This is a genomic window from Amedibacillus dolichus DSM 3991 (assembly GCF_000154285.1).
Lineage (GTDB): Bacteria > Bacillota_I > Bacilli_A > Erysipelotrichales > Erysipelotrichaceae > Amedibacillus > Amedibacillus dolichus.
This window is the reverse complement of record NZ_DS483474.1, coordinates 173,015-230,685: the sequence shown is the minus strand read 5'-3', so window position 1 is coordinate 230,685 and position 57,671 is coordinate 173,015. Positions and strand designations below refer to the sequence as shown.

Here is a 57,671-nt window from a genome sequence, read left to right as displayed (position 1 = left end):
AGTAGCTAAGATAACGCCAAATGGATTATTACTTCCTAATATACCTTCAATCCATGTTTTAGGTATCCAGTTATGAATAATTGCCCCGATACCTACTCCAAGCAAAATATATGGAAATACTTTTTTGAATGTTCCTGTAGTTTGTTCTTTTGCATATTGTATTCTTTCCTTTTTAGTTAAAGATGAATAATAAATATCTACACTGCTCGCGTGTTTAACAAAGTCCTCCACATAGCTTTCCATATGTAATTTTTCAATTAAATCACCGCCAATTACAGCAATTAGCAAACCTACAATTACATAAGCAATAGCTACTTTAACTCCAAAAATGCTCATTAACAACACAAGACTTCCTAAATCAACCATAGGAGAAGAAATCAAAAAGGAAAAAGTTACGCCTAATGGTAAGCCTGCACTTGTAAATCCGATAAATAGCGGAATTGATGAACAGGAACAAAAGGGTGTAACCGTTCCTAATAAGGCAGATATTATATTGGCTTTTATACCATGAAATTTCTCTAAAATTTTCTTACTTCTCTCCGGTGGAAAATAGCTTTGAATATATGAAATAGTAAAAATCAGTAAACATAATAAGATTATGATTTTGATTACATCATATAGGAAGAATTGAATACTTCCACCTAGTCGATTGTCTATATCTAATCCTAGCAATGATAGTCCATTGCCAATTAATCTATTCAACCATTTCATACCTAATATCTGATCTTGGAAAAATAACCATACTGAATTTAATAGCTTCAAAAAAAACCTTCTTTATATCAAATATTTTTGATGTGATGTTGTTATATAAAAGCCATCTTTCGATGACCTTTATCTGCAACGATTGGATTGATTTTCAACACTTGGTGTTGTTAATTCCAATAATCGTTTTGACGCATACTCACTTCCACTTTTACTTAGGCTATAATGTATCCATTTACCATCTTGTCTTGTGGTAACAATACCTGAATCACAAAGTATTTTCATGTGATAAGATAAAGCAGATTGACCTATTTTCATGTTTTCAATCAAAACACACGCACATTTTTCTCCACTCTTTAAGTAATCTAAAATAGTAAGTCGTTTCGTATCACAAAGAGCCTTAAAGATTTTGGTATCTTTTGTAAAATCATTCATATCACCACTCCTCACATCAAATTATTTTGATGTGTATATCATAGAGAGAATACGTAATTTTGTCAATACATCATATTGAATTATTTTGATATATTATAAAATGAAAAGAGATTATCGCTTGATTGCCTGTAAGGCTACACAGCCTGGTCCGCCCTGTGTAATAAACACCGGACTTAACTCTAGTATTTCTACCTCACATTGTAATTCTTTCTCGACTATACTTTTTACATATTCAGCACGCTCTAAATTATCAGCATGGGCAACAGATATATAATAATCTTGGTTAATACCTCGCTCTTTAAAGCATTTTAACATTTCTTCCATTGCGCCCTTCCATGTGCGTTTTACTGCATATTTTTCAAGTCGGCTGCCATCGCTTGTTTGTGTCATAATTGCCACTAGCTTTAACAAGCCTCCTAAAGCCGCAGCTGCAGGAGTCAATCGACCACCGCGCTTTAAAAAGGAATAATCCTGTGGAATTAAAAACGAGATATTGTCATTGATGCTTTCCTGCAAAGCCGCTAATATTTCTTCACAGCCTATACCCTGCTCCACCAATTTGATTGCTTTCTGCACAAGATAGCGATGTGGTCCGCAAAGTGTAGTAGTGTTCACAACATGGATATGCTTTGCATGTGGCTGTTCACTTCTTGCCATACAAGCACTTTGATATGTACCGGATAAACCATCAGCAATCGTTAAATCAATGATTTCATCATTCTCATAGCTGGCATAAATATCCATTTTATCCCCGATTGATGGCTGAGAGGAAACCGGCATACTTCCGTTTTTTAACATTTCTAAAAACTGTTTGCTACTGATTTCATCAAATTCACGATACGTTTGATTATCTAAGCTTACACTTAAAGGGGTAATGATAATATTTTTCTCTTTACCCTCTGCGGTTGAATATAAGGTTGAAGTATCTGCAAGTATTCGTATCATAGTTAATCTCCTTTAGGCTTTATGTAACTGTCCATAGATTACCATTATAGTTTTAAAAAGTCAATAATATAGTTATTAAAACTAGATAAAATAATTTACATTACCTTATATCTTGTCTATTTCGATAAAAACAAGTATAATATGGTACAGAGGTGAGGATATGTGCCATACTGAAGAAAATACAAAACCAGAGCTTGAACAGATTGCTGCTTTGCAAAGCTTTCATTTACCACGTTGGGAGGAGCTGCCCGACTTTGATCTTTATATGGATCAGTTGATTACCTTAATCAAAAATTACTTACACCCACTTTGCTTAGATGAAAGCAATCTAATTACATCGTCTATGGTTAATAATTATGTAAAGCTTAATATCATACCGAAACCGACAAAAAAACGCTATCAACGCATTCATTTGGCTTATTTGATTGCAATTACACTTTTAAAGCAAGTTTTAACAATCTCCGAAATTCGTGATGGAATTGATTTACAAGCCAATATTTGCGGTTTAAAAGAGGCATATAATATGTTTTGTGAGGAGCAGGAGAATGCTATTCATAAAACAGCTCAAATTCTTATCGGTGATAGCAATGCGGTGCTTGAAATTCAAAACTTTCAAAGTAATAATGCGGCAATGAAGCTTAGCACCTTATCTTTAGCCACCAATTTTATCACCCGTATCTTATTGATGTATAAAAAGAAGGAATTAGAATAAAGGACCGTATGTATAGATTATTTCTATACGTTACAGTCCTTTTCTTTATAAATGCATAAGCGATTGCCTATTTACTTTATTTTTCAATCAATTAGAAAGTCAAACGCATTTGGTGCCATTGTTCTACACCACCATGCTTAGAGTTTGATTTTCCTTCATCTTTAAAGCCAAGCTTTTCATAATATGCAACTAATTCTTCCTTACAAGTCAATACAACACCTTTGCGATGTTCCTGTTTAGCAGCTTCAATCATACTGTTGAATAATCTTTTAGAATATCCGTTTCCACGATAGCCCGGTAAAATACTTAATCCGAAAATCATCTGCCACTCTCCTTTTTCATCGTGCATGGCAGCATTGGTATACATACCATCCATTAAATCCTTCATATTCGTAACCATACCGTTAATGAAGCCTACAATTCCGCCTTGGCTGTTTTCCATTACAAAGAAGTGATTTGGATAATAATTCAAACGGCATTTCATAGTATCTAGCTTAGCAGCTTCGATTGCCGGAAAGTTAATGCTTTCTACTCTTGTTAATTCTACTGCATCTTCTAATGTTGCATTTCTGATTTTCATTTCCATAAGTTTTTCCTCCTAATATAGATTTTTTAATCTTTTTAAATAACTATACTCACGATATCTTGCAAAGTGTACCTCCAAATCGGACATTTCACAAATAATCGTGTTCATACCATCTAAACGATAATGCAAATGGTCATAGCATAACAAAGCGTCGGAAAATTCTCCTTCCATTCGGATACTTCGAGTATCCATCATCACGTAGGGATTGTTTAAGGAGCGATGCTTTGAATGCTGAATGGGTGTTATTTCCGCCAGCTGCAACAGCGATAAGCCACTGTCAATGACAGCTCCTCTTAAACTGCGGTTATAAGCCGTCGAGCCTGCCTGTGTCGATAGACAAATGCCTGTTCCATTGCAGGTTTCAAAAAATTCATCATCAATATAAATATCAACACGCTGTGATTTGATAACATTTTCAACACGCATTTCATTTAGTGCATAAAAACTTTTGTTTTCCTTTGTTAAGTGTACCTTTAATAGCTTTGAGGCAAAAACCGTAGGCTCTTTATGCAGTAGATCATATATACATTCCTCTAGTTCCTCTGCCGTATAATCTGTGAAGAAGCCTAATGTTCCGGTATGAATACCTAAGAAACGTATTTCATTGATCTTATTAAGATAACGATGGACCGCATATAATAAAGTACCATCTCCACCGACACAAATAACAAGGCTTGGGTGTTCCTTATCATAGTTCCACCCTGCTTCATCTAATGTTTTTTTTAAGACAGCTTCCACCTGATAGGAATATGGATCCTTTTTTGCGACAATGGCATAGTTCATGGCTTCACTTCCTTTAAATCAATATTATTTTATCATAAATATATATAGAACACTATGATATTCCTATACAAATAATGGTAATTTTCGTTATAATTAGATAGGACTTAAATAAAGAGAGATGATGATATGAAAACAAATATTGAAAAAGAGTATAAGCTTTTGGTTACAAAGGAACAATTTGAACAGCTTGTTTCTTTATATGAACCTATTTTCTTTCATAAGCAGGTTAATACGTATTATGATACGACAGATCATCGTATTGCGGATTTGCATGGAGCTATGCGTATTCGTGAAATTGACGGACATTTCATATTTACCTTAAAGCTATGGAAAAAGCAGCAGCTTTATGAATATGAATGTGAGGTAAAAAATAATTCCATAGAAGCTTTACAAAATGAACAAATAGTTATGCTATTAAAGGAGCATGGTATTTATGGTGAAATGACTGTACTTACCTCTTTAACTACCTATCGTGGAGAGGTCATAAGCAATGATGCAATCCTTTGCTTCGATCACAGCCTATACAATGGCATCGAGGATTTTGAAATCGAATACGAATATCGACGTGAGCATGATGGCAGACGTGCTTTTCAAACAATCTTAGCACCACTTCATATTCAATATGAAAAAAACTGTATTTCTAAAATACAAAGAGCTTTACAATCACTTTCTCAATGAATTACCACTTATATGGATATTTATAAAATAGGAAGTCATCATCGTACTTCCTATTTTATTTGGCTATTCAAGCGGTGTTGAAATGACTTGATAGTTTATTTGTAAGTTATGCAGATGCCTTTTTAATTCTTCATCGATCTCTTTATCAAATATGATAAATGGCTGAATTTCCTTTTCGTATCCGCTATTTTTAATATAACTGCTATATAACATATAATGACCAATGATATATTGCAGCTTTTTTTGTATTTCCGATGTATTTATTAAGCATGGTAAGCATATCCATAGCCTATCCTCTCGTATTTCTATAAATTCGGTTTTCGAATTGCGAATTGCTTGTGTATTTGTATGATGCTTTTGATAGTCTTGTATAAAGTGAGCTAGTCTTGCTTCTTCATAGGTACTGTAATAATTGGATTTTATTACTTCATAAATATTATGAATGATTTGTATTTGCGCATCTTTTTTAAAATTATGCGTATGTTCTTGTTCAAAAACCTTTGACCATACATCGACACCGAATTGATTGGCAATTTTTAAGATCTTATCGGTATTATATAAATCCTCCTTATCAATATACAGATAACTTTCCAGTTTATTGGATACCTGCATACCGATTTCACTTAAATAGATAGGATATTGGAAAAATACGACCTCTTCTAGCTGTAAACAATTCAACATGTTCGGTAATCGATGATTTTTGGTAACCTTGCAAATAGCTTCCTCTAATCCATCACGTGTGGCATATCCATTTTGAATTTCATATTTTGACCACATTGCTTGAAAGCTCATGGTATAGCTTTTTTGAAATTTACCATACCCCATCAATCCTTTTTCTTTTTGTTTACCACGTTCTGTTCCTTTTGCTAGAAAAAACAGTAAATCACCTTGTTTTAGATTGCTTATTTTTTTTGATGTGCTTGGCTTCCAAAAGTTAATGGTATGATTTCCGTTCAAACGATGAAAATCAATCATATTTTTATCCGTAATATATGCAATAGCTGCCATAGCCACACCTTCTTTCTTACTATTATTGTATCATGTAAGGTTAGAAAAAAAGATGTAAATTTACATCTTTTTTCGATTTTCAATAGCTTTTATCAAAGTTAATTCATCAGCGTAGTCAAGATGTCCCCCCATTGGAAGTCCATGTGCAATTCTTGTTACCTTGATATCATAAGGCTCTAAGAGTTTTGATAGATACATTGCAGTAGTTTCCCCTTCTACGGTAGGATTGGTTGCTAAAATAATCTCTTTTACATGATCGTCAATACGTTCCAATAAGCTATCAATATTGATATCCTCGGGAAGTATTCCCTTTGATGTGGATATGACACCGTTTAATACATGATATACACCATGATATTCCTTTGTCTTTTCCATTGCGATAACGTCCTTTGCACTTTGCACAACACAAATCATTTCATGATTACGGCTAGTGTCCTTACAAATGTCGCATGTATTATCTTCTGATAAATTTCCGCATACACTGCATTTTTTAATACCATCGCGTACCTCTACTAAGGCAGTGATAATTTCATCAATCGTTTCTAAATCCCATTCGATTGTTTCAAAGGCATAGCGCTCCGCCGTTTTCAGTCCAACACCCGGAAGATGACGATAAGCCTCTACCAACTGTTCAAACCGTTTTGGATACATTAAAAGCCTCCCGGCATCTTAATGCCGCCGGTAATTTGATTCATTGTACTTTCTTTATCTGCATTTACTTCTTTCAATACTTCATTCAAGCCGGCAATTAGCATATCCTGCAAATCCTCTTTATTTTCTTTATCTAGCAGTTCCTTGGCGATTTCAATACTTTCGATTGTCATATCTCCCTTCATAACTACCTTAATAACTCCACCACCCATGGATTTTTCATATAGCTTGGATTTTAATTCCTTATCCTTTTCAGCTAAATCCTTTTGCATCTTTTGTGCTTGTTTTAATAATGCTTGCATATTCATAGTTTATTCCTCCATTACAATATTTTCTTCACCAAATAAATTGAGTATGATTTCTTCTTGAGTAGGTTCTTTATCCTTGGTTGTATCAATCACAACATCTTCTACCATGATGGGATCAGGTAATGTCCCCTGAATCATACGTTCCTTAAATTCTTGAATAACCTGTTGTTGTTGTTGCTTAGAAACGGCAAAAAGCTTTTTATTTTTGCCAAGCAATTCTACAATGAGATCATAATATTCATTTTCTCTATCGGCTTCATTGATAGCATTGGCTTCCGCAACATTTTCTACTGCCACAACAATATAGTTTTTTCCACTGGCAATGATAGTAGCATAGCGAAGCGTACTGGCATAACGAGCATATTTCAAATCTGTTAAATAAAGCGTAAGTTTTTCAAATTGCTTTATATCAACGGCTTTTTCCGGTTTATTCGCTCCTGCTAGTAAACCTAATACATATTCATTATCCAATGGTTTAATCGGTGCTTGTCCTTTTTTATCTTCATTCACTGTTATTTCTTCACTGGCTTGTTCAAAGATTTCCTCTGCGGTATCACATTCAAATTCGGTTTCGATAGTATCTCTCTCATCATTTATTGTTTCATTTTGATTACTTAATGTTTCACGTGAAACATTCTTTTTAGCATCTACCGCCTTTGGTTCTGTTTTTTCTATTTGTAATTCACTGATACCATTACAATTTATCATTTCTAACAAACAAACCTCAAAATAAGAACCAACATTTGAAGCAAAACGATATTTCTCATAGGTATCCATTAACAAATGTATCATTTCAAACCTAGCCTTTAAAGATTTGCTAGTGATAAATTCGACTGCTTGCTCATTCGACAAGCTATGAAGTAACGAACTATCCTTAGTATATTCAAATATAATAGATTCCTTTAAAAGCTCAATCAAATCAACCGTAAGCCTTGGAATATCAAGTCCCTTTTCAAGCATTCCATCAAGCATATCCATCAAATCGACCGGTTCATTGTTGAATATATGATGAAATAGCTTCATCTTCTCTTGCACAGTCGTAATACCATAAATCTCATTGATATGCTGCAATTCAATATGATTTGTGGCATAGGCAATACATTGATCCAAAATAGATAAGGCATCACGCAAACCACCATCAGCTAATTGTGCAATCAATTCTATTACGTCATCATCACATTCGATATGTTCCTTTTCTAAAATAGTATGTATGCGTGAAACGATTTCATTCTTTGGTACTTTTGTAAAATCAAAACGCTGACATCTTGAAATAATGGTCGGAAGCACTTTATGTGGTTCTGTTGTCGCAAGAATAAAAATAACGTGTTCCGGTGGTTCTTCTATCGTTTTCAATAAAGCATTAAATGCACCGGCAGACATCATGTGAACCTCATCAATGATATAAACCTTATATTTTCCCTTTAAGGGTGCATACTTTACCTTTTCAATTAGATTTCTGACTTCCTCAACACCATTGTTGCTGGCAGCATCAATCTCAATAATATCTGGGTGTGAACCGTTTTGCACAGCCAAACAATTATCACATTGCAAACATGGCTTATGCTCCTTGCTTTCACAGTTAATCACCTTAGCAAATATCTTAGCAATCGAAGTTTTTCCCGTTCCTCTTGGACCGCAAAACAAATACGCATGTGCTATTTTGTTTTGTTCGACTGCATTTTGCAAGGTTTTCACAATATGCTTTTGTCCCGCAACCTCATCAAAGCTGTTTGGACGATAGGTACGATAAAGAGCTTTATATCCCATATTACACCCTCTTTCCATTCATAATTATACCATGTTTGCTTATAAAAATGACAAATACTTTCAATCTTAAAAGTATTTGTCATTTACTTTTTTCTTCTCTTTTTCGTTTAAAAAAGGTTTTTAGTAAAGAACCACATTCGTCCTCTAAAACACCACCGATAACATCGGGATAATGGTTAAAACCTTTAACCTCATACATATTCATACAGCTTTCCATGCAGCCTCCCTTTGGATCTTTCGCTCCATAAACTACATGTTCAATCCGACTTTGTAAAATAGCACCACTGCACATAGGACAAGGCTCTAAGGTAACATACAAACTGCACCCTTCCAAACGCCATGATTTTAACTTCCTGCACGCTTTCTCGATTGCTATGATCTCCGCATGTGCTGTTGAACGCTGTTTACTTTCACGCAGATTATGTCCTCTTGCAATGATTTTATCATCTTTTACAATAACACAGCCAATCGGTACTTCATCTATCAACTCTGCTTTTTTTGCTTCCTTGATAGCTTCCACCATAAATTTTTCATTCATGCAGCACACCGCCTTTATCATAAAATAAAAACTACCACACATGATAGCGCCCCCTTAAGGCTGCTTCGTTCCCGACCTGACCTAATTCAGAAGATACCATTGTGGTAGCTTTTATATTATACCACAGATTTCACTGATTACAACTAGATTTTATATTTTTCAAGTTTTTGATGATTTCAAATAAAATCAGTATTTTCTTATGTTTCACGTGAAACATAGCACTCAAAAATCGTGCTGTGAAATACATCAACAAGCATAAATACCAACAACAATAGTTTTCATCGCAAATGACAGAAGCAATTTTACCGATATTTATAAAAGAAAAGCCTTTAAATAAAGGCTTTTTAACACTTCATAGGCAATCGAAAATATTGGTTTAAGATAACGTATTTCACAAAAATGAGCTGTATTTTTAGTTTTTAGGAACTAAAACTGTCTTTCCTCCCATATATGGCTGCAATGCCTTTGGAATATTTACACTGCCGTCCTCGTTCAGATTATTTTCTAAAAATGCAATCAACATTCTTGGAGGTGCTACTACGGTATTGTTTAAAGTATGAGCAAAATACTTACCGTTTTCCCCTTTAACACGAATGCCTAAACGACGAGCCTGTGCATCGGTCAAGTTAGAACAACTACCTACTTCAAAATATTTCTTTTGTCTTGGACTCCAAGCCTCTACATCAACAGATTTACATTTCAAATCCGCCAAATCTCCGGAACAGCATTCTAAAGCACGAACCGGAATATCTAAGCTTCTAAACAACTCCACAGTATTCATATATAGTTTTGTAAACCATTCCATGCTTTCCTCCGGTTTACAAACAACGATCATTTCCTGCTTTTCAAATTGGTGAATACGATATACACCACGTTCCTCAATACCATGAGCGCCCTTTTCCTTACGGAAGCATGGTGAATAACTTGTATATGTATATGGAAGCTTTTTCTCATCTAGGATCGTATCAATGAATTTACCAATCATAGAGTGTTCACTTGTACCAATCAAATACAAGTCCTCACCTTCGATTTTATACATCATACCTTCCATTTCCGCAAAGCTCATAACCCCCGTTACAACATCGCTGCGAATCATAAACGGCGGTACAACATAGGTAAATCCTTTATCAATCATGAAATCACGAGCATAAGAAATAACCGCAGAATGTAAACGAGCAATATCACCCATTAAATAATAAAATCCATTTCCTGCAACTTTTCTTGCACTATCTAAATCAATACCATCAAATCGTTCCATTATATCCGTATGATATGGAACTTCAAAAGCAGGAACAACCGGCTCTCCATACTTTTTCAATTCTACATTTTCACTATCATCTTTTCCTAATGGTACAGAAGGATCAATAATATTTGGAATCTGCATCATGATATTCTTTATTTTTGCACTCAGCTCTTCCTCCTGTTTTTCAGTTTCCTTCATTTCATCAGCCATTGCCTGAACCTGTGCCTTGATAGCATTTGCTTCTTCCTTTTCACCCTTTGCCATCAATCCGCCAATCTGCTTGCTTAAGCTATTTCGCTGTGCACGTAAATCATCACCCTTTTGTTTTAAGGCGCGGTTTTGCTTATCCAATTCAATAACCTCATCTACCATCAGTAATTTATGATCCTGAAATTTCTTTTTGATATTTTCTTTTACAATCTCCGGATTTTCTCTCAAAAACTTCATATCTAACATATAGCTTCCTCCTAACAATAAAAAAGAGGTATCGTAAAGGGACGATACCTCGCGTTGCCACCCTTTTTTATTAACAGCAAAGCTTCCTGCTGAAAATAATCTCTAGGTTATAACGTAACCAACGAAACAGACTACTAATTTCACCCGTTCACTCCAAGGTTGATTTCATATAGCTTTCTTGACAGTTTCCACCAACCACTGCCTCTCTATAAAGAAATACTATATTACTTATCCTTATCAACGTTTTGTTTATTTTATATCATTCTTAATTTGACTTGTCAATTACAAATTAAACAGTCCTGTTATTTAAGATTTATGCTTCCTTATCCGAAGCTTCTTCACTTGCAGTATCCTTTGCTTCTTCTGCCTGCTTTTCAACGATTGCAACCTTTGCGACAACCTCATGCTCTGCGACATTGATCAATTTCACACCTTGCGTATTACGACTGTAAATACCGATTTTATCAACCTCGATACGAATAATAATACCACTATTGGTTACAATCATAGCATCTTCATCGCCATTAACCGCACGAACCGATACCAAATCCCCGGTTTTCGGTGTGATATTGATTGTTTTAACACCCTTGGCACCACGTGTCGTCATACGATATTCATCAATCGCCGTACGCTTTCCATAGCCATTTTCACTTACTGCCAATAAATGCGTTCCATCTCTTGAAGTAGCCATACCGACAACCACAGCACCATCGACATTAAAGCCCTTCACTCCACTGGCACTGCGTCCCATCGGACGAACACCATCTTCGTGGAAGCGAACCGCCTTACCATTAGATCCGGCAATAATAATTTCGTCATCACCGGTTGTTTCCTTCACACCAACCAGCTCATCGCCCTCACGTAAGGTAATTGCAATTTTTCCGTTTTGTCGAATGGAAGCAAATTCAGCGCTAGGAACACGCTTCACAAGCCCATTCTTTGTAACAAACATCAAATATTCCGCTTCATGATCCACCTTCATCGGAACCAGTGCTTTGACCTTTTCATCTTTATCCAAATTCAATAAATTGACAACCGGTAAGCCCTTGGCAGTTCTTGACGCATTCGGTACCTTATAGCCCTTAATACGATAAACCTTACCGATATTGGTAAATAACAATAAGAAATCATGTGTAGACATCGGTACAAGCATTTCAACAATATCATCTTCATTGACTGCCATTCCCTTGATACCACGACCACCACGATTTTGTGTATGATACGTATCGGTTGGCATACGCTTGATATAGCCATTCGTTGTCATCGTAATTACGATATCTTCCACCGGAATCAAATCCTCGTCCTGCATATCGTAGTCGGCATCGCTGATTTCCGTACGACGTTCATCACCATATTTATTTTTAACTTCCGTTAATTCATCACGAATGATCTGCAAGACACGATCATGATTAGCAAGAATATCCTTTAAATCAATAATCAATGCTAACAGCTCTTGATATTCATTTTCGATTTTATCTCTTTCCAAACCGGTCAAACGACGCAAACGCATTTCCAAAATAGCATTGGCTTGAATTTCAGAAAGCTCAAAGTTCTCCATCAAGCGAGAGCGTGCTTCGCTGTCATTTTTACTTGAACGAATAATATGAATAATTTCATCAATATGATCCAAAGCAATACGCAAACCTTCTAAAATATGCGCGCGATCCTCCGCTTTCTTTAAATCATACTTGGTACGACGTACCGTAACATCAATCTGATGGTCAATATAATGTCCCAATAGCTCTTTAATGCCCATTTGCTTAGGAGATCGATCATGTAAGGCAAGCATATTGACACCAAAGCTTGTTTGCAAAGATGTCATTCTGAATAATTGATTTAACACAACATCAACTTGAACATCTTTACGTAGCTCGATTACGATACGGATTCCCTCACGATTGGATTCATCATTCAAATATGTAATCCCATCAATTTGCTTTTCACGCACCAAATCCGCAATCTTTGTAATCAAATTAGCCTTATTTACCTGATATGGAACCTCAGTAACAACAATTCGTGTCTTACCGTTATCCATTTCTTCAAGATGATGCTTACAACGAATCATAATAGAGCCACGTCCGGTTTCATAAGCCTGACGAATACCGGCTCTTCCTAAGATCATACCACCGGTTGGAAAATCCGGTCCAAAGATATAATTATCCATCAATTCCAATACCGTAATATCCGGATTGTCCATGATTGCAAATATCGCATCAATCGTTTCTCCTAGATTATGCGGTGGGATATTGGTTGCCATACCAACCGCAATTCCAACTGAACCATTTACCAACAGGTTCGGAAAGCGAGCTGGCATAACAGAAGGCTCTTTTTCTTCTCCATCATAGTTCGGTACGAAATCGACCGTATTTTTGTTAATATCCTTCAGCATCTCCATTGCAATCTTACTCATACGGGCTTCGGTATAACGCATTGCCGCAGCGCCATCACCGTCCATAGAACCAAAGTTTCCATGTCCCTGCACAAGCATATAACGATAGCTGAAATCCTGTGCCATACGAACCATTGCATCATAAACAGCAGTATCGCCATGTGGGTGATACTTACCGATAACTTCACCGACAATACGTGCCGACTTTTTAAATGGCTTGCTGGCAACAATACCCAATTCATTCATCGCATGTAAAATACGACGATGAACCGGCTTTAATCCATCACGAACGTCCGGCAATGCACGTTCAACAATAACCGACATCGAATAATCAAGGAATGATGTTTTCATTTCCTTTGCAATATCGACCTGTAACAATTTATCCTTATTGATATCCATGAAAACACCTCCTTTTAAATATCAAGTGTTGCATATTTTGCATTTTCTTGTATAAATTCACGTCTAGGTTCAACCTCTTCTCCCATCAGCATTTCAAAGATAGCATCGGCTTCTACCGCATCTTCGATATTAACCTGCTTCAAGGTTCTAAAAGCCGGATCCATCGTAGTTTCCCATAGCTGTTCCGGATTCATCTCACCCAAACCTTTGTAACGCTGAACATTCACATTTTCACCCATTTCAGCACGTACACGTTCCATTTCTTCTTCCTTGTAAACGTACTCTACACGATTGCCCTTTGCAACCTTAAACAGTGGCGGCATTGCGATATAAACATAACCGCCTTCAATAACCGGTCGCAAGAAACGATAAAAGAAGGTAAGCATCAAGGTACAAATATGGGCACCGTCGACATCGGCATCGGTCATAATAACAATTTTATGATAACGCAACTTTGAAATATCTATTTCATCACCGATACCACACCCAAAGGCAGTAACCATGGAACGAATTTCGTTATTCTCAAAAATACGATGCAAGCGTGCTTTTTCGACATTCAAAATCTTTCCTCGTAAAGGCAGAATTGCCTGAAATTTTGAATTACGTCCCTGCTTTGCACTACCACCGGCAGAATCACCCTCGACGATATAAATTTCACATTCGCTGGCATCTTTGCTGGAACAATCCGCCAATTTTCCCGGTAAAGAGGTAATTTCCAAAGCACTCTTACGGCGTGTCAATTCACGAGCTTTCTTAGCCGCCATACGTGCTTTACTAGCCAATACGCCCTTTTCAACGATAATTTTCGCCGTTGTCGGATTTTCAATCAAGAAACGCTCCAGCTGATCTCCTAAAATACCGGATACAATCTTACGTACCTCCGAATTTCCCAGCTTTGTTTTGGTTTGTCCTTCATATTGTGGATCGGGGTGCTTTACCGAAATAATAGCCGTCAAACCTTCACGCACATCATCACCGGCAAGCGTTTCATCTTTTTTGATTAAATTGTTCTCTCTGGCATACGCATTGATAACACGCGTCAATGCCAAACGGAAGCCGTCCTCATGCGTACCACCTTCCATGGTATTGATATTGTTACAGAAGGAATAGATATTTGGCATATAGCCATCATTATACTGTAACGCAACCTCCGCTAAAATTCCTTCTTCCAAACCTTCAACATAAATCACATCTTCATGAAGTACATTTTTATTTTTATTCAAATATTCTACATACTGACGAATCCCGCCATCATATTTATATTCAATACGTTTTGCTTCTTCCTCACGCTCATCGATAATCACCAAACGGATTCCCTTATTCAAAAAAGCCAGCTGACGAATACGGGTATTCAAGGTATCAAAACTATATACCTGTGTTTCCGTAAAAATAGAAGCATCAGCCTTAAAGCGAACCACAGAGCCATGCTTATCGGTATCTCCGATAACCTTTAAAGCACCGCTGGGCTTTCCACCGTTTTCAAAGCGCAGGAAATGCTTTTTACCGTTCTGATGAACCGTAACCTCCAACCATTCCGATAACGCATTAACTACACTGGCACCGACACCATGCAGACCGCCGGAAACCTTATACGCTCCACCACCGAATTTACCACCGGCATGAAGTACGGTAAAAATGGTTTCTACACCGGAAATACCGGTTTTTTCAACGATACCAACCGGCATACCACGACCGTTATCCTCAACACGAATCACATTGTCCTTTTCGATTGCAATTTCAATATCCGTCGCAAATCCTGCCAATGCTTCATCAATAGAGTTGTCTACGATTTCCCAAACCAAGTGATGCAGTCCTCGCTCACTAGTAGAACCAATATACATACCCGGTCTTTTACGAACCGCCTCTAAGCCCTCCAAGACCTGAATATCATCTGCTGTATAAGAATGATCTACTTTACCATTTTCCATTTCTTCAATTTCCTTCATTTGCTTTTCGTCCATGGGAAACCTCCTTATCCTTGCTTCATCACACCGCTTGCTATGCTCCAAATAGTGATCGGTTGATGAATGTCCAAATGTTTAAATTCTTCTATATCCGTTGTCGATATGAAAATCTGTACCTCATTCGGTAAGCTATGCAACAGCTCTTTTCTTCGATCCATATCAAGCTCCGAAAATACATCATCTAATAAAAGCACCGGATAATCGTGTATGATATCCTCGATCATATAAATCATTCCGACCTTAAGTGCTAATAAAATACTTCTTTTCTGTCCTTGAGAGGCATAGGTTGCGACCTCCCTGCCATTGATTTGAAAGATAAAATCCTCTTTATGAATACCCACAGAGGTTACCCTCATGGCTAGATCACGTTCTCTGCTTTTCTCATATTTTTCCGTTAATCTATCACGCAGCAGCTGTTCATCTTCCGTATAAGGCACACAGCTTTCATAAATAACTTCGATCTGTGTACCATCATTGGATAATCGCTTATAAAATTGTGCACATTTCGTTAATAGCTGCTTTAAGAAGTGATGACGCTGCTTCATAACGACCATGGTTGCCTCAATAAGCTGCATCGTTACTACATCAAGGTATTCCTTGTTCACATGCTCCTGCTTCAAATACCGATTGCGCTCTTTTAACAGCTTCTGTGCGACAAATAAGGTATTTACATAGGTTTTACTCAGCTTGCTTAATTCCATATCCACAAAGCGCCTTCTGACCCTAGGAGAAGCATTAAACAGCATCATATCATCAGGACAAAACATTACCGCATTAAATTCACCGATAAAATCACTGACTTTACTTACCGGGTTTTTATACATAAATAAATTTTTGCCACGCTCATTCACGCTGATTTGCAATTCTTCTTTTCGATTGGTCTTTTCAATTTCCGCCTTGATAAAAAAAGCCTCTTTTCCCTCTTTTATCAGATCCTCATCACACGCCGTTCGATGAGAACGTGTCGTTGAAAGATAAAGAATAGCCTCTAAAACATTCGTTTTTCCCTGTGCGTTTTTACCGGATAAAATATGAATGCCGTTTTTCAGCGTAATCTGCAAATCCTCATAATTGCGATAATCATGAAGGCGCAGCTTGGTTAACCTCATGAAATAATAACTTCTACCCCATCAATTACCAAACGATCACCCGCATAAAGCTTTCTGCCACGACGATCCTCTTGTTCACCGTTTACTGTAATATCCATTTCTTTCACAGCGAATTTCGCTTCGCCTCCGCTTTGGATAAAATCGGCTTTTTTCAATAATTGACCGAGTGTAATATATTCACTATTTATCTTGATATTCATGCCAAAAACCCTTTCTCATATACCTATATATTATAGCATATTTAACACTGTTTTGTTAGCTTTTTTATATCTTCTTCCTATTGGAATATCGCAAAAAAAGCCCCGTTTTTCAACCGGACTTTTGATGAGTTGGACGATATGAGGCTTACGCGTAGGTACGTACCGGAAGCACTAACTGTAAAATCTTATCATCTTCTAAAGATGTAATTACAAAAGGTTTCATTTCACCACATAAGCTGAATTTGACAAGACTTCCGCCTAACGCACGAATCGCCTCAAAAACATAACGACCGTTACAGCTGATTTCTAGTGGCTGACCTTCAAAGCTGGCACTGCTTAATACTTCGGTGGAAGATCCGACCTCAATAGATTTACTGGAAAGCACACACTCAGCTTCACTCAAAGAGAACTTAATAACGGAAACACCGTCATTTTTAATAAAACTTGCACGATCAATAGCATTCAACAGATCCTTGGTATCAATCGTCAATTCATAATCAAACTGCAAAGGAATCAAACGATTGGTTTCCGGATATGCTCCATCAATCAAACGTGTCTGAACGATGGTATCCCCAATGATAAATTGAGCTTTTTTATCATTTACTGCGATTTCTACCTCATTTTCACCCTCCAATGTTTTTAATACTTCCTGTAAGGATTTTGAAGGAATCGTAACATTGAAATTCAATTCTTCTTCCAATTCAACGGTTTTTCTCGCAAGACGATAAGAATCGGTAGCTACACAGTGTAATTCATTGCCTTCACAATGAAAATTTACTCCCATTAACACCGGTCTTGTTTCTTTATCACTTGTCGCAAAGCTTGTTTGGGTAATGATTTTCTTTAAAACATCTTCCGCTAATTGAAAGGACTCCTTAGGTTTAGAAAAATCAATTGCCGGATATTCTATTGCTTTCATACCGTTGATACGAAATTCTGCGGAATTACCGGAAATCTTGGTTAAAGAACCATCAATCATTTCAAATTCAATAATATCGGCATCGGTTTTACGGACAATTTCTAAGATATATTTAGCTTCAATAACGATTGATCCCATTTCCTTGATTTCCAAAACACAATCTTCACCATGCTTAAGAGTTGTTTGAATAGATACATCGGAATCACTACCGGTTAAAATAATGCGATCCTCTTTGGCATCGATCTTAATACCGGAAAAAGCCGGTAGCGGTGAAAAATTGGAAATTGCTCGTGAAGCTGTGGACAAAGCATTATAGAAGTTTCTTTTGGATATTTTAAAATACATGCGAATGCTCCTCTCTTTTATGTATTTATAATAAATAATAACAATAAGGGTGTGGAAAACTGTGGAAAAGTATCAAAACACCTTTATTTATACTGATATTTTAACAATTTTCATTGTGAATTAAAAGTGGAAAGCGGTGGATAATTTTATTGAATTCCCAACTGCTTCTCAATTTGTTGTAAGGCCTGTTGAAATTGTTCCTTATCTTTCAGCAGCTTTACCATCTTCTCATAAGAGGACATAATGGTAGAATGATCGCGATTTCCGAATTCTAAGCCGATTTTCGCAAATGGCATATCCAAATGCTTACGACATAAATATACAGCAATGTGTCTTGCATTGGCAATGTTTTTGGTTCTGGACTTGGATTCAATCTGTGTTTTGGTAAGTCCATAGAAATCACAAACAGCTTTTTTAATCTTATTGACAGATAATTCGTCATTTGTTACGGTCATTGGATTTTCCTTAAAGATTTCTTTGGCAAACTTTAAATCAATCGTATCGGGATTGTATAGAATTGATTTAAAGAACAGCTCATTCAAAGCTCCTTCCAACTTACGAACATCAGATGCAAAGCGTGTTGCCAAATAATCAAGCACCTCATCTTCAATAAGAATTTCCTCGTTTCTGCCCTCGATCTTTTTTTGAAGGATTGCCTTAGCGGTTTCAAATTCCGGTGATCCGACAGAAACAGAAAGTCCGCTGCTAAAGCGTGAAATCAAACGATTTTCGATACCCTTTAATTCCGTTGGGTGAATATCACTGGTAATTACGATCTGCTTATTATCACGAATAAGCTTGTTATACATATTGAAGAACAGCTCCTGTGAGGTACTTTGCTTCAAGCGCTGAATATCATCAATCAACAAATAGTCGGCAGAGCAAATTTTTTCCTTTACTTCTTCAACATTTTTATTTTTCATTGCTTCAATTAACAGTGTTACGAAATCCTCACTGTAAATATATAATACTTTGTCCTCCGGACGATTTTCCTTAATATAATTGCCAATGGCATGAAGCAGGTGGGTTTTTCCTAAACCGGAATTACCGAAAATGAACAATGGATTGTTAAATTTGCCGGGATAATAGCAAGCAGACAGTGATGCTGCATGTGCCTCGCGGTTGTTTTTACCTACGACAAAGCTATCGAAGGTATATTCCGGATTGATTTTATCTTCAAATAAGATATTGCTGCGTCGTAAGGCATCTTTATTGATATACTCACTATCAACCTCTTTTTTCAATAGGATTTGACATTCTACCTCATGCTCCAATACGATGGAAAGCTTCTCCTTGATCAGATCCTTATAAAGATCGCTGATAATTTGTTTATTGACTTTATAAGGAACTGTAATAATAGCGAGATCATCACGAATGTCAAACAACTGAGAGCCATCAAACCAAACACTGAAATTGGCAGTATCTACTTTGGAGTTCTCTTTGATTAGATCCAAGGTTTTATCCCATATCTGTTGTAGCTGCATTGTAATAAAACTTGACATATAAATCTCCTTTAACGTAACCATTTTACTATACTTTGTGGATAATTTCTATGTGAAAAATAAGACAGATAAAGTTTTCCACTAAATTACAGTAGAAACACCCTTTATTTAAAGGATATTTGAAGTTTTCCACATCTTTACACATGGAAAACTCTTGTTTTTTCCATAGTGGATAATCTTACTATGTGGAAAAGTGGAAAAAATGGTATATGCTTCTATAATATCCACATGATAGAAATTGAAAAACATCTGATAAATAAAGGATTAATCATACTTTTCTACACTTTCCACATACGGTGGAAAACCTCTTTTTTTCAGTGTGCAAAAAATGTTGAAAAGAGGTGGAAAAGCAAAAAATAGCTGAAAATCCACCGGTTTCTTAAAAAAAATACTAAATTTACATTAGTTTTCCACCATTATGATAGTGGAATGTTGAAAACTATCTCTATATAATATAAAGATAAAGAAAAATCGTGTAAGAAGAGCAGCATTCGAAAAAATTTTATTGACTTTCAAATGTATTTTTTATATAATTTACGAGCAATGCTCAATTTGTATAAAAGATAAAGAAGTGGAGGTGGCTCTTGTGAAAAGAACATATCAACCGAGCAAAAGAAAACACCAAAAAACTCACGGATTCAGAGCCCGTATGGCTACTGTTGGAGGACGTCGCGTATTAGCACGTCGTCGTAGTAAAGGTAGAAAAGTGTTATCAGCTTAAAAAGTCGCCTTCGGGCGATTTTTTTTCAATGAAGGAAAACGAGGTGAGCGTATGAAAAAAGAATATCGCATCAAAAGTACAAGAGAATTTTCTAGTATTATGAACTATAAAAAATTTTATGCGTGTCCTTCTTTTACCATTTACGTAAAGCCCAGACAGCAAGAGCATGCGCGTGTTGGAATATCGGCAGGCAAAAAGCTTGGAAATGCGGTTATGCGTAATAAAATAAAGCGTCAGGTACGTGAAATGGTGCATGATATTTATACATTTGAGGAGAAATTCGATACGATTATTCTGGTTCGAGTGAAATATCATGAAGAAAGTTATATAAACAATAAAAAACACTTGGAAAGATTAGTTAAACACGTTAAAATATAATGGTAAGCAAAATTAGCGAGGAGAAATATAAATGAAAAGATTTTTAAAAAGTAAAAAGAAATTCCTTGCAGTAATTATGGTTATGGTATTTGTTTTAACAGGTTGTAGTAACCCACGCGGTGAATCTGGAAAAACATACGTAAATTCAATTATTGCATCTGAGGACGTAGAAGTAAAACGCAGTCAGGTAGATTTGCCGGACGACAAAGAAATTCAAAAGAAGTACAAGGATATGAAGCCGGAGGATATCATTCAAATTAAGAAAACGACCTTCGGTGATGCAATGAGCGAGGGTTGGTTTAACGGTTTGATTGTTTGGCCGATTGCACAGCTGATTAACATTACATCTAGCTTTACCGATGCCGGTGTAGGTATCATTATTACAACTCTGCTTATTCAGTTCATTATCTTCCTGTTCTCTATTAAATCACAGGTCGCAACACAAAAAATGCAGAGCATTCAGCCGGAATTAAATAAGATTCAGGCAAAATATGCTGGACGAAATGATGATCGTTCTAAAATGCTGCAGGCGCAGGAAATGCAGGCATTGTATAAGAAAAATCAGATCAATCCGTTTGGTACGATTTTGGTTACCTTTATTCAGTTCCCGGTAATCTTCGGTATGTATTATGCAACGATGCGTGCTTATGCAGTAGTCAGCGGTTCTTTCTATGGTATAGATTTAACTGTTACACCACTTGAAGGATTTACTTCACAAAGCTGGTGGCATGTGGTTATCTTCCTATTGATGATCGTATTCCAGTTGGTATCCTTCAAGATGCCTCAATGGCTACAAGAATATCGCAAAAAGAAAAATCACGTTAAAGAAAAGAAATATGCACAGCCAAAGCAAAGCGGTATGGCAGGATCTATGAACATGATGATGTATATGAGTACAGGTATGATTGCTATATTCGCTATTAACTGGCCTTTGGCAATGTCATTCTATTGGTTAGTAGGTTCTGTAGTACGTGTATTACAAAATATTCTTGTTCACAAATTCTTTATTAAAGACTAGGAGGCGTAGGCATGAAGACTTATACAGGCAAAAATCTTGATGATGCCTTGAAGGCCGCTGCTCTTGATAAAGGAGTAGAAACAGATCAATTAACTTATACGGTTATCGAAGAAACATCAGGCTTTTTAGGTCTTGGAAGTAAGACAACCATCAGTGCTTATTGTGATTTGGATATTATTGATTTCATGAAATCTTATTTAGATAGCTATTTTCAAAATATTGCAATGGAAGCAAATGTTGAGGTAAGTGAAGAAAATGGTTTCTTCCATGTCAATATTGATGCTGATAATAATGCAATTCTGATCGGTAAAAACGGACAGACCCTACAAGCCATCAATACGGTGTTAAAATCAGCCGCATCAAGTGAATTTAAGCGCAGAATTGGTGTGTTAATTGATATTAACGGATATAAAGAGGAAAAATATCAAAAGGTTTGTTCTCTGGCACGGCGTGTCGCAAAAACCGTTCAGCGCACAAAAACTGATGCAGTATTAGATCCGATGCCTGCTGATGAAAGAAAGGCAGTGCATAACTACCTATCTACGATGAAGTATGTACGAACGGTAAGTGAAGGGGAAGGCAATCAGCGTCGTTTGAAAATTTGTTACGCACCGGAAAAGGAATAGTATAGAGAGTAAGAATCATTTACGGTTCTTACTTTTTTTATGTTTTTTCACTGCTTTTTCTTTTTTCCTTCGTATGAGATATATGTAGGTATATTTCAGCGAAAGGAGAGGATCGATATGCTTACCAATACAACATGCAGTAATGAAGTGAATTACTGCAATGACTTTTTCTTTAAATATGCTCTTGGAAGTGAAGATGAGGATTCCACATATATCCGTAACACCATCATTGAACGTGTTACCGGTATTCATCCAAAAGAAAGCATCGTTTTGAATCCCAATCTTGATCCAACACTGCTTGCGCAAAAGCAAAGCATCTTGGATATTCATGTCAAGGACGAGCAAGGTCATGAATATGACTTTGAAATGCAGACTACCTTCTTACAGGCATCGGAATGGAAACGATTTGAATACTATGGGGCAAACATGCTTAGCAAGCAACTCGTAGAGGGAGAGAACTATCGTCAGCTTCAATCGATTTATCAAATCATCTTTGTAAATGCATGTCCGCAAAATGAGAAACGATTGATCAATCGCTATATTATGCGAGATCCATATGGAGAGGCAGAAAGCAAAGAGCCACTGTTACACAGAATCTATATTCAACTGCCGATGATTGATGAAATAGCGAAAGAAAAGGGAATGGAAGCAATGAATGATTTTGAACAGGTGTGCTACTTGTTTAAAAACAATGCGAATCATGCTATACTAAAGACAAAGGAAAGGTTGGTGAGGAAGCTAATGGAAAAGCATGAGAAATTCAAAGATGATGAAGGGCTGTGGTCGCTGGCAATGTCGAGACAGATGGCAGAGTGGAGAGAGAAGAACAATCTGTTGGATAGCTATGATGAAGGAAAACAGAAAGGCTTAGAGGAAGGCAATCGATTTGGCACTTTGAATTTATTAACCTTGCAAATTAAACAGAAATTCGCTGTTGATGCTAAAGAATGGCTATCCACCTTAAGCCTATCTCAGCTATATGAGCTTTCCAATCAGCTTTTTACCTGCAATACTTGGGAAGAACTTAAGCAAGCTATGAAGTAATAGGTATAAAAATGTTTTTTACAAAATAAGAAAGTATAAGAAAAGGGACTATAACAGTTGAATAGCACCAAAATGGCTCTAAAAAGTCTTACGTCTTTTTAGAGCCGAGTAGCTTATTATATAAGTAAACTGAAAATCATCAGCTACTTTATATATTCTTTATTTATTCCTTATTTAATTCTTGTTTTATTAACGAATACACATTCACTGCATTCATTGTTCCGTAATCACGAATATCAATTGTAATAACAGGAACATTTGTTTTCGTTTTTACTTCTTTTAATAAGAAACGAATTTGTGGTCCTAATAACACAACGTCTGCTCCTTCTATATAATCATCAATTTCGGAAACAGGAACTGCAATTACATAAGGTTCTAAATTATCTTTTTTCATTTCTTCTTCTAATTTCATTTTTAGGATACTTGTTGACATACCCGCATTGCATGCTAATACAATTTTCATATTATTTTCCCTCTTCTGCAATTTTTTCTTTTTCAAACGCTTTAAAAAATGGTAAGTAGATTAGAATATCTACAACAATTAAGAATATAATTAATAAAACAGCTTTGAAATCCATTGTATCGATTAAAGCCGCAATTGGTGAAAACATATTCCAGCTTGCATAAGCAAATGTACGAGCAACCAAACCGCTACTCATTGCTAAATATGTAATCAAACCATTTAATGGCATAACAATAATAAAAGGAATCATCATAATTGGGTTATACATTAATGGTAAACCAAAAATTAATGGTTCATTAATATTAAACAAAGATGGAATAAATGATAATTTTCCAATTGTACGTAATTGTTTTGATTTACTAGTCAATGCTAAAAATGCAAGTCCTAAGGTTGCACCGCTTCCACCAATTGCCATAAAGTTCCACCAGAATGGAGCAGTTACAACATGAGGTAAAGCCACAGCTGCTGTACCTGCTGCAAAAGCTGCAGCGTTAGCGCCTAAATTACTGTAGAAGAATGGATCTAAAGCACTTGTGATTACAGAATCATGAATACCAAACCACCAGAATACCATAACAATTAAAGCTAGGATAATTATACCCCATACATTATCCACTGCACTTACAAGTGGAGTCATAAGCATTGTGATAACTTGTGGTAAATTAATATGTGCAAATGATAATAATAAGTTATTCAAAAAAGCTGTTAATATGACAACAATTGCAACAGGAACTAAGTTTCCAATGGAATCCGCGAGAGCTGGAGGAACACCTGAACCTTCTAAATTAATACGACCAATTTTTTTCTCAACTAGAACCCGATATAATTCAAAAGAAGTAATACCAACAAAAATCGCTGTAAATAAACCTGTTGCATCAAAGGCAGCGAATGATAATGTTCGATCCACATTCATACTTGCCGAAATAACAAATGTTGACATAGTAACTAAAATTGGCATCATCGTATTCATTTTATATTCTTTACATAAATTATATGAAATTCCTACTGCTACATACAATGACATTAAAGGCATAGTAACATTAAATACATACTCTAAAACAGGACCTGTGTAATCAGCAAAGGCTTGCCACCCTCTCATAAATGAGCACAAGAAACCTGGATCCATGGTAGTATAATCCATTGGTGGTGAAATCAAAACCAATGCAAAACTACCAATTGTAAAAAATGGAATTAAAAACAAGAATGTGCTTTGTAAGGCTTTTAAATATTTCTGACTTGATAATCTTGTTGCCACTGGGGCAACCTTTTCTTCAATAAATTGACTAATCTTATGCATATTAAAATCTTTCCTCTTTTATTTTCTTTTTATACCAATAATAACTTTCTTTTGGAATACGTTTATTATTATCTTCATAATCGATATATACTAAACCGTATCGCTTTTTATATCCATTAATCCAACTATATAAGTCCATCGTAGACCATACAAAATATCCACGAACATCACAACCATCTTCCATTGCTTTTTTAATCCAATAAATAAATCCATTTAAGAATTCAATTCGATATTGATCATTAACTTTACCATCAATACATTCATCATAATATCCCAAGCCATTTTCCGTAATGATAATTGGTATTTTTGGATATTTATCTTTTAAATCTAACAACAAGTTATAAACAGATTTAGGATATAATTCACAACCCCAAGCATTTTTTATAGTATTAGGGTCTTCATCTAATTCAAACCAACCTTTAATAATTGTTGAGTTTTTAGTAACACCATCTCCTGTGTTATTTGCTATCATACAGGTTTCTCCAGTTGTATATGGCTTAACTAAAGTTCGGTCGTATGCATTAATTCCTAAATAATCAACAATCCCTTCTTTAAAGATTACTTTATCTTCTGGAAGCATATATGATAAATCATACTCCTTTGATAATTTATCAATGAAATCTTGCGGATACTCTCCAAGGACAGAGACATCATTTACACAGCGGTTATAAAATAAATCTGCATTGTAAATTGCTTCGCGATACTCTTCGTTATCTACTAAAGACTCTATTGAATAGCTATCACTGACAATACCAATCATTCCTTTAAGATTCATTTTTTTATATTCATGAATACAGCCGGCACTTCCTAATAACAAATGATACATAGCTTTCCAACGTCTAGAAAGATTTTGCACATTTGGTGGATAATTACCACGACCATAGCAGCAATAAGTTTCATAATTCGGTTCATTTACTGTTGCCCAGTATTTCACCCGATGACCGAAATATTTAAAACATATCTTTGCATATTCAATAAAGGCGAAAGCAGTTTCTCGATTTTCCCACCCACCGGATTTAAATAGAGAGATAGGAATATCATAGTGATATAAAGTTACGAATGGTTCAACACCGTACTTTTCACAAGTATCTAAAACGCGATTATAGAAATCAATTCCTGCTTGGCTTACTTCACCTGTTCCATTTGGAAGAATACGTGTCCAACACAGGGAAAAACGATAGGCATTTTGATTTCCTTTTGCTAACATTCGAATATCTTCTTCGTATCGATGGTAAACATCTGAAGCTACATCTCCAGTTACAGGATTTACCGAATTCTCATCACTATGACAAAAAATATCCCAATTGGTTAATCCTTTTCCACCTTCTCGCCAACCACCTTCACATTGATAAGCGCTAGTCGCACTTCCCCATAAAAATTTGCTCATAGTCTTGCCTCTTTGTCTAAAATACGAATCATTTGTCTTGCAATACGTTCATACATAATCGTTGTCATTAAATGATCCTGCGCATGAATTAAAATTACATTTATATTTACCTTTTCTCCATTTGCCTCAGAAATTAATAAATCTGTTTGTACTTTATGAGCTTGTGTTAATTCTTTCTTACCTAAGTTATAAAGCTCTTTTGCTCTTTCCTTATTTTCCTCCATCATTTCTTCAACTGCTTCATAGAAATAAGAAAAAGCATTTCCTGCGTATCCGATAATCTCAAAAGACATCTCTTGAATTGTTTCTTCTGTCATATATTCACCCTTTCTTAAAAACTAACCGTGCACGTTAATTTACTTTTATATTTTAAAAAAAACAGTTTTTTAGTTCAAACCTGTTTTTGTGACATGCCCCACAATTCATTTTGCGAGGTATTACGAAAAAACATATTTTACAATTTTTAATTTTTTTCTTATGATAAAGATTAATAAATATGAATATTTGGAAAGGATATGTAATATGCGAAAATTAACCACCAGACAGTCTAAAATCGTACAAGAAATCAATACGCATCAATCCTTAACAGGAAAAGAATTATCCATTCTATTGAATTGCTCCGTACGAACAATTCAAAACGAAATTATGGCAATCAATAGGAGCCATAAAATTATTGAATCCTCTAATAAAGGATATACGCTAAATACATCAGCCTATGAAGCAATTTATCAATCCTCGAAATATCCACAAAAAGATAATGAAGCTTTAAAAATCTTACTATTTTCCAATAGTTCAATTCATATCTATGACTTAGCCGATCAATTATATGTAAGTATTACAACACTCGAAAAACATTTAAAGACATATCAAGATATATTAAAAGAATATTCATTATCTATTATTCGAAATAAAGGATATCTGCATATTGAAGGAAATGAAATTTACAAAAGACAACTAATTAAAAATCTTATTATCAATGAAACTCAAGGATCTTTTATCAACATTGAATCTTTCAGTCCTTATTTTGATAATATCGAGCTTTCAAAAACAAAATCATTTTTAGAAAAAATAATTCATGATCATGATTATTCTATAGACCGCGTATATGCCAATACATTAACTGTATCTCTATCAGTAGCTTTATACCGTATGCAAACACATCATTACATAGATTCCGAAATTATCTATCAATGTACGAAAGATTCCATTGAATATAAAATCGCTACAAAAATATTGGAGTACTATAAGGAAAAATACCAATTAACACCAACCAAAAATGATATTCAATATATATCTAGTTTAATTATTGGTCAAATAAAACCAAACGACACGGTTACAAATCCAATTGATTCACTACTAGATACCGATTTTATACAAAATATTCATAATATATTAAAAAGTGCCTTTAGACATTATATGTTAGATATTGATTTTTCAGACAATATTTATAGTTTTTCAATGCATGTCGATGGATTAATTAAAAGATCAAAGGCAATGCAGCCTGCATATAATTATGCTGTTCGAAGTTTAAAATCCGATCATCCGTTTATTTATGAAGTGGCGGTTTATATTGCTAACAATATCAAGAAAGCGTATAATATTCAAATTAATGATTCTGAAATTGGATTTATCTGTATTTATATCGGATCCCTAGTAGAAAATGCAATTTATCGCACACAAATCTATTGTTTCTTCTTATGTGAAAATTATCATCAAGTCAAACAATATTTATATAATAAACTTCGAAAAATATTACCGGATACGATTCAATTAATTCAAGGAACCTTTGAAAACCTACAAAATCAGTCCGTTGACTTAGTTATCACCACAGATAATATTGTTCATCTTCCGATACCTGTCATTGAAGTATCTCCTTTTTTGACATTAGCCGATATCGACAAGATTAATAAAGTAATTTCAAATCTTACAGGTTTATACACTTCTATGAAGGCTAGTACTCTATTTTTTGAATTTTTTCAATCTGATTTATTTTATATTTGCGATGATTTTCAAGATAAGTATGAAATATTAGATTTTTTAGCTAAAGAAATGGTTCATCATAAAATCGCAGATACTAATTTTCCAGATTCGGTAAAAAACAGAGAACAGCTATCCTCGACTTGCTTCAGTGGAAAATATGCAATTCCTCACGCGATTGAATTAAATGCTAATAAAACTATGGTTTCTGTTCTTATTTCACACAAAGGAATTCATTGGGATCAAGAAAATATAGTGAATATTGTTTTAATGATTTCCGTAAGGCGGGAAGATCGAAAACGATTTATTGAGCTTTATGAAAGTATGATTCAAATATTAGAAAACCCGTATAAATTATCAAGACTTACAAATGTAAATTCTTTTGATGAATTTAAAACAATTCTCCTTCAACAAATATAAAAAAAACAAATAAATAATTGTTTTGTCTTTTTATGCATGTTAAAATAAAGACAGATTTATAAATTTGTTTTTATTTTGATAGGGAGTGATAAAATGCCAAAGATGGCTTATTCAGAGGAAGAGCGAGAACGAATACGAATACAGTTGATTACTGTTGGTTTGGATTTGATGGCAAAACAAGGTATTCAGCATACAACAGTTGAACAGATTTACAAAAGTGTTGGTATATCACGTACATTCTTTTATAGTTTTTTTCCGACCAAGGAAGATTTAATTGTTGAAACACTCTATTTTCAACAGCCGAAAATCATTCATTATGTGCATGAACTGATGGGCGATCCTTCTTTAAATTGGAGAAGTACCGTAAAGAAGTTCCTTTTTTCCTGTTGCTATGGGGAAAGAAACGGTATTGCTATACTTACAATTGAGGAACAGCAGCTTTTGTTTAAACGTTTGTCATCGGAAAGCTATGATATCTTTCGTAAAAAGCAACAATTGTTGTTTAAATCAATTTTAGAGGGCTTTGGAATCCAAGCGGAAAAAACTAACATTAATTTATTTATTAATTTAAGCTTAGCTTTAATGGTTGTTCGCAAAGCGATTCCTAACCAGCTTCCGCTATTCGTTCCCGAAGCAGCTGATGAAACAGTAGCTTTTCAAATTGATGTGCTTGTTAATGCTTTGGAAAAGCTAAAAGCGAAATATCCACTTGCTAAAGATAAAAACAAATAAGACTATTCTCATAGGAGTATTCGAAAGAAGCGAAGGAGGAAAAGATATGGGAATTTTTGGAAAATTATTTAAAGGACCTGAGGTTGATATGGAAAAAAGCAATGCCAATGCTAAAAAAATGCGAGTATTGTTTAATCAGGTAGTAGAAGATGGTGATAATTATCAACTAATATTTGGCTATACGGAAGATGTAGGACGTTTTAATTATGGCTTTGTCCATGGCAGTAAAACAAAAATCGGAAATTTAATAGTCGGTTGGAATGCCGATACACAAACAATCGTTGTTGTTCCAACTGTGCCAAATTTATCCGGCTGTGGTGATCCGACATATTATCGCCGTAGTGAGATACACAAGGCTTATCGCAATAAATATCCTACCGATGCCTTCATTATTTATCCGGATAAAAAAGGATATATCGGGATCAATGCATACGATTGGCTTGAAGATGAATCACTTTATGTATATGTATCTCAAGAAAGTGAATTAGCTGCATTTACCGAGTTCTTTATGAAACAATTCGCAACGAAATAAGAGCTATGCCATTAAAAGAAATTCTAGCTTTTCTGTTCCTCTTGGTAGTAGTATTTCTATTTGCTAATTTATGGTTTCATTTTGTTGAAGCAATCATAAGTCGAATAAAGAAAGTATTGACTATACACAAGGAACCACCTACGTGGCATTCTTATCCATGTGAAGAGGAAGAAGTAAAGCCTGATAACAATAAGAAAGGATAACATAAGGTTGTAATGACTTTATGTTATTTTCATTTCATAAGGAGTACAAAAATATTACAGCTATGAAAAGCTGATTCTTTTGATTTTACCAAGGCATATGGGGTATAATGTATAAGCTTTGAGGTGATATAAATGAAGTTAATCGTTGGATTGGGAAACCCCGGAAAAGAATATGAAAATACCAGACATAATTCCGGCTTTTGTGTCATGGACGCAATCGCAAAGGAATGCAATGTAGAAATCAATCAAAAGAAATTTAAGGCACTTGTTGCCCAAACCCGTATTGGTAAGGAAAGCGTATTGCTGATGAAGCCGCAAACCTATATGAATTTATCAGGTGAGGCACTTATTCAAGCAGTCAATTTTTATCATATAGACATTAAAGATATTTTGGTTATTTATGATGATCTTGACTTGCCGGTTGGAAAAATTCGTTTACGTGAAAAAGGAAGTGCCGGTGGACAAAACGGTATGAAAAATATTATTCAGCATTTACATACCCAGGAATTTAACCGCATTCGTGTAGGAATCGGAAAAGATGCACGTGTACCGGTCATTGATTGGGTGCTAGGTAAGATTCGTAAGGAAGAACAAGAGGCGTATGAGCAGGCAATCAAGCAAGCATGCGATGCTGCTATTTATAGCTGTTCACATTCTTTTATTGACACGATGAGTGCTTATAATAAGAAATAGGAGATACTATGGATATTTTATTAAAAGAACTCTACAACAATGTCGCTGTAAAGAGTATTTTAAAAAAAGAAAGTAAGCTTGGCAATCTTTCCTTAAGTGAAGAAGCACTCATTGTTGCAAGTGCATTTCAAAAACAACCACAGACAATGCTCATTGTAAAAAATAATACTTATACAGCACAAAGGCTTTATGAACGCTTGTATAGCCTTCTAGGTGAAAAGGTGCTGTTTTTTGGCGTGGAGGAATCCTTGCGAGTAGAGGCAATTGCCGCATCACCGGAAACGAAAGCTAATCAAATGGAAGTATTATCAAAGCTGTTTGATAATAAACCATATATCGTCGTTATGAATGCCGCTGCTAGCATTCATTATCTACCTGCACCGGAAGTATTCCAACAGCATTGCATCTCCATAAAAACCAATGAAGAAACCAATTATGAGCAATTAAAAACACTGCTGTTTGAGGCAGGCTATACACATGTAAGTCGTGTCGATCAACCGTTATGCTATGCCGCAAGAGGTGGAATCATTGATGTTTATTCTATGAATTATGAATATCCGCTGCGTATTGAATTTTTTGATAATGAAATCGACAGCATTCGTTTTTTCGATATATCAACACAGCGAACGATTGAAGTAATCCAAGAAGCCAGTATCATACCGGCAAGCGATATTTTATTTACCAATGAAGAAATTCAAACCATTACACAGCTTGCTTTGGCAGAACTTGCAAATGTAAAAGGATTTACCAATGCTTCTAAGGAGCATTTAGAAGCAATTGTAAACGAGGATTTAGATGCTATTGCTAATCATAGTCCGGAAGCAAGATTATATAAATATCGTGCCTTTTTAAATCAACAGGCCACGATCATGGACTATGTAAAAAATGCTTGTGTAATTGTATCCAGTGAAGAAGAAGTAAAGGATTCTATTAAGCATGCAGCAGAAGAAAATATAGCCTATATTCAAGAAATGTATCAGGAAGCAAACGGCTTATTGAAGTTTTCCATGTTTGCGGATTTTTCAAAAGCTATACAGGCACATGATGTAATTTACGTTAAAATGTTTGTAGATTATAAACAGCCGCTTTCTTCTCAAATCATGACGATGGCACAGGGAGATATCAACTTAGAAAGAACCATGGATCAGCTTATTACACAATCCCATAGTGATAAGGTCTTGTTATGTCTTGATGAAAGTGAAATCAAACGTGTAAGAGAGTTATTAGATGAAAAAAATGTAAGCTATCAACGAGTAGAGGAAACAGATACCTTAAAAAATGGAATTTCTATACTTCATCATCGCCTAATAGAAGGCTTTACATGCATTAGTGAACAGATCCATGTGTATACCGGTAAGGAATTATTCCAAAGCAAGCACAGCATTTCCCGCTATTCTAATAAATTTAAAGAAGCTGAGGTACTGCATGATTATCAGGAATTGAATGTTGGGGATTATGTAGTTCATCATCAGCATGGAATTGGAAAATATTTAGGAATCGTCAATAAAGAAATTGATGGTATCCATAAAGATTTTTTGCATATTGCCTATAAGGGAGATGATGTCTTATTAGTACCCTTGGAGCAATTTCAGCTTATCCGTAAGTTTGTTTCAAAGGAAGGAGCAGTTCCTAAGCTGAATAAGCTAGGTAGTGGAGAATGGGAAAAAACAAAGCGTAAGGTAAGTGAAAAGATTGCACAGTTAGCACAGCGCTTGGTGCATTTGTATGCTTCACGTGAAGAACATATCGGCTTTGCTTTTTCGAAGGACAGTGAGCTGCAAAAGCAGTTTGAACAGGATTTTGATTATGAATTAACGCATGATCAAGCACGTGCCGTAAAAGAAATCAAGCAGGATATGGAAAGCAGTAAGCCTATGGATCGCTTGTTGTGTGGTGATGTCGGATTCGGTAAAACCGAGGTTGCAGCTCGTGCTGCCTTTAAAGCGGTCGTGGATAATAAACAGGTTGCTTTCTTATGTCCGACAACGATTTTATCTCTTCAACACTATAAAACCTTTACCCGTCGTTTTGAAAATTATCCGGTACGTATCGAAGTCATCAATCGCTTTATTCCAATGGCAAAGCAAAAACAAATTATGGAGGACATAAAGGCAGGAAGCATTGATATTTTGATTGGTACACATCGCTTGCTTTCCAAAGATATTCAATTTCAAGATTTAGGCTTGTTGGTGATTGATGAGGAACAACGCTTTGGAGTTGAGCATAAGGAAAAAATCAAGGAATTTAAAAATACGGTAGATGTTCTTTCTCTAAGTGCAACGCCAATACCAAGAACATTACAAATGTCGTTGATTGGGATTCGTTCCTTATCGCAGCTGAATACACCTCCACAAAATCGTATGCCAGTGCAAACCTATGTGATTGAAAAGAATTTTGCAATGATTAAGGAAATCATACAACGTGAGCTTGCACGTAACGGACAGGTTTTCTATTTATATAACAATGTCAAGGAAATTTATAATGTCGCAAGAAAGTTAAGGGAAGCTTTACCAGACGTTGAAATCGGTGTTGCCCATGGACAAATGAGTCGTGAGGATATTGAAGATGTCATGCTGCAATTTACCGAGAACCACTATCAAGTGCTTGTATGTACGACCATTATCGAAACGGGAATTGATATTCCCAATGCCAATACGATCTTGATTGATGAGGCGGATCATTTCGGACTAGCACAGTTATATCAAATCAAAGGACGAGTGGGAAGAAGCGATCGTTTGGCATACGCTTATTTGATGTATTCTCCGCAGCGTCAATTATCGGAAATCGCAATGAAGCGTTTAAAATCCATCAAAGAATTTACACAGCTTGGAAGTGGCTATAAAATTGCCATGCGCGATTTAACGATCCGTGGAGCCGGAGATATGCTAGGTCCTCAACAAGCCGGCTTTATTGATACGGTTGGGATTGATATGTATATTGAGATGCTGAATGATGCTATTATGGAAGAAAAGGGCATTAAAAAAGAAGTAAAGAAGGAGCTGGCAAAAGCAAATGTAAAGGTCGATGCTTATATACCTAGTCGTTTTGCAAATGAGGATTATGAGAAAATCACCTTGTATCAGCGTATGGACGCGATAACGACCAAAAAAGAGCTGTTAGCTATGATGGACGAAATCAAGGATAATTATGGTCGCCTTCCCAAAGCAGTGCAGCTTTTATTTGAAAAGAAACGCTTGGATATATGTATCAATGAACCACATGTAGAGACCTTTAAGGAAATGCCACGTGAGGTGGAAATCGTCTTTACTCCGCAGTGGTCAAATGGTATTGATGGTGTGAAACTATTTGAAATGATGACAACGATTTCAAAGGATATTGTTATTCGCTATAAGGATCAGAAAATTTATATGCGTATGCCAAAAATTAAGGATTGGTTGTATGTTGTAATTGAGATTCTTGAGCGAAGCGAACAAATGTAGTATAACAAAGCTTATATGAAAATTGACATGGCAAATGCTGTGTCTTTTTTATTGATAAAAGAGGGTATGATTGCAGTATCATTGACCATAGCCTAATGATATTGAGGTCATACCCTTTGGAAATTTAATCGTTTTTTACTATTCCGACGAATTTAAACTCTGTTTTTGTATTTTTGATATTCTTTCAGAAAGTATTTTTTCATAATTAGAACCATATATATTTTTATAATTTTTTATTAACTCCTCCTTTCTTTTGGTAAATAAAGCATATATTCTTTTAAAAGAATGGCTTTTTACATATATTGTTTTTTTAGTTGGAAGAAATGAAATAAGTATTGGCTGAATTTGATTTTTTACCCATATTTTAATTAATAACTTTTTACAAAACGTATAGTTACTTTTTATTTTTTCATCATCAAGATGTTCACTAATAGGAATAGCAGGAGCAAAAATATAGCTATATATCATTTTTAATATATTATAATTTCGTTTTATATCATACTCTTCGATTATTTGAAAACAGTAAATATCTTGATAATTACCACTATAATTGTTTTTAATCATAATAAAATGTTCATTATTATATACTTATATTGTACTTTCCCATGGTTATCACATCTCCCTTTATATATAAATTATAAATCATAAAATATGCTTATAACAGTCTTATATCTTCCTACATATTATAGTATACTGATAAAGTAAGCACTTAATCTGTATTTATATATGATTTGTATTGCTTATATAAGACTATTTTTAGCAGAATTAAAAAGTGGTGCTATTTCAATGTAGCATCTTTTATATTAAAATACTCGATTCATATATTAAGTATTTGTTAGGAGAAAATTAATACCATCTACATCATGTCAACATCAACAGGATATTGAGGGAATTATTTTGTTGGTTACATTGCTAGGAGGTATTTTAGAAGCATGATATAATCGAAACAGAAAAGAAAGGATAGGACTGCTATATGAAAGATAAACAAATTCAAGAAGCAATCGAAAAAGAAAGAGAAAGACAACTATATAACATTGAGCTAATTGCATCGGAAAATTATGTATCAAAAGATGTTTTGGAGGCAGCAGGAAGTATTTTAACCAATAAATATGCGGAAGGATATCCCAGTAAGCGTTACTATGGAGGCTGTATTCATGTAGATGAGGTGGAGGAGCTTGCCAGAAAGCGTGCAATGGAGCTATTTCATGCGGAGCATGCAAATGTTCAGCCACATAGTGGATCGCAGGCAAATATGGGAGTTTATATGGCTGTTTTAGAACCGGGAGATACGGTTTTAGGAATGAATTTAACCGCCGGAGGACATTTAACGCATGGACACCCGTTAAATTTTAGTGGCAGCTTGTATAACTTTGTTGATTATGGAGTAGATAAGCATACAGAGTATATTGACTATGAAGATGTTAGAAGAGTAGCCTTGGAAACCAAGCCAAAGCTGATCGTGGCCGGAGCTAGTGCATATCCACGTGTTATTGATTTTAAGAAATTTCGTGAAATTGCTGATGAGGTTGGCGCATATTTCATGGTCGATATGGCACATATTGCCGGCTTGGTAGCTGCGGGATTACACCCAAGTCCTGTTCCTTATGCAGATTTCGTAACATCGACAACGCATAAAACCTTGCGCGGACCACGTGGTGGTATTATCTTATGTAAAAAGGAACATGCTGCTTTATTGGATAAGAAGGTTTTCCCGGGTATGCAGGGAGGACCGTTGATGCATATTATTGCGGCTAAGGCTGTTTGTTTCTATGAGGCTATGCAGCCGGAGTTTAAAAGCTATGCCAAGCAGGTGATTACCAATACAAAGGTGTTGAGCGATACGTTGAAGGAAGAAGGCTTTCGCATTGTGAGTGATGGAACAGACAATCACTTGTTGTTAGTTGATGTAAAGGCATCGCTTGGTATGAGTGGCAAGAAAGCAGAAGAACTTTTGGATCAAGCAGGTATTACATGTAATAAAAATACGATTCCATTTGATTCTGAAAAGCCATTTGTAACAAGTGGCATTCGTTTGGGAAGTGCGGCAATGACAACACGTGGCTTTAAGGAAAATGAATTCCATCAGGTTGCACTATGGATTTCTCAGGTGCTAAAAAATGGGGATAATGAAAAATTCATTCAACAGATACATAAGGAAGTATGTGCTTTAACAAAGCGATTTCCGTTACCAAATGAAGAATAGATAAAAAAGGTGGCAGTGTTTTCAACTGCCGCCTTTTTTATTCAATCATAATCGTTTTCTTTTCCGGTATTTTTACGGTTTCCTTAGGGAAAGTAACCTTTAATTCCCCATTATCATAACTTGCCTTGATATCTGTTTCATCAAGATTTTCACCGACATAGAAGCTACGTGAGAAGTTGCCACTGTAACGTTCCTGACGAATGATGTTTCCTTTATCGTCCTTTTCTTCCTTGTTTGTGTTATGTGCAGCACTGATATTCAAATATCCGTCATGAAGCTCAATTTGAATATCCTCTTTACGACAACCGGGCAATTCCATATCCAATAAATAATATCCGTCTTTTTCACTGATATCGGTTTTCATTGCCATATCATTGCGGTTTGAGAAGAATGGTGAAGTAAACATGTCATCAAATACATCGTCAAATACATTGCTTGTTCTTGGGAAGAATTTCATATCCATCGCCTCCATTTTGCATCTAGCGGTTGTGATACGTTTCGCAGCCGTTGTTCATGAAATCTTACCATCGGTATCTTCCGATTACACTGTTATTATATACCCAACATTTAGCACTGTCAACACTAGAGTGCTAAAAATATTCATAGCTTTTTTGAGCTTTTATTTTTCAAAATTTTTCCTTTTTTCAAGTGATTTTCGTATTACCTTATGAACCCCAAGCATCGCTTAGGGTTGGAGGTGATATGAACATGCTTGTTATTGTTTTTTTTGCTTGTGTTGATTGCTCTGTATTACAGATATAGAAAGTGGGTGATGAAGCATGATGGAAAATTTGGAAATCGCAGATGCAATTGATAACAATACTACTGATTCTGCTTATGATGAATATTGTAAAAAAGTCTTAAGTAATAAACAGGTGTTAGCTCACATTTTAAAGACATGTGTAAGGGAATATGCCGATGTTCCATTAAAAGAAATTCCTTCTTATATTGAACATGATCCCATGTTGAATGTTTCTATGGAGGATAGTGAAGTAATCAAGGGCAGAAATGTTGAAGATCAATCGGTCTTTGGTGCGGAAATTAGATACGATATCTTATTTGATGCAAAGCTCCCTCATTCTTCAAAAGAAGAAAGGATAGGTTTGTTCATTAATATCGAAGCACAAAATCACAGACAAACGGCCTATCCGCTTATCACAAGGGCTATCTATTATTGCAGTAGACTATTGGCACGTCAAAAGAATCATGAAGGAGGTTTTGGAAAGTCAAATTTTCAACAATTAAAAAAGGTGTATTTGATTTGGATCGTTATGAATGCAACAAAGGAAATGGAAGGTGTGATGAATTTCTACACAATTGAGGAGAAATGCTTAGGTGTTAAGTATCATTTGAAAAAGGAAAGTTACGATAAATTAGAAATTATTATGCTGTATCCAAAGAGCTATTATGAGCTTGAAGATGAACCGCATAGCTTGATGGAAATGCTGTATATTTTATTTAAAGCAAAGCTGACAAGCGAGATTAAGAAATATCAATTGATGAAGAACTATGGTATACTAATGATGAAAGAGGAGGTCGATGTTATGTGTAACCTATCACAAGGGTGGTTCGATGATGGACGTGCAGATGGACGAATCATGGGTATTGCGGAAACAGTTTCAAAGCTAATGAAGATCAATAATATGAAGATTGAAAATGTCATGGATATGTTAGAAATCGCAGAGAATATTCGACCGGCAGTTGTTGAAGCTATTCAAACAACCCAAACCAAAGAAATGAATGTATCATAAAAATTACAAATGAATATGAAAAAAGAGGCTGTAACAAAATGACAAAATTTTTAGGTCATTTTGTTACAGCTTTTTTTGTTCTTTTTATTAAATAATAAAACAGCATAGTTAGTTCGAACCTCTTCCACAACGGCTCCGTCATCATACTCATAAAAGCGTTCATTAATGCCATATTTTGCAATATGAATATTTTGTACAAAAAACAAAAATTTGTTTAAACGTACATTTTCTTCACAGAATGTTATTCCGTTTTTGCTTGTTAATTCTTTGTTGAATAAAGTTTTATCTACATCATTTAATAAAAACCATTTAGCAATATCTAACGCTTTGTATGTCATAGTGTTCATCTTCCTTCAAATGAATTATATTGTAATACGACTTTTTTTTGCATACATGTAAAGGTTAAAATTATTTGATTTCTTAAACAGTTTCCAACCGATACATACCCAAACTGTTTTGATATGACACATAGCCTTTGTCCATAATAAAAAGCGCCATGGTAGGCGCTTGCGTAGTGTATGCTTATCTATTTATCTCCGTAATGAGTTCGACATTGCAAGATTTCAATTTTGTTTTCATTGATACGATATACGATTCTGTGTTTTTCGTCAATGCGTCTGCTCCAATATCCTTTTAGACTTCCGGTAAGGGCTTCGGGTTTGCCTATTCCGTCATATCCGTTTCTATCAATATCTTTAATTAAAAGGTTAATACGGTTTAAGGTTTTTTTATCTTTTGACTGCCAATATAAGTAGTCTTCCCATGCGTAATCGTCCCATACTTTAATCATCAGAAACCTCAATCAGCTCGTGGCTCGTACCTCCTGTACTTTCCATTCTTTCTTTTGCAGTTATCAAACGTGCTTGATTTTCCGCAGAGTAAAAAGGGTCAGCTTTCAATTCAAAAGGAATACCATTTGTGCGTACTACTTGTTTCAAGAACATAGTTGTTGCGGCGGATAAAGAAATGCCTAAATCGGAGAAGATAGCTTCTGCATCTCTTTTAAGGTTGTTATCAATACGAATATTTAAGTTAGCCATAATCAACAGCTCCTTTCTACATACATATTATATGCAAATGTAATCACAATATCAACACAATGTACGAAAATTTATTTATTTTAGCATTATGATGTGTCAAAACAGTTCATATCTGACACATGCTCCTTTAAAAAAAGTTCGACATAAAAAAGTCGTAAACAGATTGCAATCCACACATATCCTTTTCAAAAAATGAGACAATTGCAGGCAGTGTAGGTAAAAATCACAAAGGAGTTTGATTTCATGATATAAATTTGAACATACGATCATAATCATGTCTTTTAAATAACAGTGTTAATATCTTAAAACAAGTACATATCTAACAGTTTGAATGCACAGGAGAATGATAAATATTTATTTTTGAATATTTATGGAAACGAAACACAGCTTATGATCATAAAGACTTATGTTTTTTTGTATGTTGATAGGTAGAAAACCGTAGATTTTAACAATCGTTCGATAGAAACTTCCCTATTTTCCAAAGAGGAAAGAAAGATGAAACGATTTAAATTATGTGAATTATGGGAAATCATATGACTTGCATAAAATGGTAAAAATTAGGCATAATTCATGTTATAATAACAACGATGAAGCGTTGTTAAAAATGCTTCTAAAGCAAAGGAGAACATGTTATGTTAAAGGTATTGGAACACCCTTTGATTACGCATAAGCTGACACAGATGCGTAAGAAAGAAACGGGGACAAAGGATTTCCGTCAGAACCTTGATGAAATCGCAGGACTGATGGCTTATGAAATCACCAGAGATCTTCCGTTGGAGCCGGTACAGATCGAAACACCGGTTCAAACTTGTAACACCTTTACCTTAGGTAAAGAAATTGTGCTTGTTCCGATTCTTCGTGCAGGACTGGGCATGGTAAATGGAATTTGTAATTTAATTCCAACGGTAAAAATTGCCCATGTCGGCTTGTATCGTGATGAAGAAACATTGGAACCACACACGTATTTTGAAAAGTATCCAAAGACGATTCATGATGGTATCGTGATGATCGTTGATCCGATGCTGGCAACCGGAGGAAGTGCCTGTGCCGCTATTGAAATGGTAAAACGTCAGGGCGCAAAAAACATTCGTTTGGTTTGTCTTGTCGGTGCCCCGGAAGGTGTAGCGGCAGTTGAAAAAGAGCACCCCGATGTGGATATTTATTTAGCTGCCTTAGATGAAAAGCTGAATGAAAAAGGCTATATTGTTCCGGGACTTGGAGATGCAGGCGATCGTATTTTCGGAACAAAATAAAGCATGAAATGGGCAATTCAATGGCTTGCGGTTTTTACACTCACGACCTTGTTTGCGGCCGGTATCGGTTATTTATTAGATCAATGGCTGAACACTGCGCCGCTTGCTATCCTACTATGCCTAGCCTATGCGATTGGCGGAGGCTTTTATCGACTGTGGAAGGAAATGAGTAAGAATGAATGAGCTACAAAAAATGACCCGTAAAATACGCTTGCTTTCTTTGTTCATCGGCGTTACACTTAGTATCCTCGCCGCTATTATATGGCATGATAAAATCGCTGAAGTAGCCGGTGGAGTTGTAATCGGACTTATGTGTGCCCTTATCGGCTTTCAGATGATTCAGTCCATGTCGCTTGGAATTGAAGAAAGCAATGCGAAAAGCAAAGCGTATGTAGGCTATTTGTTACGTTTTATTTTCTATGCCTGTGTTTTTACATTAAGTATGTATTCCGGCATCAACGTTTTCGCACTACTTGTCGGCTTTATGTGTCATAAGGCAGCAATTATTGTGTATAGCGTTCGATATAGAGAGGAGATGGATTAGTGGCAATTGACATAACAATCGCTGGATTTCATATTTATATCCATGAATCCATCGTAAATTGGTTAGCTCTCTGTGTGATCCTAATGATTTTCTTTTATTTTGCCGGAAAGAAGATCAAAAAAGCTGATCCAAGAGAAGCACCAAAGGGCTTCCTGCTGTTATGTGAAGTCATCGCCAAGCTGGGTACTGGAATCATATCCGATAACCTGAAGGAAAGAACAAAAGCATATCTTCCCTTCTTTGGTTCTTTGATTTTTATGATGGCCCCTAGCAATCTATTAGGTCTTATTGGATTGCAGCCGCCAACCAGTAATCTCAGTGTCAATGTGACGCTCGCCGTCATGATGTTTGTTTTGGTCCAATATACCGGACTGAAGGAAAAAGGCATCAAGGGCAGAATTGCGGAATTATGCGATCCGTTTTTGCTGTTTATGCCACTCAATGTTCTTGGAGATTTGGCTCTGCCGGTATCCTTGAGCTTACGTTTATTTGGAAATATGCTTGCCGGTACCATTATTGTCGGTATGGTATATGGGTTAATGGAAAGCTTATTGCCGTTTAGTATCATCGGTTATTCGCTCACTCCGTTCTTCCACGCATATTTCGATATTTTCTCAGGTCTGATTCAGACCTACATCTTCTTTACGCTTGCCAGCTTCTTCTTATCTGACAGTATGGCTAGTGAGGAAGAATAAACAAATACGGAGGTAAGAAAAAATGTTTAATGAAGAATTTGTAAAAGGTATGGCAATGTTAGGTGCCGGTATTGCAATGATCGCCGGTTTAGGTCCCGGAATCGGACAGGGTATTGCGGCAAGTAAAGGTGCAGAGGCTGTCGGACGTAATCCGGAAGCAGCAGGTAAGATTCGTAGCATCATGGTGCTTGGTATCGCCATGGCGGAAACAACCGGTATCTATGCACTTGTTATCGCATTGATCTTGATTTTTACAAATATGTAAGCTGCCACACAGGAGGGTTTGATAAATGGATATAAATATATCAAATTACCTGCGTTTAGATGTTGTGGATATGATCATGGTTCTGGTCTCTACCTTGATTTTATGTCTGTTCGCAAAGCATTTCTTTTGGGATTATGTTAGCGATTATTTCCAAAAGCGTCATGATGCGATAGCGGCAGATCTAAAAGCCGGAGCTGATGCAAAGGCGGAGGGTGAAAGCTACCGTCAGCAGTATGAACAGCAATTAGCCGGGGCAAAGGGAGAGGCTCGTGAAATTATCGAAGCTGCTCAAAAGCATGCCAATGAGGAACGTAAAGAAGTTTTGGCAAAGGCACGTGAGGAAGCAGATATGCTGAAAGCAAAAACCAAACAGGATATGGAACGCGAAAAGGCACAGGCTCAGCAGGCAATGAAACAAACGATTGTCGATGTAGCCTTTGAAGCTGCCAAAGCAATCGTCAAGAAGGAAATGGACGAAAGCAAGCAGCAGGCCTATGTAGATGATTTTATTGAACATGCAGGTGATGACACATGGCAGGCTTAGTTGCTAAAAGCTATTGTGATGCTATTTTCGCTATTGCTCAAGAAGATCATAAGCTGGATATGTATAAGGAACAGCTGTTGTTTGTCGATCAAACGATGAAAGATGCTGATTTTTATACCGTTTTAGGACACCCGAAGATTTCCAAGAAACAGAAAAAGGAAATTTTGGAGGAAGTTTATAAGCATGATCTGGATCCTGTACTTTTAAATTTTATGAAGCTTTTGATTGATAAAGGTCATTTCAAGGCAATGCATGAAATTGTAAAAGAATATATCCGAAACTATAACGAGGTAAATCATATTCAGGTTGTCTATGTAAAGAGTGCTGCTGCTTTAAAAGAGGAAGAAGCAAAGCGCTTGAAAAAGACACTGGAAGAAAAATTGAATAAAACGATTGATATGCGTTTATCAGTTGATGAAGAATTGATTGCGGGCATACGTGTGAAGATCAACGATACGTTGATTGATAACAGTGCATTGTCTCGCTTGGAACGCATGCATCGAGAAATTGTTTCTAAATAGAAAAGAAAGTGAGGTGAATGCAGTGAGTTTGAAGCCAGAAGAAATAAGTAAGCTATTAAAGGAGCAAATTCGTCGTTATGACGATGAAATGGAAGTCGATGAAACAGGTACGGTCATTACCATCGGTGATGGAATTGCCTTGGTTTACGGACTTCGCAATGCAATGGCGGGAGAGCTGCTGCTGTTTCCCCATGATGTATATGGAATGGTGCTGAATTTAGAGGAAGAACATGTCGGTGCCGTTTTAATGGGAAATGATACCGGAATTAAAGAAGGCGATGAGGTAAAAAGAACCGGTAAGATCGTTGAGGTTCCGGTAGGAGATATGATGCTTGGTCGTGTCGTAAATGCATTAGGTCAAGCGATTGATGGAGGAGAAGCAATCGTTAGTGATAAATTCCGTCCGGTAGAGCGTGTAGCACCGGGTGTTATGACTCGTAAAAGCGTTCATCAGCCGCTGATGACCGGTTTGAAGGTTATTGACTCCATGATTCCGATCGGACGTGGACAGCGTGAGTTGATCATCGGTGATCGCCAAACCGGAAAAACAGCGATTGCGATTGATACGATCATCAACCAAAAAGATAAAAATGTTAAATGTATTTATGTTGCGATCGGACAGAAAGCCAGTACCGTAGCACAGATCGTAGAAAAATTAAGAAGCCATGGCGCAATGGAATATACAACGATCGTATCTTCTACGGCCAGTGATGCTGCACCACTACAATATATTGCACCGTATGCAGGCTGTGCAATCGGTGAGGAATGGATGGAAAACGGTGATGATGTACTGATTGTTTACGATGACTTGAGTAAGCATGCGGTGGCATATCGTACCATGTCATTACTGTTGAAGCGCCCTCCTGGACGTGAAGCTTATCCGGGAGATGTATTCTATTTGCATTCTCGTTTGTTGGAGCGTGCTGCGAAGCTAAATGATGAATTGGGTGGAGGAAGCTTAACTGCCTTGCCGATTATCGAAACTCAGGCAGGAGACATTGCGGCGTATATCCCAACCAATGTTATTTCCATTACCGACGGACAGATTTTCTTGCAGACGGAACTGTTTAACAGCGGTGTACGTCCGGCAGTTGATTCCGGTTTATCCGTATCACGTGTCGGTAGTGCGGCACAAATTAAAGCGATGAAACAGGTTAGTGGTTCTTTGAAATTGGAATTGGCACAGTATCGTGAGATGCAGGCCTTTGCGAAATTCGGTAGTGATTTAGATGCTGCGACTAGTGAAACCTTAGCGCATGGTGAGCGTTTGACACGCTTATTGATTCAAAATCAATATGATCCAATGAGCGCAAGTCATCAGGTATTGTCTTTGTTTGCGGCTAAAAATAAATATTTGAAAAATGTAAAGGTTGAAGATGTAGCACTTTACGAAAAAGAAATGCTGAAGTATATGGAGCGTGAGCATCATGAAATCATTGCCCAAATTGATGAAAAACAGGCTCTTGACGAAGCGTTGAGTGAAAGCATCAAGCAGGCCTTAGATGCTTTCGCAAAAGAATTTGCAAACATCTTGGAAGGGTAGTTTATGGGTGCCGGTAAATTAGCCATTAAGGCGCGTATCCGTTCCGTAGAATCTACACAAAAAATTACCAAGGCCATGCAGCTTGTTGCCTCTAGCAAATTAAAGAAGCAAAAGGATTACATGGAACAAAATCGTGAATATGCACACTATTTAAAAGAAACGGTGCAAAGCATTCTATCTACGATCGAAGCTGTTCCTCACCCATATCTGACAAGCCGCAAGGGAAAGGCGTGTACCATTGTATTTACAAGTGATATGGGCTTGTGCGGTGGATATAATGCCAATGTATATCGTCTGTTACAGGAGTATCGAGATGATGATATCATCATGATCGGAAGTCGTGGATATGCTTGGATCAAAAATAAGGATTTTCAGCTTTTCGATGTGCATACGGATTTAGAAGATGAATGCTATGCGGAATTATCGACCATTGCGGATACCTTGTTGGAAAAGTATCGGAATGAGGAAATTGCCAAGATCCGCATTCTATATACACGCTTTGTGAATTCGGTAACCTTTGAGCCGGTCGTTGTTAATATACTGCCGGTAGAAAAGGAAGCATCAGCAACGGTGACAAATGAAAAAGCATTAACGGAATTTGAACCGGCAGGGGATCAGATTCTAAACGATTTGGTTCCGATGTATGTCCGCTCACTTTTATATAGTTATTTCTTGGAAACCAAAACAAGTGAGCAAGCCAGTCGTCGTATGGCGATGGAAAGTGCAACGGATAATGCCGAAGAATTAAAAGAAACATTAGAACTGCAATTCAACCAGGCTAGACAGGCGGCAATTACACAAGAAATTACGGAAATTGTCGGTGGTGTCAATGCGATGGAAGGAGCGAATACATGAGTAAAAATATAGGAAAGATCGTTCAGGTCATCGGACCTGTTGTCGATATTACATTTGAAGATGGAGAACTTCCTGCTTTACTTACAGCCATTGAAATTCCTTTAAAAGACCAAGATTCCTTGGTTGTCGAGGTATCTCAGCATACGGGTGATGATCGTGTGCGTTGTATTGCCATGGGCAGTACCGATGGTCTTGTAAGAGGTATGGAAGCAATTGATACCGGTGCACCGATCAGTGTTCCGGTTGGAAAAGAAGTCCTAGGACGTATGTTTAACGTATTAGGACGTGAAATTGATGGACTTGGAAAGGTAGAAGCAGCTACCAAGCTTCCGATTCATCGTGCAGCACCTACCTTTGATGAACAGCAAACAAGTGCCGAGATGCTGGAAACCGGTATTAAGGTCATTGACCTTCTTTGTCCTTATGCCAAGGGTGGTAAGATCGGTTTGTTCGGTGGTGCCGGAGTTGGTAAAACCGTATTGATTCAAGAGCTGATTCATAACATTGCCAAGGAACATGGCGGAATGTCGGTTGTTACCGGTGTCGGTGAACGTACGCGTGAAGGAAACGATATGTATCACGAAATGAAGGACAGCGGCGTTTTGGATAAAACCGTGCTAGTTTATGGGCAGATGAACGAATCACCGGGAGCCAGAATGCGTGTTGGTCTAACCGGACTTACCATGGCAGAGCATTTCCGTGATCATGATCATCAAGACGTGTTGTTGTTTATTGATAACATTTTCCGTTTCACACAGGCAGGATCTGAGGTAAGTGCCCTATTAGGACGTATGCCAAGTGCCGTAGGCTATCAGCCAACCTTAGCAACGGAAATGGGACAGCTTCAAGAGCGTATTACCTCTACCAAAAACGGATCTATTACATCAGTACAAGCCATTTATGTACCTGCCGATGACTTAACGGACCCTGCACCTGCAACGGCATTTACCCACTTGGACGCGAAAACCGTACTTGACCGTGATATTGCGGCATTGGGAATTTATCCGGCGGTTGATCCACTGGAATCAAGTTCACGTATCCTTGATCCGCTAGTTGTCGGTGAAGAGCATTATGAGGTTGCTCGTGGGGTACAGGAAATTTTACAGCGCTATAAGGAGCTGCAGGATATCATCGCCATTCTCGGTATGGACGAACTTAGCGAGGAAGATAAGATCATCGTTAATCGTGCACGTCGTGTACGTAACTTCTTATCTCAGCCATTCCATGTTGCGGAAGTATTCTCCGGAATCAAAGGCTGCTATGTTTCAAGAGAGGATACCATTCGCAGCTTTAAGGAGCTGTTAGCCGGAAAATATGATGATCTTCCGGAACAGGCATTTATGTTTGTCGCAACGATCGAGGACGCGGTAGAAAAAGCTAAAACTTTGGAAGGCTAGCCTATGATTGCATTAAAAATTATCACTCCGCTTGGATTATATAAAGAGTGTGAGGTCGAAGCTGTTAATGTAAAAACCGTGGAAGGAGAACGTACGATTCTATCTCACCACGTACCGCTTGTTGCAATGTTAGCAACATGCCGTTGTTCTTTAAAGGAGAATGGTGTTTATCAAGATTATGCACTTGCCGGAGGCTTGTTGCAAATGAGCAACAACGAAATGCGTATCTTAACCGATGCTATTGAAGGCAGAGCAGAAATTGATATCGAACGTGCCAAACGTGCTAAGGAGCGTGCTGAAAAACGTCTTGCAAAACAAGATGAACGCACCAATATCAAGCGTGCGGAAGTTGCGCTTGCCAAAGCAATCAATCGTATCAATGTTTATGGAGAACACGTTTAAGCGTGTTCTTCTTTTCGTAAGTAAACTTTAGTGCTATAATGAAACAACCGAGGTGATAAGCTTGGAAGAAAACCAAAAGAAAGATAAAGACAGTATCGGCTATATGCTGCTTGATTTTTTAAAAACCTTTGTTCTATGTGCCATTATCGTATATCTATTTACAACCTTTGTTATGCGTCCGGTGCAGGTTGATGGTTTAAGCATGTATCCGACCTTACATGATGATGAAATCGGCTTAATGAATATTATTGATATGAAGATTCATGATATTCAACGCTATGATGTTGTTGTTGTAAATGATGCGGAAATTACGAATGGAGAAGCATGGGTAAAGCGTGTAATCGGATTACCGGGCGATACGATTTATGCCAAGGACGATGTTGTCTATGTTAATGGTTTGGCAATTGAGGAGCCTTATTTGGATAATGAATATGCCAATGACATTCGTTCACGAGGAGATCAGTTTACACATGATTTTGATAAGGTTACCTTAGGAGAAGATGAGTATTTCCTAATGGGAGATAATCGCATTGAATCACATGACTCACGTGCTGTGGGACCATTTAAAAGAAGTGATTTCAAAGGTAAAGACATTTATATCCTATATCCGTTTTCGAATATTCGATTTGAGCGAAACGGAAGTTTGTAGGCAAAAAAATTGAATTGCATATCGGAAAGGATTATACTAAAGAAAAGAAGCAGGAGGGTTTGTTATGGATTATAAAATGGTAGTAGATGGGATTGAAATCAGTGCAAATGAAGCAGTAGGAGAAAAAGAGGCAAAGGCTTATATCGCTTATGTTCACTCAAAAAATCCGGGTAAAGAAATCGCATCGATTTCTTTAGATTTCGATGGCGAGGAAGTCGGTTTAGGATATCATTTACAACCGGAAGGCTTTGAGAAGATTCGTCGTATCACCGGTTATTTGGTAGGTACAGTTGATCGCTTTAATAACGGAAAACGTGCCGAGGAGAGAGATCGCGTAAAACACGCATAAAAGCTAAATACAATAAAACAGCCATAACGGCTGTTTTATTGTATTGGCAGCATTTGATTCAAGGCAAAGGAATAAAGATATGCGTGAATCTGATGCTGAGGATAAAGGGCTTGTAAGGCTCTTTGATAGGTATGAAGCTGTTCCCTATAATGCTTGGTTAATTCCTGTGCATCAAGTGTGGCATCGGTTTTAAAATCAATTAAAATAATATCTTGTTCACCGATAGATACAAAATCCATATAGCCATGAAGAATTTCATCATGGATTGCGACATTGAAAGGCATCTCATAGCTATGCCAGACTTGCAGGGCATTTTGATAGATTGGATTGCTTTGTAATGCATTTAGCTTTTTGATGTCGCTGTCATGAAGCGTAAAATTGATGGTTTCCGCAAGTGCTTTGTATTCCTTTGGTGTTAAGGATTTCCCTTGGGATAGCTCTACCAACTTATGCATGGCACTACCATAGATCGTTCCATCATTTTTTTGTTTCCATTGGAATGGCTCTGTGGTGTTTATGTTTTGTTCACTGGCAGTTGACAACCTCCAAGAACTCGCTTCCTTTGTATAAATCGGAAGCTTTTTATAGGTTGTTGCCTGTTTTGTCTGTACTTGATTTTCCCATAGATGATGTACCTCTTTTAAGGTAAATAAAGGACTTTGCATGGAAAGAAAGGCTTGTAGGATCCAAGCGGTATAGCCTTTTCGTTTATAAATATCACTGGTGGTTAAAGGGTGGCGATAAGGCTCAAGGGATAATATGCAATCTACAATGTGCATCTGTTGTTGGGCACGTGTAGTGGCAACATAAAGAATACGCATTTCCTCCTCTAATTCTTCCTTATCTTTTTTATGCTCCATGGCAATGCGTGGCAGTGTTGTACGTACATAGCGCTTAGGCAGTTCCATCGCCTTCATACCGATACCAAGCTCAGCGTCTAGGATACAGAAATCCTTAAATTCAATCGGTGTTTGTTTATCGCTTGACCATAGGAATACAACCGGAAATTGCAGACCTTTGGATTGATGAATGCTCATGACACGAACGACATCGGCTTCACTGCCAACCGGAATGGCTTCGGCTGTTTGAGCATCTTGAATTTGATCGATCTGTGCTAAGAAAGATTCTAAACTACCGGCTTCTTTAGCTTCAAATTGAATCGCTTTTTCAAATAATAAATCTAAGTTGGTCTTTTCCTGAATGCTTGTATGCTTTGCATAATAGTCATGGAAAAGAAACAGCTGATTGATGATTTCATGCAGCTTGTAAGTATAACGCTTTTGGCGTAAAGCTTCAAAATCCGCAAGCTCATCTGGTGTATGCTTGGACATGTAGCGATAATAGCTTTCCTGCTTATCCTTTTTCAGCTTGATTTCAGCCATTGCCTGTGCACTGTAATTCCATAGCGGAGACATCATGCATGCAACAAAGGAAATATCGTCATGAGGATTGCATAAGGCTTTTAAGGTTGATAAGATAACCTGAACACTGCTTGATTGATAAAAGCCGTATTTAATGTCTATAAAGTAAGGAATGTTTAATTCATCAAAAGCAGCTTTTAAATTATCCTTACGGGCATTGCTTCGAACAAGTACGACAAAGTCTTTCCACTGACGCTTTTCTTTATCTTTTATATGAATGATTTGATTGGCAATATAGTTTGCCTTAAGCGTGTTTTTCGCAACAATGAGCTGTTGCGCCTCCTTGATTTCATCGTGGAAGATCGCATGAAAACAAATCGGTACATTGTTTTCTTCTTGGGCGGGAACACCGGTATCGACATCATCTTCCTTGCGATAGCTACAAGAAAAACGATCCATGTTCATAAGAATCTTAAACAGCTCGTTATTGAAATCAACAATCATTTTTTTAGAACGATAGTTGTTGGAAAGATAGATGACCTCATCATTTTCTCCTTTTTGTTCGATTAAGGATTTCATCAGATCCGGCTTTGCATGACGGAAGCTGTAAATGGATTGCTTGATATCGCCGACACGAAATACATTATTCTCACGGCAAATCAGTTGAACAAGACTGTTTTGTACATCGTTGCTGTCTTGAAATTCATCAACCATGATTTCTACAAATTGTTCACGATATAGCTTCGCAATACTGCCTTGGTTGGCTTGCAGGATTGCCAAAGCAAAATGCTCCATATCGTCAAAGTCAATCATTTCATGCTTTGCCTTTAAGGCTGCATAGCTTTGACGATAGTCTTGGCACATACAAACAAGCTTTTGAACGTAAGGTGCTAACTTTGTCATATCTCGTATTAAGGTATCCTCACGATACAGTATCGCAAGTAAGCTATCCTCCAGCTCTTGACTTTCTTTACGCAGTCGGGTATATTCCTTGTCCTCTTTATCCGGTGAGGTAGGAACAATACCATGACAGATATTGATAAACAATTGGCGATAGTCCATATAATTGCGGTTTTTTAAGGCTTCAAACAAGGTTGGAAGTAAGTCGCACTTTGCTTGTAGAAGGGCATGTTTTTTTTCTTCTTCATAATAGCGCAGCCGGTAGCGCTCTAACAGGCTGTTTAAAAGCTCTTGATAACGTAGGCTTTGAATGGTGAGATAGTCATAGAAATAATCAAGCAGTTCTTTTGGTAAATCGTTGATTTGTTTACAGGAGCTGTATGTATCGCAAAGACGATTCAACCAAGCATCGCTGTCTGCTTTACTGGAGGCAGTAGTCGCAAGCTTGGCAATGGTTTTTTGAAGCATATCATCATTTTCCGGACGGGAGGAAAACATCATGCAAAGCTCTAAGAAAATCGGATCTTGTTGTTCGTATTGACGTTGAAAAGCTTGGCTCATGGCAGCATCTTGATAATGTGTCATTGCTGCATTATCCATGATATTCGCAATTCGTTTCTTTGATAAGCCGATGATGTAGTAATACTTTTGGATAATGGAAAGGCAGAAGGAATGAATAGTAGAAATATGAGCCGTTTGCAGATTGGTAAGCTGCTTGGTAATAAAGGCTTTCTCCTCCATGCTTTGTGCCGCAGCATACGCCTTTTGTAATTCACTTGCCAAACGTTTTTTCATTTCATTGGCAGCAGCTTCGGTAAAGGTCATGGCACATATTTCATCAATCGAGATATGATCCTTCATAACCAGATCCATCAGACGAGCAATCAATACAGTTGTTTTCCCGCTTCCGGCAGAGGCAGAAACAAGAATATTTTTTTGCTTGGTTTCAATGGCTTTCTTTTGTTGGGCATTCCATTTAGGCATCTTGTTCACCTCCGTCCCAATATAAATCATCATGTGGCTCTACTAAGCGTTTTTTATCGGCGTAGAAGCCTTTAAAACGACAAATCGGCTGATAGCTGCAATAATCACAAGCATGCTCCAACGGTGTACAGGCAATATCACCGTTTAAGATACGAGAGGCAAGGATTTCATAAAGCTGCTTCATATAAGAGCTGATTGCTTCTAAATTGTAGAGTTTTCCTGCTTTGACCTCTTCCTCTTTATTGATGCGTAAACCAACGATATGAGTGGCGTTGTCATCTAAGGTATCCACTTGCTTTTGCATTGTCCAACCGTTGAAGCGCTGTGCTTTTTGCTTCATGAGCATATAATCCTCTTTCACATATTCATTATATGTAACCGGCTTTTTACGTGTCAGTTTACCGGCAGGACAGGGAATAGTTTCATTCTTTAAGGAAATATAGTAAGCACCCATGATTTCCTTTTGTTGTTGCTGATGAACGACCATCGCATAGGTTAATAGTTGTAGCTGTAAGGCCGCAAAGATATCGGTTTCGGATAAGGTCTTGATAGAACTTTTATAGTCAAGGATACAAGCAAAGTCTTGATAGGTATCCAATCGATCGATAAAGCCATGTAGAGCAATCGTAACATTTTCCTGCAATGGCAAATCATAATGAAATTCCAATTCACTGGCAGTTGGTGAAAATTGTGAATGCGTTTCAAACTCCTGCAAAACCTCCAAGGTTTGTGTCATGGAAATAAGCAGACGTTCTTTTACATTCATCAGTGCCAGTTCCATACTTGGAAAAATTTGTGTAAGATGCGCCAGTTCTTTATCAACGATTTTACGCAATTGTTTACTGCTTTGCTCGCTATACTCTTTTCCATAGGCATTGGTTAAGCTTTCTAGGATATAGTGAAATAGTGTGCCGGCATAGGCATCGGGAAATCCGGGTTGAAAAGGCTCTTTTAAGGATAGCCCGTAGCGTAGAAAATAAGAGAATGGACATTTCACATAGCGTTCAAAGCTGGATATAGAGCCATGCAAACAACCGTTTTTTAGGAAAAGTTGTTTTGCCATATCAGCAGATAGCGTATCTTGTAAACGCAGCTCTGCATAGTTTTCATGCAGTGGATAGGGTTGGCTTGGCGTTTGTGCATATTGCTCGATTTCCAAGGCTGCCTCCATACTTTTTCCTTCATAGCTTCCCACCGGATAGGAAAGAATGAGATATTTACTGTGCGTTAGTATTTGATTCATCTGTTCCATATAATGAGCATAGCGTTCCTCCATGCTTGGATATCCTTTGATCAAGGCATAGTAAGCTTCATCAAAGATTCCCTTTTTGGTTTGAAAAGCGGGATAATTCGTTTGTGTAGCACCTAATACATAGTGATATTTCCTAGGCAATACCTCTTGCTTATGATTGTGGATCAAAACACCTTGATAGCTTGGCTGCTTTTTACTTCCTTGGATATTTTCAAAAAAGGAAGCTAGAAAATGCAGGTCGTTTTTGGTTTGTACCACATCACCGATCTCATACAATATCGTCGTGATCTTGCGATAGATGCTTCGATCCTCATCGGTATGGATATGTTTGTTTAACTCATTAACGATAAGCTCAACTTTATTTGTTATTTGCATATTTTGATTTAATTGTGTAAAGAAAGGCAATAGCTCCGCTTGTGCTTCAGCTGCCTTGTTTTCCAATTCCTGAAGCTGTTTTAGGGTGTAGATATTCATTAGGTTTCCACTATCTTCCATCGTTTCAAGGTGATGGAAGTTATCAAAAAGATCTACCTCGAATAGCTGCATGTATTCACGCAGGGCATGAATGTTTCCACCGGTAAACAGTTCACTATCTAAGCATGCTAGTAGCTGTTCCTTGCATGGATCGAATACATAGTTTAATAGCGCAAGAAATTGCTTAGGAAGCTGAGAGCTTGTTTCCTGTTGAAACAGTGTATAAGGAATGTGATAGCGCTGAAAGATTTGCTCGATGAGCTTAGGGTAAGAGGCATCACATAAGGTGATATGAATATCCTGGGCATCTAAGGAATGATTGAGGATATGTTGTGCACAGGCTTCGATTTCCTGACGTTTATTAACTGCATGATAAAAAGCTATTTCCTGTTCTTCCTTGGGAAAGGAGGAAAGTTTTGCTCCTTGCTGAAGGAATTGCTTGATGATCTGATTTTTAGCAATATCGTTATAGGTATCTATGATATAGACATTGGATAAATCCTTTTTCTTGATTTGCTCACAAGCAAGGCGCAGCAGCTGCTTGGGAAATACGACATCTTTAAAAAGCTGTAATATGGTAAACAGCTCTTTTTGCGAAGCGCTTTGCTTTGGCAGGGAGCTGCTGTCGATTCCCCAAAAGGAAAGCTCATTGAGCAGTTGGTAGCATTCCTCTAAAAAGTCCTTACTGCAAAGGATATTGCGATAGGTTGGGAAATCTTTTTTATCAAGCTGTTGAACCTGTTGATAGATCGTAAAAAGAACCTGGTAGCGACTAGGTGCTTTTTTATAATAATAGCTTGTAAGAAAGGCAGAAATATCGGTAATTCGAATACCGAGGCTTCCTTGTTTTGATGCTGCCATAGCTTTGCGAATCATGGGGTGGAGATAGTCATCGGCAAGAATGATGCTTCCCATTGGTAAGGTTGAAAAATCCATATCATCAGCACTCCTTTTTTATCGTTTCTATTATAGCGTTTCTGGTATGAAAAAGATAGCCGCATGTATTTGGTTATCAAAGAAAAAAGCTCCCCTGAGGAAGCTTTGGTTAAATCTTGGTGTTTTTTAAAATATCGACCATAACATCGTGCAAATCATTACGATCCAAGGCAAAATCAATCTGTGCCTTTAGGAATCCGGCTTTATCACCGACATCATAGCGGACACCCTCGAAATCGTATGCAAATACCTTTTGTTGCTTTGTTAAACGATCGATTGCATCGGTCAGTTGGATTTCATTGCCCTTACCGGCTTCTTGCGTTTCCAATAAGTCAAAGATTTCCGGAGTTAATACATAACGTCCTAAAATAGCAAAGTTGCTAGGTGCTTCCTCTTTCTTTGGCTTTTCCACAAAGCCTTTTACGGAAGCACAGCGTTCGTTAATGTTTTCAGACGGATCAACAACACCGTATTTATGTACCTGTGAATCCGCAACCTTTTGCACACCGACAACACTTCCGCCATATTGTTCATAAGCCTCAACAAGTTGTTGGGTAGCGGTCTTTCCGTTTTTGTTTACAACGATGTCATCACCTAATAAAATCGCAAATGGTTCATTACCGACAAAGGATTTTGCACATAGCACCGCATGTCCTAAACCACGTGGATTTTTTTGACGGACACTGTAAATATTTGCCATATTGGAAATTTCCTTTACCATTTCCAAATGCTCCTGATCCTTGCTTGCTTCTAATTTCTTTTCCAATTCAAAGCTTACATCAAAATGATTTTCGATACAGCTTTTGTAACAATTGGTAATGATTAAAATTTCCTCAATGCCACTGGCGACTGCTTCCTCTACGATATATTGAATCGTCGGTTTATCCACGATAGGCAGCATTTCTTTGGGAACGGCTTTAGTAGCAGGTAGGAAACGAGTGCCAAACCCGGCTGCCGGAATAATTGCTTTTTTTACTTTCATGATTTTTTGATTCCTCTCTTTTCATCTTTCTATATAGTAGTATAGCATAGAATGAGAAAGATAGGTATCTATAAAGATATTGAAAAACGGATATCGGTGGCTTATAATAAAAAAGTAAATGTAAAAGGAGAAACCTTATGAAAATTTTAGTTACCGGCGGTACAGGATTTATCGGAAGTCATACCTGTGTGGAATTGATTGAAGCAGGACATGACGTCGTTATTATTGATAACTTATACAATTCGCAAAGTGATGTTGTGGATAAAATTGAACGCATTACCGGCACACGTCCTGCTTTTTATGAAGCAGATTGTTGTGATGAAGAAGCGTTAGAAACGATATTTAATGAGCATGCGATTGATGCGGCGATTCATTTTGCCGGCTATAAAGCAGTTGGAGAGTCTGTTCAAAAGCCGATCATGTATTATGAAAACAATATTATGAGTACCTTAGCGCTATGCAAGGTGATGGCAAAGCATAACTGCAAACGCTTGGTATTCTCATCAAGTGCAACAGTGTATGGAAATCCGAAAAGTGTTCCGATTTTTGAAGATTTCCCACTTGGACCGACGACCAATCCTTATGGTACAACCAAGCTGTTGATTGAAGGAATTTTACGTGATTTGCATATTTCCGATAATGAATGGAATATTGCTTTGTTGCGCTACTTTAATCCAATCGGTGCACATGCCAGTGGTTTGCTTGGAGAAAGTCCAAATGATATCCCTAATAATTTGATGCCTTATATCGTTAAGGTTGCGAATAAAGAGCTTCCTTATCTGCATGTATATGGAAATGATTACGACACACCAGATGGAACGGGAGTTCGTGATTATATTCATGTAGTGGATCTGGCAAAGGGACATGTGAATGCGGTAAATAAGGTAATGGAACCAATCGGAGTCGATTGTTATAACCTAGGAACCGGAATCGGTTATAGTGTACTTGATGTTGTCAATACCTTTGCAAAGGTAAATGATATCGAAGTGCCATATCAGATCGATCCAAGACGTCCGGGTGATATTGCGACATGCTATGCAAGCACTGAAAAAGCCTTTAAGGAATTAGGTTGGAAGGCTGAGAAAAATCTTGAGGATATGTGTAAGGACGCTTGGCATTTCTTACAGACAACAAAATAATATATATTCGAAAAAATGCATCTTGACCTATGGGAAAATAAAAATAGGAGGTTATACAGAATATCTGTATGTTTCCTATTTTTTTTATAAATATGATTATTTACTTTTACTCTAAGTTATGATTAACTTTCCATGCTTTATCATAGCTTAATGTATTTATTCCTCGTTATTATCAAGCTGTTTTTCAAGGCGTTTTTGTCCTACTCTTTCAATAGAATATACAGCACCTAAAAGGAAAGAAACAAAAATGAGTGAAGATATAAATGTAACACCAATTACAGAAAGAAAATGTATATCAGATATTCCGTCATAGTTTTTACCATAGAAAGTATAATTTCTAATTCCGTTAAAAATAGTAATCAGAATTGCTAGAAGTAGGATAGCGATTATCTTGAACTTCTTTCCAAAATATATAGTATCCATTGAACTGTAACCGACCGTAGCTCCTCTGATGGAAAGGTATGCAATCGAAACCATCATAATAATCAATTCTATTAAATATTCTCGTATACCCATATCAAATATATAAGATTTTATAAAGATAGATAATGCTAAGATCATAATCGTCAAAATAAATGCTTCACTTTGAATTTTGTTATTTAATTGAACGATACGCTCGTCTTTCATTTTATTTATTTTCATGTTGTTCCTCCCAAAATAAATCGTCTAAAGTTTTATTAAGTGCTTTACAGATGGCTAAACAAAGTTTAAGCGAAGGATTATAATTACCTGCTTCGATCAACCCGATGGTTTGACGTGTTGCACCTACTGCCTTTGCTAAATCTTCTTGGCTCATATCGCATTCAAGTCTGGCTATTTTTATTCTTTTATTCTTCACAATGCTATGTATTGCTCCTTTCTTTTACATATTTATTATATATTATAAATTACATAATGTAAAGTATATATTATATAATGGATTTTATAATATTCTTAGTTAAGATGGAATCATAAAAATATAGTGATGCTATACATATGATAGAAAACTGTTTTGCTTAACCAACAATCTTGTCTGATCCAGCACCAATCGGATTGTATTTTTTCTTGTTTGCTTTGAAAAGA

The 57,671-nt window shown here is 36.7% G+C and carries 59 protein-coding genes, 1 other RNA gene and 1 other annotated feature (1 of these 61 cut by a window edge); of the genes, 28 read left to right on the top strand and 32 right to left on the bottom strand.

Going from position 1 to position 57,671, the window contains the following annotated elements; genetic code table 11:
* The 3 genes from EUBDOL_RS04110 to EUBDOL_RS04100 form a co-directional block, all read right to left on the bottom strand.
* Positions 1-762, bottom strand: partial view of a permease gene (locus EUBDOL_RS04110; protein ID WP_040463054.1) — the 5' portion only. 252 nt of this gene lie to the left of the window's left edge; only the first 762 of its 1,014 coding nucleotides appear in the window; it begins with the start codon at positions 760-762; its stop codon lies off the left edge, out of view.
* 69 nt (positions 763-831) lie between these two features.
* Positions 832-1,137 (bottom strand): ArsR/SmtB family transcription factor, encoded by a 306-nt coding sequence (locus EUBDOL_RS04105; RefSeq protein WP_004798801.1) that lies wholly within the window; start codon positions 1,135-1,137, stop codon positions 832-834.
* Positions 1,138-1,248: 111 nt separating this feature from the next.
* The gene (locus EUBDOL_RS04100) at positions 1,249-2,082 is read right to left on the bottom strand and encodes a DegV family protein (protein ID WP_004798799.1); all 834 of its coding nucleotides are present in this window, start codon (positions 2,080-2,082) and stop codon (positions 1,249-1,251) included.
* Positions 2,083-2,242: 160 nt separating this feature from the next.
* On the opposite strand from EUBDOL_RS04100, the gene EUBDOL_RS04095 reads away from it, so the two are divergent.
* Positions 2,243-2,794, top strand: coding sequence for a DUF1836 domain-containing protein (locus tag EUBDOL_RS04095; protein ID WP_004798798.1), 552 nt, complete (start codon positions 2,243-2,245; stop codon positions 2,792-2,794).
* 91 nt (positions 2,795-2,885) lie between these two features.
* Here the strand turns inward: EUBDOL_RS04095 and EUBDOL_RS04090 are convergent, their stop codons facing one another.
* Both EUBDOL_RS04090 and EUBDOL_RS04085 read right to left on the bottom strand, forming a co-directional pair.
* On the bottom strand, positions 2,886-3,380 hold the full coding sequence (locus EUBDOL_RS04090) for a GNAT family N-acetyltransferase (protein WP_004798797.1): 495 nt from the start codon (positions 3,378-3,380) through the stop codon (positions 2,886-2,888).
* Between the two features lie 12 nt (positions 3,381-3,392).
* Positions 3,393-4,163, bottom strand: a complete 771-nt coding sequence (locus EUBDOL_RS04085) for an NAD(+)/NADH kinase (RefSeq protein ID WP_004798794.1) — start codon at positions 4,161-4,163, stop codon at positions 3,393-3,395.
* A 126-nt stretch (positions 4,164-4,289) separates the two neighbouring features.
* On the opposite strand from EUBDOL_RS04085, the gene EUBDOL_RS04080 reads away from it, so the two are divergent.
* A complete protein-coding gene (locus tag EUBDOL_RS04080; protein WP_004798793.1) occupies positions 4,290-4,841 on the top strand; it encodes a CYTH domain-containing protein in 552 nt (183 codons plus the stop codon).
* 63 nt (positions 4,842-4,904) lie between these two features.
* On the opposite strand, the gene EUBDOL_RS04075 is transcribed toward EUBDOL_RS04080, so the two are convergent.
* The 13 genes from EUBDOL_RS04075 to dnaA all read right to left on the bottom strand — a co-directional run bounded on the left by EUBDOL_RS04075 (position 4,905) and on the right by dnaA (position 19,639).
* Positions 4,905-5,849 carry a hypothetical protein gene (locus EUBDOL_RS04075; RefSeq protein ID WP_004798791.1) on the bottom strand — a complete coding sequence of 315 codons (945 nt, stop codon included), beginning with the start codon at positions 5,847-5,849 and terminating at the stop codon, positions 4,905-4,907.
* Positions 5,850-5,909: 60 nt separating this feature from the next.
* A complete protein-coding gene (gene recR, locus EUBDOL_RS04070) occupies positions 5,910-6,500 on the bottom strand; it encodes a recombination mediator RecR (protein ID WP_004798789.1) in 591 nt (196 codons plus the stop codon).
* Positions 6,500-6,808, bottom strand: coding sequence for a YbaB/EbfC family nucleoid-associated protein (locus tag EUBDOL_RS04065; protein ID WP_004798787.1), 309 nt, complete (start codon positions 6,806-6,808; stop codon positions 6,500-6,502). The genes recR and EUBDOL_RS04065 overlap by 1 nt, the downstream gene beginning before the upstream one ends.
* A gap of 3 nt (positions 6,809-6,811) precedes the next feature.
* Positions 6,812-8,575 (bottom strand): DNA polymerase III subunit gamma/tau, encoded by a 1,764-nt coding sequence (dnaX, locus tag EUBDOL_RS04060; protein ID WP_040463053.1) that lies wholly within the window; start codon positions 8,573-8,575, stop codon positions 6,812-6,814.
* A gap of 79 nt (positions 8,576-8,654) precedes the next feature.
* Positions 8,655-9,113 carry a tRNA adenosine(34) deaminase TadA gene (gene tadA / locus EUBDOL_RS04055; protein ID WP_004798784.1) on the bottom strand — a complete coding sequence of 153 codons (459 nt, stop codon included), beginning with the start codon at positions 9,111-9,113 and terminating at the stop codon, positions 8,655-8,657.
* 18 nt (positions 9,114-9,131) lie between these two features.
* An RNA gene (ffs, locus tag EUBDOL_RS11190) (signal recognition particle sRNA small type) lies at positions 9,132-9,229 on the bottom strand.
* Positions 9,230-9,525: 296 nt separating this feature from the next.
* The gene (gene serS, locus EUBDOL_RS04050; protein WP_004798782.1) at positions 9,526-10,812 is read right to left on the bottom strand and encodes a serine--tRNA ligase; all 1,287 of its coding nucleotides are present in this window, start codon (positions 10,810-10,812) and stop codon (positions 9,526-9,528) included.
* A 34-nt stretch (positions 10,813-10,846) separates the two neighbouring features.
* Positions 10,847-11,062: a binding site (T-box leader), on the bottom strand.
* Between the two features lie 63 nt (positions 11,063-11,125).
* A complete protein-coding gene (gene gyrA, locus EUBDOL_RS04045; RefSeq protein ID WP_004798780.1) occupies positions 11,126-13,600 on the bottom strand; it encodes a DNA gyrase subunit A in 2,475 nt (824 codons plus the stop codon).
* Positions 13,601-13,614: 14 nt separating this feature from the next.
* The gene (gene gyrB, locus EUBDOL_RS04040; protein ID WP_040463123.1) at positions 13,615-15,528 is read right to left on the bottom strand and encodes a DNA topoisomerase (ATP-hydrolyzing) subunit B; all 1,914 of its coding nucleotides are present in this window, start codon (positions 15,526-15,528) and stop codon (positions 13,615-13,617) included.
* Between the two features lie 44 nt (positions 15,529-15,572).
* Positions 15,573-16,673 (bottom strand): DNA replication/repair protein RecF, encoded by a 1,101-nt coding sequence (gene recF, locus EUBDOL_RS04035; protein WP_004798777.1) that lies wholly within the window; start codon positions 16,671-16,673, stop codon positions 15,573-15,575.
* A complete protein-coding gene (gene yaaA, locus EUBDOL_RS04030) occupies positions 16,670-16,873 on the bottom strand; it encodes a S4 domain-containing protein YaaA (protein WP_004798776.1) in 204 nt (67 codons plus the stop codon). The genes recF and yaaA overlap by 4 nt, the downstream gene beginning before the upstream one ends.
* Positions 16,874-17,018: 145 nt before the next feature.
* Positions 17,019-18,137, bottom strand: coding sequence for a DNA polymerase III subunit beta (gene dnaN / locus EUBDOL_RS04025; RefSeq protein ID WP_004798774.1), 1,119 nt, complete (start codon positions 18,135-18,137; stop codon positions 17,019-17,021).
* A 146-nt stretch (positions 18,138-18,283) separates the two neighbouring features.
* Positions 18,284-19,639 carry a chromosomal replication initiator protein DnaA gene (gene dnaA / locus EUBDOL_RS04020; RefSeq protein ID WP_022419851.1) on the bottom strand — a complete coding sequence of 452 codons (1,356 nt, stop codon included), beginning with the start codon at positions 19,637-19,639 and terminating at the stop codon, positions 18,284-18,286.
* Between the two features lie 586 nt (positions 19,640-20,225).
* On the opposite strand from dnaA, the gene rpmH reads away from it, so the two are divergent.
* From rpmH to EUBDOL_RS04000, 5 genes are all read left to right on the top strand, one after another.
* Entirely contained in the window at positions 20,226-20,360 is a 135-nt protein-coding gene (gene rpmH / locus EUBDOL_RS11185) for a 50S ribosomal protein L34 (protein ID WP_083781332.1), read from the top strand.
* Between the two features lie 51 nt (positions 20,361-20,411).
* Complete coding sequence (gene rnpA / locus EUBDOL_RS04015; RefSeq protein WP_004798765.1) at positions 20,412-20,738, top strand: ribonuclease P protein component; 327 nt, start codon at positions 20,412-20,414, stop codon at positions 20,736-20,738.
* A gap of 31 nt (positions 20,739-20,769) precedes the next feature.
* A complete protein-coding gene (locus EUBDOL_RS04010) occupies positions 20,770-21,756 on the top strand; it encodes a YidC/Oxa1 family membrane protein insertase (RefSeq protein WP_004798764.1) in 987 nt (328 codons plus the stop codon).
* 11 nt (positions 21,757-21,767) lie between these two features.
* A complete protein-coding gene (locus EUBDOL_RS04005; protein WP_004798762.1) occupies positions 21,768-22,382 on the top strand; it encodes a Jag family protein in 615 nt (204 codons plus the stop codon).
* 117 nt (positions 22,383-22,499) lie between these two features.
* The gene (locus tag EUBDOL_RS04000; protein WP_040463050.1) at positions 22,500-23,426 is read left to right on the top strand and encodes an Rpn family recombination-promoting nuclease/putative transposase; all 927 of its coding nucleotides are present in this window, start codon (positions 22,500-22,502) and stop codon (positions 23,424-23,426) included.
* Between the two features lie 163 nt (positions 23,427-23,589).
* Here EUBDOL_RS04000 and EUBDOL_RS03995 read toward each other — a convergent pair whose 3' ends face one another.
* From EUBDOL_RS03995 to EUBDOL_RS03980, 4 genes are read right to left on the bottom strand one after another with little or no spacing between them, the layout of a single operon-like run.
* On the bottom strand, positions 23,590-23,889 hold the full coding sequence (locus EUBDOL_RS03995; RefSeq protein WP_022420787.1) for a PTS sugar transporter subunit IIB: 300 nt from the start codon (positions 23,887-23,889) through the stop codon (positions 23,590-23,592).
* A gap of 1 nt (position 23,890) precedes the next feature.
* The gene (locus tag EUBDOL_RS03990; protein ID WP_004798755.1) at positions 23,891-25,186 is read right to left on the bottom strand and encodes a PTS sugar transporter subunit IIC; all 1,296 of its coding nucleotides are present in this window, start codon (positions 25,184-25,186) and stop codon (positions 23,891-23,893) included.
* A 1-nt stretch (position 25,187) separates the two neighbouring features.
* Entirely contained in the window at positions 25,188-26,573 is a 1,386-nt protein-coding gene (locus EUBDOL_RS03985; protein ID WP_004798753.1) for a glycoside hydrolase family 1 protein, read from the bottom strand.
* The gene (locus EUBDOL_RS03980) at positions 26,570-26,890 is read right to left on the bottom strand and encodes a PTS lactose/cellobiose transporter subunit IIA (protein ID WP_004798750.1); all 321 of its coding nucleotides are present in this window, start codon (positions 26,888-26,890) and stop codon (positions 26,570-26,572) included. The genes EUBDOL_RS03985 and EUBDOL_RS03980 overlap by 4 nt, the downstream gene beginning before the upstream one ends.
* A gap of 205 nt (positions 26,891-27,095) precedes the next feature.
* Here EUBDOL_RS03980 and EUBDOL_RS03975 point away from each other — a divergent pair, with 205 nt between their 5' ends.
* The 5 genes from EUBDOL_RS03975 to mfd all read left to right on the top strand — a co-directional run bounded on the left by EUBDOL_RS03975 (position 27,096) and on the right by mfd (position 34,570).
* A complete protein-coding gene (locus EUBDOL_RS03975; protein WP_040463047.1) occupies positions 27,096-28,970 on the top strand; it encodes a BglG family transcription antiterminator in 1,875 nt (624 codons plus the stop codon).
* A gap of 93 nt (positions 28,971-29,063) precedes the next feature.
* The gene (locus EUBDOL_RS03970; RefSeq protein WP_004798745.1) at positions 29,064-29,702 is read left to right on the top strand and encodes a TetR/AcrR family transcriptional regulator; all 639 of its coding nucleotides are present in this window, start codon (positions 29,064-29,066) and stop codon (positions 29,700-29,702) included.
* A gap of 46 nt (positions 29,703-29,748) precedes the next feature.
* On the top strand, positions 29,749-30,234 hold the full coding sequence (locus EUBDOL_RS03965) for a hypothetical protein (RefSeq protein ID WP_040463045.1): 486 nt from the start codon (positions 29,749-29,751) through the stop codon (positions 30,232-30,234).
* Positions 30,235-30,569: 335 nt separating this feature from the next.
* On the top strand, positions 30,570-31,130 hold the full coding sequence (gene pth / locus EUBDOL_RS03955) for an aminoacyl-tRNA hydrolase (protein ID WP_004798740.1): 561 nt from the start codon (positions 30,570-30,572) through the stop codon (positions 31,128-31,130).
* Positions 31,131-31,138: 8 nt separating this feature from the next.
* Entirely contained in the window at positions 31,139-34,570 is a 3,432-nt protein-coding gene (gene mfd / locus EUBDOL_RS03950) for a transcription-repair coupling factor (protein WP_004798738.1), read from the top strand.
* 138 nt (positions 34,571-34,708) lie between these two features.
* On the opposite strand, the gene EUBDOL_RS03945 is transcribed toward mfd, so the two are convergent.
* Positions 34,709-35,134 carry a hypothetical protein gene (locus EUBDOL_RS03945; RefSeq protein WP_004798734.1) on the bottom strand — a complete coding sequence of 142 codons (426 nt, stop codon included), beginning with the start codon at positions 35,132-35,134 and terminating at the stop codon, positions 34,709-34,711.
* Positions 35,135-35,543: 409 nt separating this feature from the next.
* Between EUBDOL_RS03945 and glyA the strand changes: the two genes are divergently transcribed.
* Entirely contained in the window at positions 35,544-36,773 is a 1,230-nt protein-coding gene (gene glyA, locus EUBDOL_RS03940; RefSeq protein ID WP_004798732.1) for a serine hydroxymethyltransferase, read from the top strand.
* A gap of 37 nt (positions 36,774-36,810) precedes the next feature.
* Here glyA and EUBDOL_RS03935 read toward each other — a convergent pair whose 3' ends face one another.
* Positions 36,811-37,230 (bottom strand): Hsp20/alpha crystallin family protein, encoded by a 420-nt coding sequence (locus tag EUBDOL_RS03935; protein ID WP_040463042.1) that lies wholly within the window; start codon positions 37,228-37,230, stop codon positions 36,811-36,813.
* A gap of 322 nt (positions 37,231-37,552) precedes the next feature.
* On the opposite strand from EUBDOL_RS03935, the gene EUBDOL_RS03930 reads away from it, so the two are divergent.
* Complete coding sequence (locus EUBDOL_RS03930; RefSeq protein WP_004798727.1) at positions 37,553-38,524, top strand: hypothetical protein; 972 nt, start codon at positions 37,553-37,555, stop codon at positions 38,522-38,524.
* Positions 38,525-38,574: 50 nt separating this feature from the next.
* On the opposite strand, the gene EUBDOL_RS03925 is transcribed toward EUBDOL_RS03930, so the two are convergent.
* The 3 genes from EUBDOL_RS03925 to EUBDOL_RS03915 all read right to left on the bottom strand — a co-directional run bounded on the left by EUBDOL_RS03925 (position 38,575) and on the right by EUBDOL_RS03915 (position 39,564).
* Positions 38,575-38,862 (bottom strand): hypothetical protein, encoded by a 288-nt coding sequence (locus tag EUBDOL_RS03925; RefSeq protein ID WP_040463040.1) that lies wholly within the window; start codon positions 38,860-38,862, stop codon positions 38,575-38,577.
* A 188-nt stretch (positions 38,863-39,050) separates the two neighbouring features.
* On the bottom strand, positions 39,051-39,314 hold the full coding sequence (locus EUBDOL_RS03920; RefSeq protein WP_004798723.1) for a Txe/YoeB family addiction module toxin: 264 nt from the start codon (positions 39,312-39,314) through the stop codon (positions 39,051-39,053).
* Positions 39,307-39,564, bottom strand: coding sequence for a type II toxin-antitoxin system RelB/DinJ family antitoxin (locus EUBDOL_RS03915; protein ID WP_004798721.1), 258 nt, complete (start codon positions 39,562-39,564; stop codon positions 39,307-39,309). Before EUBDOL_RS03915 ends, EUBDOL_RS03920 begins: the two co-directional genes overlap by 8 nt.
* Before the next feature lie 632 nt (positions 39,565-40,196).
* Between EUBDOL_RS03915 and upp the strand changes: the two genes are divergently transcribed.
* The 13 genes from upp to nrdD all read left to right on the top strand — a co-directional run bounded on the left by upp (position 40,197) and on the right by nrdD (position 48,581).
* A complete protein-coding gene (upp, locus tag EUBDOL_RS03910) occupies positions 40,197-40,817 on the top strand; it encodes a uracil phosphoribosyltransferase (protein ID WP_004798718.1) in 621 nt (206 codons plus the stop codon).
* Between the two features lie 3 nt (positions 40,818-40,820).
* Positions 40,821-41,000: an AtpZ/AtpI family protein gene (locus EUBDOL_RS03905; RefSeq protein WP_004798717.1), complete on the top strand. Its 180-nt coding sequence runs from the start codon at positions 40,821-40,823 to the stop codon at positions 40,998-41,000.
* Positions 40,993-41,361: an ATP synthase subunit I gene (locus tag EUBDOL_RS03900; RefSeq protein WP_004798714.1), complete on the top strand. Its 369-nt coding sequence runs from the start codon at positions 40,993-40,995 to the stop codon at positions 41,359-41,361. Before EUBDOL_RS03905 ends, EUBDOL_RS03900 begins: the two co-directional genes overlap by 8 nt.
* Positions 41,361-42,056: a F0F1 ATP synthase subunit A gene (atpB, locus tag EUBDOL_RS03895; protein ID WP_004798712.1), complete on the top strand. Its 696-nt coding sequence runs from the start codon at positions 41,361-41,363 to the stop codon at positions 42,054-42,056. Before EUBDOL_RS03900 ends, atpB begins: the two co-directional genes overlap by 1 nt.
* Positions 42,057-42,078: 22 nt before the next feature.
* Positions 42,079-42,321, top strand: coding sequence for an ATP synthase F0 subunit C (gene atpE, locus EUBDOL_RS03890; RefSeq protein ID WP_004798710.1), 243 nt, complete (start codon positions 42,079-42,081; stop codon positions 42,319-42,321).
* 25 nt (positions 42,322-42,346) lie between these two features.
* Positions 42,347-42,865, top strand: a complete 519-nt coding sequence (atpF, locus tag EUBDOL_RS03885; protein WP_004798707.1) for a F0F1 ATP synthase subunit B — start codon at positions 42,347-42,349, stop codon at positions 42,863-42,865.
* Complete coding sequence (gene atpH, locus EUBDOL_RS03880; RefSeq protein WP_004798705.1) at positions 42,853-43,386, top strand: ATP synthase F1 subunit delta; 534 nt, start codon at positions 42,853-42,855, stop codon at positions 43,384-43,386. The genes atpF and atpH overlap by 13 nt, the downstream gene beginning before the upstream one ends.
* Positions 43,387-43,408: 22 nt before the next feature.
* Positions 43,409-44,929, top strand: coding sequence for a F0F1 ATP synthase subunit alpha (gene atpA, locus EUBDOL_RS03875; protein ID WP_022420815.1), 1,521 nt, complete (start codon positions 43,409-43,411; stop codon positions 44,927-44,929).
* A 3-nt stretch (positions 44,930-44,932) separates the two neighbouring features.
* Positions 44,933-45,784, top strand: a complete 852-nt coding sequence (atpG, locus tag EUBDOL_RS03870; RefSeq protein WP_004798701.1) for an ATP synthase F1 subunit gamma — start codon at positions 44,933-44,935, stop codon at positions 45,782-45,784.
* The gene (gene atpD / locus EUBDOL_RS03865) at positions 45,781-47,181 is read left to right on the top strand and encodes a F0F1 ATP synthase subunit beta (protein WP_004798700.1); all 1,401 of its coding nucleotides are present in this window, start codon (positions 45,781-45,783) and stop codon (positions 47,179-47,181) included. The genes atpG and atpD overlap by 4 nt, the downstream gene beginning before the upstream one ends.
* A 3-nt stretch (positions 47,182-47,184) precedes the next feature.
* Positions 47,185-47,583: an ATP synthase F1 subunit epsilon gene (gene atpC / locus EUBDOL_RS03860; RefSeq protein ID WP_004798698.1), complete on the top strand. Its 399-nt coding sequence runs from the start codon at positions 47,185-47,187 to the stop codon at positions 47,581-47,583.
* 52 nt (positions 47,584-47,635) lie between these two features.
* Positions 47,636-48,232: a signal peptidase I gene (lepB, locus tag EUBDOL_RS03855; protein ID WP_004798696.1), complete on the top strand. Its 597-nt coding sequence runs from the start codon at positions 47,636-47,638 to the stop codon at positions 48,230-48,232.
* A gap of 64 nt (positions 48,233-48,296) precedes the next feature.
* Complete coding sequence (nrdD, locus tag EUBDOL_RS03850) at positions 48,297-48,581, top strand: anaerobic ribonucleoside-triphosphate reductase (RefSeq protein ID WP_004798694.1); 285 nt, start codon at positions 48,297-48,299, stop codon at positions 48,579-48,581.
* A gap of 35 nt (positions 48,582-48,616) precedes the next feature.
* Here the strand turns inward: nrdD and EUBDOL_RS03845 are convergent, their stop codons facing one another.
* The 3 genes from EUBDOL_RS03845 to galU form a co-directional block, all read right to left on the bottom strand.
* Complete coding sequence (locus EUBDOL_RS03845; RefSeq protein ID WP_040463036.1) at positions 48,617-51,826, bottom strand: UvrD-helicase domain-containing protein; 3,210 nt, start codon at positions 51,824-51,826, stop codon at positions 48,617-48,619.
* Positions 51,819-54,488 (bottom strand): PD-(D/E)XK nuclease family protein, encoded by a 2,670-nt coding sequence (locus EUBDOL_RS03840; RefSeq protein WP_004798690.1) that lies wholly within the window; start codon positions 54,486-54,488, stop codon positions 51,819-51,821. Before EUBDOL_RS03840 ends, EUBDOL_RS03845 begins: the two co-directional genes overlap by 8 nt.
* Before the next feature lie 109 nt (positions 54,489-54,597).
* Positions 54,598-55,470: a UTP--glucose-1-phosphate uridylyltransferase GalU gene (gene galU, locus EUBDOL_RS03835; protein ID WP_004798689.1), complete on the bottom strand. Its 873-nt coding sequence runs from the start codon at positions 55,468-55,470 to the stop codon at positions 54,598-54,600.
* Positions 55,471-55,607: 137 nt separating this feature from the next.
* On the opposite strand from galU, the gene galE reads away from it, so the two are divergent.
* Positions 55,608-56,609, top strand: a complete 1,002-nt coding sequence (gene galE, locus EUBDOL_RS03830; RefSeq protein ID WP_004798684.1) for a UDP-glucose 4-epimerase GalE — start codon at positions 55,608-55,610, stop codon at positions 56,607-56,609.
* A 156-nt stretch (positions 56,610-56,765) separates the two neighbouring features.
* Here the strand turns inward: galE and EUBDOL_RS03825 are convergent, their stop codons facing one another.
* On the bottom strand, positions 56,766-57,251 hold the full coding sequence (locus tag EUBDOL_RS03825) for a DUF6773 family protein (RefSeq protein WP_004798682.1): 486 nt from the start codon (positions 57,249-57,251) through the stop codon (positions 56,766-56,768).
* Entirely contained in the window at positions 57,238-57,447 is a 210-nt protein-coding gene (locus tag EUBDOL_RS03820; RefSeq protein WP_004798679.1) for a helix-turn-helix transcriptional regulator, read from the bottom strand. The genes EUBDOL_RS03825 and EUBDOL_RS03820 overlap by 14 nt, the downstream gene beginning before the upstream one ends.
* Positions 57,448-57,671 lie beyond the last annotated feature (224 nt).

Excerpts from the sequence above, each read along its gene's own strand:
- atpF (WP_004798707.1), top strand. The coding sequence starts at position 42,347 with ATGGATATAAATATATCAAATTACCTGCGTTTAGATGTTGTGGATATG.
- upp (WP_004798718.1), top strand. The coding sequence starts at position 40,197 with ATGTTAAAGGTATTGGAACACCCTTTGATTACGCATAAGCTGACACAG.
- EUBDOL_RS04075 (WP_004798791.1), bottom strand. The coding sequence starts at position 5,849 with ATGGCAGCTATTGCATATATTACGGATAAAAATATGATTGATTTTCAT.
- EUBDOL_RS03840 (WP_004798690.1), bottom strand. The coding sequence starts at position 54,488 with ATGGATTTTTCAACCTTACCAATGGGAAGCATCATTCTTGCCGATGAC.
- serS (WP_004798782.1), bottom strand. The coding sequence starts at position 10,812 with ATGTTAGATATGAAGTTTTTGAGAGAAAATCCGGAGATTGTAAAAGAA.
- EUBDOL_RS03915 (WP_004798721.1), bottom strand. The coding sequence starts at position 39,564 with ATGGCTAACTTAAATATTCGTATTGATAACAACCTTAAAAGAGATGCA.
- EUBDOL_RS04000 (WP_040463050.1), top strand. The coding sequence starts at position 22,500 with ATGCTTACCAATACAACATGCAGTAATGAAGTGAATTACTGCAATGAC.
- EUBDOL_RS03935 (WP_040463042.1), bottom strand. The coding sequence starts at position 37,230 with ATGAAATTCTTCCCAAGAACAAGCAATGTATTTGACGATGTATTTGAT.
- EUBDOL_RS03970 (WP_004798745.1), top strand. The coding sequence starts at position 29,064 with ATGCCAAAGATGGCTTATTCAGAGGAAGAGCGAGAACGAATACGAATA.
- EUBDOL_RS03905 (WP_004798717.1), top strand. The coding sequence starts at position 40,821 with ATGAAATGGGCAATTCAATGGCTTGCGGTTTTTACACTCACGACCTTG.
- EUBDOL_RS03845 (WP_040463036.1), bottom strand. The coding sequence starts at position 51,826 with ATGCCTAAATGGAATGCCCAACAAAAGAAAGCCATTGAAACCAAGCAA.
- EUBDOL_RS04010 (WP_004798764.1), top strand. The coding sequence starts at position 20,770 with ATGAAAAGATTTTTAAAAAGTAAAAAGAAATTCCTTGCAGTAATTATG.
- EUBDOL_RS03945 (WP_004798734.1), bottom strand. The coding sequence starts at position 35,134 with ATGATTAAAAACAATTATAGTGGTAATTATCAAGATATTTACTGTTTT.
- EUBDOL_RS04090 (WP_004798797.1), bottom strand. The coding sequence starts at position 3,380 with ATGGAAATGAAAATCAGAAATGCAACATTAGAAGATGCAGTAGAATTA.
- tadA (WP_004798784.1), bottom strand. The coding sequence starts at position 9,113 with ATGAATGAAAAATTTATGGTGGAAGCTATCAAGGAAGCAAAAAAAGCA.
- EUBDOL_RS03985 (WP_004798753.1), bottom strand. The coding sequence starts at position 26,573 with ATGAGCAAATTTTTATGGGGAAGTGCGACTAGCGCTTATCAATGTGAA.
- gyrB (WP_040463123.1), bottom strand. The coding sequence starts at position 15,528 with ATGGAAAATGGTAAAGTAGATCATTCTTATACAGCAGATGATATTCAG.
- atpC (WP_004798698.1), top strand. The coding sequence starts at position 47,185 with ATGATTGCATTAAAAATTATCACTCCGCTTGGATTATATAAAGAGTGT.
- EUBDOL_RS03990 (WP_004798755.1), bottom strand. The coding sequence starts at position 25,186 with ATGCATAAGATTAGTCAATTTATTGAAGAAAAGGTTGCCCCAGTGGCA.
- gyrA (WP_004798780.1), bottom strand. The coding sequence starts at position 13,600 with ATGGATATCAATAAGGATAAATTGTTACAGGTCGATATTGCAAAGGAA.
- EUBDOL_RS04085 (WP_004798794.1), bottom strand. The coding sequence starts at position 4,163 with ATGAACTATGCCATTGTCGCAAAAAAGGATCCATATTCCTATCAGGTG.
- dnaA (WP_022419851.1), bottom strand. The coding sequence starts at position 19,639 with ATGTCAAGTTTTATTACAATGCAGCTACAACAGATATGGGATAAAACC.
- EUBDOL_RS03975 (WP_040463047.1), top strand. The coding sequence starts at position 27,096 with ATGCGAAAATTAACCACCAGACAGTCTAAAATCGTACAAGAAATCAAT.
- galU (WP_004798689.1), bottom strand. The coding sequence starts at position 55,470 with ATGAAAGTAAAAAAAGCAATTATTCCGGCAGCCGGGTTTGGCACTCGT.
- EUBDOL_RS03930 (WP_004798727.1), top strand. The coding sequence starts at position 37,553 with ATGATGGAAAATTTGGAAATCGCAGATGCAATTGATAACAATACTACT.
- recF (WP_004798777.1), bottom strand. The coding sequence starts at position 16,673 with ATGAGGTTAACCAAGCTGCGCCTTCATGATTATCGCAATTATGAGGAT.
- dnaX (WP_040463053.1), bottom strand. The coding sequence starts at position 8,575 with ATGGGATATAAAGCTCTTTATCGTACCTATCGTCCAAACAGCTTTGAT.
- EUBDOL_RS03920 (WP_004798723.1), bottom strand. The coding sequence starts at position 39,314 with ATGATTAAAGTATGGGACGATTACGCATGGGAAGACTACTTATATTGG.
- mfd (WP_004798738.1), top strand. The coding sequence starts at position 31,139 with ATGGATATTTTATTAAAAGAACTCTACAACAATGTCGCTGTAAAGAGT.
- EUBDOL_RS03900 (WP_004798714.1), top strand. The coding sequence starts at position 40,993 with ATGAATGAGCTACAAAAAATGACCCGTAAAATACGCTTGCTTTCTTTG.
- EUBDOL_RS04005 (WP_004798762.1), top strand. The coding sequence starts at position 21,768 with ATGAAGACTTATACAGGCAAAAATCTTGATGATGCCTTGAAGGCCGCT.
- EUBDOL_RS03995 (WP_022420787.1), bottom strand. The coding sequence starts at position 23,889 with ATGAAAATTGTATTAGCATGCAATGCGGGTATGTCAACAAGTATCCTA.
- atpH (WP_004798705.1), top strand. The coding sequence starts at position 42,853 with ATGGCAGGCTTAGTTGCTAAAAGCTATTGTGATGCTATTTTCGCTATT.
- EUBDOL_RS03965 (WP_040463045.1), top strand. The coding sequence starts at position 29,749 with ATGGGAATTTTTGGAAAATTATTTAAAGGACCTGAGGTTGATATGGAA.
- EUBDOL_RS04095 (WP_004798798.1), top strand. The coding sequence starts at position 2,243 with ATGTGCCATACTGAAGAAAATACAAAACCAGAGCTTGAACAGATTGCT.
- pth (WP_004798740.1), top strand. The coding sequence starts at position 30,570 with ATGAAGTTAATCGTTGGATTGGGAAACCCCGGAAAAGAATATGAAAAT.
- rnpA (WP_004798765.1), top strand. The coding sequence starts at position 20,412 with ATGAAAAAAGAATATCGCATCAAAAGTACAAGAGAATTTTCTAGTATT.
- EUBDOL_RS03925 (WP_040463040.1), bottom strand. The coding sequence starts at position 38,862 with ATGACATACAAAGCGTTAGATATTGCTAAATGGTTTTTATTAAATGAT.
- EUBDOL_RS04065 (WP_004798787.1), bottom strand. The coding sequence starts at position 6,808 with ATGAATATGCAAGCATTATTAAAACAAGCACAAAAGATGCAAAAGGAT.
- dnaN (WP_004798774.1), bottom strand. The coding sequence starts at position 18,137 with ATGTATTTTAAAATATCCAAAAGAAACTTCTATAATGCTTTGTCCACA.
- atpD (WP_004798700.1), top strand. The coding sequence starts at position 45,781 with ATGAGTAAAAATATAGGAAAGATCGTTCAGGTCATCGGACCTGTTGTC.
- nrdD (WP_004798694.1), top strand. The coding sequence starts at position 48,297 with ATGGATTATAAAATGGTAGTAGATGGGATTGAAATCAGTGCAAATGAA.
- galE (WP_004798684.1), top strand. The coding sequence starts at position 55,608 with ATGAAAATTTTAGTTACCGGCGGTACAGGATTTATCGGAAGTCATACC.
- yaaA (WP_004798776.1), bottom strand. The coding sequence starts at position 16,873 with ATGAATATCAAGATAAATAGTGAATATATTACACTCGGTCAATTATTG.
- atpE (WP_004798710.1), top strand. The coding sequence starts at position 42,079 with ATGTTTAATGAAGAATTTGTAAAAGGTATGGCAATGTTAGGTGCCGGT.
- EUBDOL_RS04105 (WP_004798801.1), bottom strand. The coding sequence starts at position 1,137 with ATGAATGATTTTACAAAAGATACCAAAATCTTTAAGGCTCTTTGTGAT.
- EUBDOL_RS03980 (WP_004798750.1), bottom strand. The coding sequence starts at position 26,890 with ATGACAGAAGAAACAATTCAAGAGATGTCTTTTGAGATTATCGGATAC.
- atpG (WP_004798701.1), top strand. The coding sequence starts at position 44,933 with ATGGGTGCCGGTAAATTAGCCATTAAGGCGCGTATCCGTTCCGTAGAA.
- EUBDOL_RS03825 (WP_004798682.1), bottom strand. The coding sequence starts at position 57,251 with ATGAAAATAAATAAAATGAAAGACGAGCGTATCGTTCAATTAAATAAC.
- glyA (WP_004798732.1), top strand. The coding sequence starts at position 35,544 with ATGAAAGATAAACAAATTCAAGAAGCAATCGAAAAAGAAAGAGAAAGA.
- EUBDOL_RS04100 (WP_004798799.1), bottom strand. The coding sequence starts at position 2,082 with ATGATACGAATACTTGCAGATACTTCAACCTTATATTCAACCGCAGAG.
- recR (WP_004798789.1), bottom strand. The coding sequence starts at position 6,500 with ATGTATCCAAAACGGTTTGAACAGTTGGTAGAGGCTTATCGTCATCTT.
- EUBDOL_RS04080 (WP_004798793.1), top strand. The coding sequence starts at position 4,290 with ATGAAAACAAATATTGAAAAAGAGTATAAGCTTTTGGTTACAAAGGAA.